At 67.3% G+C, this 56,107-nt stretch carries 55 protein-coding genes (1 of these 55 cut by a window edge); 14 read left to right on the forward strand and 41 right to left on the reverse strand.

Going from position 1 to position 56,107, the window contains the following annotated elements; translation table 11 throughout:
* The 16 genes from E3T55_RS11835 to thyX all read right to left on the reverse strand — a co-directional run.
* Positions 1–1,736: S8 family serine peptidase (locus E3T55_RS11835; protein WP_166791772.1), on the reverse strand; the 1,736-nt coding region annotated here is incomplete at its 3' end.
* 276 nt (positions 1,737–2,012) lie between these two features.
* Complete coding sequence (dapF, locus tag E3T55_RS11840; RefSeq protein WP_134519780.1) at positions 2,013–2,894, reverse strand: diaminopimelate epimerase; 882 nt, start codon at positions 2,892–2,894, stop codon at positions 2,013–2,015.
* A gap of 66 nt (positions 2,895–2,960) precedes the next feature.
* On the reverse strand, positions 2,961–3,959 hold the full coding sequence (gene miaA, locus E3T55_RS11845; protein ID WP_134519781.1) for a tRNA (adenosine(37)-N6)-dimethylallyltransferase MiaA: 999 nt from the start codon (positions 3,957–3,959) through the stop codon (positions 2,961–2,963).
* Between the two features lie 65 nt (positions 3,960–4,024).
* Positions 4,025–5,659 (reverse strand): tRNA (N6-isopentenyl adenosine(37)-C2)-methylthiotransferase MiaB, encoded by a 1,635-nt coding sequence (gene miaB, locus E3T55_RS11850; protein ID WP_134519782.1) that lies wholly within the window; start codon positions 5,657–5,659, stop codon positions 4,025–4,027.
* 40 nt (positions 5,660–5,699) lie between these two features.
* Positions 5,700–6,536, reverse strand: a complete 837-nt coding sequence (locus E3T55_RS11855) for a regulatory protein RecX (RefSeq protein ID WP_134519783.1) — start codon at positions 6,534–6,536, stop codon at positions 5,700–5,702.
* On the reverse strand, positions 6,536–7,678 hold the full coding sequence (gene recA, locus E3T55_RS11860; protein WP_134519784.1) for a recombinase RecA: 1,143 nt from the start codon (positions 7,676–7,678) through the stop codon (positions 6,536–6,538). Before recA ends, E3T55_RS11855 begins: the two co-directional genes overlap by 1 nt.
* Before the next feature lie 324 nt (positions 7,679–8,002).
* The gene (locus E3T55_RS11865) at positions 8,003–8,224 is read right to left on the reverse strand and encodes a DUF3046 domain-containing protein (protein WP_134519785.1); all 222 of its coding nucleotides are present in this window, start codon (positions 8,222–8,224) and stop codon (positions 8,003–8,005) included.
* 103 nt (positions 8,225–8,327) lie between these two features.
* On the reverse strand, positions 8,328–8,636 hold the full coding sequence (locus E3T55_RS11870) for a helix-turn-helix domain-containing protein (RefSeq protein WP_119975548.1): 309 nt from the start codon (positions 8,634–8,636) through the stop codon (positions 8,328–8,330).
* A gap of 183 nt (positions 8,637–8,819) precedes the next feature.
* Complete coding sequence (locus tag E3T55_RS11875; protein WP_338145128.1) at positions 8,820–9,380, reverse strand: CinA family protein; 561 nt, start codon at positions 9,378–9,380, stop codon at positions 8,820–8,822.
* A 7-nt stretch (positions 9,381–9,387) separates the two neighbouring features.
* Positions 9,388–9,993 (reverse strand): CDP-diacylglycerol--glycerol-3-phosphate 3-phosphatidyltransferase, encoded by a 606-nt coding sequence (gene pgsA / locus E3T55_RS11880; RefSeq protein ID WP_134519786.1) that lies wholly within the window; start codon positions 9,991–9,993, stop codon positions 9,388–9,390.
* Between the two features lie 5 nt (positions 9,994–9,998).
* Complete coding sequence (locus E3T55_RS11885) at positions 9,999–12,968, reverse strand: FtsK/SpoIIIE family DNA translocase (protein ID WP_134519787.1); 2,970 nt, start codon at positions 12,966–12,968, stop codon at positions 9,999–10,001.
* A 52-nt stretch (positions 12,969–13,020) separates the two neighbouring features.
* Complete coding sequence (locus tag E3T55_RS11890) at positions 13,021–14,277, reverse strand: ABC transporter permease (protein ID WP_134519788.1); 1,257 nt, start codon at positions 14,275–14,277, stop codon at positions 13,021–13,023.
* Positions 14,274–15,050: an ABC transporter ATP-binding protein gene (locus E3T55_RS11895; protein WP_241993027.1), complete on the reverse strand. Its 777-nt coding sequence runs from the start codon at positions 15,048–15,050 to the stop codon at positions 14,274–14,276. The genes E3T55_RS11890 and E3T55_RS11895 overlap by 4 nt, the downstream gene beginning before the upstream one ends.
* Entirely contained in the window at positions 15,047–16,201 is a 1,155-nt protein-coding gene (locus tag E3T55_RS11900; protein WP_174775465.1) for an efflux RND transporter periplasmic adaptor subunit, read from the reverse strand. The genes E3T55_RS11895 and E3T55_RS11900 overlap by 4 nt, the downstream gene beginning before the upstream one ends.
* A 92-nt stretch (positions 16,202–16,293) precedes the next feature.
* Positions 16,294–17,271: a 4-hydroxy-tetrahydrodipicolinate synthase gene (gene dapA, locus E3T55_RS11905; RefSeq protein WP_134519789.1), complete on the reverse strand. Its 978-nt coding sequence runs from the start codon at positions 17,269–17,271 to the stop codon at positions 16,294–16,296.
* Positions 17,272–17,292: 21 nt separating this feature from the next.
* Complete coding sequence (thyX, locus tag E3T55_RS11910) at positions 17,293–18,009, reverse strand: FAD-dependent thymidylate synthase (protein ID WP_241993050.1); 717 nt, start codon at positions 18,007–18,009, stop codon at positions 17,293–17,295.
* Between the two features lie 105 nt (positions 18,010–18,114).
* Here thyX and E3T55_RS11915 point away from each other — a divergent pair, with 105 nt between their 5' ends.
* The 4 genes from E3T55_RS11915 to E3T55_RS11930 all read left to right on the forward strand — a co-directional run bounded on the left by E3T55_RS11915 (position 18,115) and on the right by E3T55_RS11930 (position 20,538).
* Positions 18,115–18,609, forward strand: coding sequence for a TlpA family protein disulfide reductase (locus E3T55_RS11915; protein WP_134519791.1), 495 nt, complete (start codon positions 18,115–18,117; stop codon positions 18,607–18,609).
* Positions 18,593–19,099 carry a DUF4395 domain-containing protein gene (locus E3T55_RS11920; protein WP_134519792.1) on the forward strand — a complete coding sequence of 169 codons (507 nt, stop codon included), beginning with the start codon at positions 18,593–18,595 and terminating at the stop codon, positions 19,097–19,099. Before E3T55_RS11915 ends, E3T55_RS11920 begins: the two co-directional genes overlap by 17 nt.
* Positions 19,100–19,194: 95 nt before the next feature.
* The gene (locus tag E3T55_RS11925; RefSeq protein ID WP_134519793.1) at positions 19,195–19,620 is read left to right on the forward strand and encodes an OsmC family peroxiredoxin; all 426 of its coding nucleotides are present in this window, start codon (positions 19,195–19,197) and stop codon (positions 19,618–19,620) included.
* A 12-nt stretch (positions 19,621–19,632) separates the two neighbouring features.
* Entirely contained in the window at positions 19,633–20,538 is a 906-nt protein-coding gene (locus tag E3T55_RS11930; protein ID WP_134519794.1) for a TIGR01777 family oxidoreductase, read from the forward strand.
* Between the two features lie 207 nt (positions 20,539–20,745).
* On the opposite strand, the gene E3T55_RS11935 is transcribed toward E3T55_RS11930, so the two are convergent.
* Both E3T55_RS11935 and dapB read right to left on the reverse strand, forming a co-directional pair.
* Positions 20,746–21,189, reverse strand: a complete 444-nt coding sequence (locus E3T55_RS11935; RefSeq protein WP_134519795.1) for a hypothetical protein — start codon at positions 21,187–21,189, stop codon at positions 20,746–20,748.
* Positions 21,186–21,986 (reverse strand): 4-hydroxy-tetrahydrodipicolinate reductase, encoded by an 801-nt coding sequence (gene dapB / locus E3T55_RS11940; protein WP_134519796.1) that lies wholly within the window; start codon positions 21,984–21,986, stop codon positions 21,186–21,188. Before dapB ends, E3T55_RS11935 begins: the two co-directional genes overlap by 4 nt.
* A 63-nt stretch (positions 21,987–22,049) precedes the next feature.
* Between dapB and E3T55_RS11945 the strand changes: the two genes are divergently transcribed.
* On the forward strand, positions 22,050–22,571 hold the full coding sequence (locus E3T55_RS11945) for a GNAT family N-acetyltransferase (protein ID WP_134519797.1): 522 nt from the start codon (positions 22,050–22,052) through the stop codon (positions 22,569–22,571).
* Here the strand turns inward: E3T55_RS11945 and E3T55_RS11950 are convergent.
* On the reverse strand, positions 22,568–23,170 hold the full coding sequence (locus tag E3T55_RS11950) for a histidine phosphatase family protein (RefSeq protein ID WP_134519798.1): 603 nt from the start codon (positions 23,168–23,170) through the stop codon (positions 22,568–22,570). The two genes, E3T55_RS11945 and E3T55_RS11950, sit on opposite strands and share 4 nt — an antisense overlap.
* 83 nt (positions 23,171–23,253) lie before the next feature.
* The gene (locus tag E3T55_RS11955) at positions 23,254–24,609 is read right to left on the reverse strand and encodes a M16 family metallopeptidase (protein WP_134519799.1); all 1,356 of its coding nucleotides are present in this window, start codon (positions 24,607–24,609) and stop codon (positions 23,254–23,256) included.
* Positions 24,610–24,848: 239 nt separating this feature from the next.
* On the opposite strand from E3T55_RS11955, the gene E3T55_RS11960 reads away from it, so the two are divergent.
* On the forward strand, positions 24,849–25,532 hold the full coding sequence (locus E3T55_RS11960) for a TetR/AcrR family transcriptional regulator (RefSeq protein WP_134519800.1): 684 nt from the start codon (positions 24,849–24,851) through the stop codon (positions 25,530–25,532).
* Between the two features lie 51 nt (positions 25,533–25,583).
* Here E3T55_RS11960 and E3T55_RS11965 read toward each other — a convergent pair whose 3' ends face one another.
* Positions 25,584–26,558 carry an aldo/keto reductase gene (locus E3T55_RS11965; RefSeq protein WP_241993028.1) on the reverse strand — a complete coding sequence of 325 codons (975 nt, stop codon included), beginning with the start codon at positions 26,556–26,558 and terminating at the stop codon, positions 25,584–25,586.
* Positions 26,559–26,753: 195 nt separating this feature from the next.
* Here E3T55_RS11965 and E3T55_RS11970 point away from each other — a divergent pair, with 195 nt between their 5' ends.
* The 3 genes from E3T55_RS11970 to E3T55_RS11980 all read left to right on the forward strand — a co-directional run bounded on the left by E3T55_RS11970 (position 26,754) and on the right by E3T55_RS11980 (position 30,376).
* The gene (locus E3T55_RS11970) at positions 26,754–28,364 is read left to right on the forward strand and encodes a peptide chain release factor 3 (RefSeq protein WP_134519802.1); all 1,611 of its coding nucleotides are present in this window, start codon (positions 26,754–26,756) and stop codon (positions 28,362–28,364) included.
* A 93-nt stretch (positions 28,365–28,457) separates the two neighbouring features.
* Positions 28,458–28,889 carry a universal stress protein gene (locus E3T55_RS11975; protein ID WP_134519803.1) on the forward strand — a complete coding sequence of 144 codons (432 nt, stop codon included), beginning with the start codon at positions 28,458–28,460 and terminating at the stop codon, positions 28,887–28,889.
* Positions 28,886–30,376: an alanine/glycine:cation symporter family protein gene (locus E3T55_RS11980; RefSeq protein WP_241993029.1), complete on the forward strand. Its 1,491-nt coding sequence runs from the start codon at positions 28,886–28,888 to the stop codon at positions 30,374–30,376. The genes E3T55_RS11975 and E3T55_RS11980 overlap by 4 nt, the downstream gene beginning before the upstream one ends.
* Before the next feature lie 84 nt (positions 30,377–30,460).
* Here E3T55_RS11980 and phnE (E3T55_RS11985) read toward each other — a convergent pair whose 3' ends face one another.
* The 11 genes from phnE (E3T55_RS11985) to E3T55_RS20300 form a co-directional block, all read right to left on the reverse strand.
* A complete protein-coding gene (phnE, locus tag E3T55_RS11985; protein WP_134519804.1) occupies positions 30,461–31,309 on the reverse strand; it encodes a phosphonate ABC transporter, permease protein PhnE in 849 nt (282 codons plus the stop codon).
* The gene (locus E3T55_RS11990) at positions 31,306–32,184 is read right to left on the reverse strand and encodes a phosphonate ABC transporter ATP-binding protein (protein WP_198418567.1); all 879 of its coding nucleotides are present in this window, start codon (positions 32,182–32,184) and stop codon (positions 31,306–31,308) included. The genes phnE (E3T55_RS11985) and E3T55_RS11990 overlap by 4 nt, the downstream gene beginning before the upstream one ends.
* A complete protein-coding gene (locus tag E3T55_RS11995) occupies positions 32,181–33,101 on the reverse strand; it encodes a PhnD/SsuA/transferrin family substrate-binding protein (protein WP_134519805.1) in 921 nt (306 codons plus the stop codon). Before E3T55_RS11995 ends, E3T55_RS11990 begins: the two co-directional genes overlap by 4 nt.
* A gap of 546 nt (positions 33,102–33,647) precedes the next feature.
* Entirely contained in the window at positions 33,648–35,336 is a 1,689-nt protein-coding gene (locus E3T55_RS12000) for a ribonuclease J (protein WP_134519806.1), read from the reverse strand.
* 255 nt (positions 35,337–35,591) lie between these two features.
* The gene (locus E3T55_RS12005; protein ID WP_134519807.1) at positions 35,592–36,455 is read right to left on the reverse strand and encodes a MurR/RpiR family transcriptional regulator; all 864 of its coding nucleotides are present in this window, start codon (positions 36,453–36,455) and stop codon (positions 35,592–35,594) included.
* Positions 36,456–36,517: 62 nt separating this feature from the next.
* Positions 36,518–37,249, reverse strand: coding sequence for a phosphonate ABC transporter, permease protein PhnE (gene phnE / locus E3T55_RS12010; RefSeq protein WP_241993030.1), 732 nt, complete (start codon positions 37,247–37,249; stop codon positions 36,518–36,520).
* A complete protein-coding gene (gene phnE, locus E3T55_RS12015) occupies positions 37,246–38,082 on the reverse strand; it encodes a phosphonate ABC transporter, permease protein PhnE (RefSeq protein WP_134519808.1) in 837 nt (278 codons plus the stop codon). The genes phnE (E3T55_RS12010) and phnE (E3T55_RS12015) overlap by 4 nt, the downstream gene beginning before the upstream one ends.
* A 24-nt stretch (positions 38,083–38,106) precedes the next feature.
* On the reverse strand, positions 38,107–38,916 hold the full coding sequence (phnC, locus tag E3T55_RS12020; RefSeq protein WP_134519809.1) for a phosphonate ABC transporter ATP-binding protein: 810 nt from the start codon (positions 38,914–38,916) through the stop codon (positions 38,107–38,109).
* A gap of 2 nt (positions 38,917–38,918) precedes the next feature.
* Complete coding sequence (locus E3T55_RS12025) at positions 38,919–39,500, reverse strand: phosphate/phosphite/phosphonate ABC transporter substrate-binding protein (RefSeq protein ID WP_241993031.1); 582 nt, start codon at positions 39,498–39,500, stop codon at positions 38,919–38,921.
* Between the two features lie 45 nt (positions 39,501–39,545).
* Entirely contained in the window at positions 39,546–40,274 is a 729-nt protein-coding gene (locus E3T55_RS12030) for an HAD family hydrolase (protein WP_134519810.1), read from the reverse strand.
* Positions 40,275–40,624: 350 nt separating this feature from the next.
* A complete protein-coding gene (locus tag E3T55_RS20300; RefSeq protein ID WP_166791773.1) occupies positions 40,625–40,798 on the reverse strand; it encodes a hypothetical protein in 174 nt (57 codons plus the stop codon).
* A 158-nt stretch (positions 40,799–40,956) separates the two neighbouring features.
* Here E3T55_RS20300 and E3T55_RS12035 point away from each other — a divergent pair, with 158 nt between their 5' ends.
* A complete protein-coding gene (locus tag E3T55_RS12035) occupies positions 40,957–41,463 on the forward strand; it encodes a glutathione peroxidase (RefSeq protein WP_134519811.1) in 507 nt (168 codons plus the stop codon).
* Between the two features lie 106 nt (positions 41,464–41,569).
* Here the strand turns inward: E3T55_RS12035 and E3T55_RS12040 are convergent, their stop codons facing one another.
* Genes E3T55_RS12040 through E3T55_RS12060 form a run of 5 tightly spaced genes read right to left on the reverse strand, consistent with a single transcriptional unit; the run spans position 41,570 to position 47,913 of the window.
* A complete protein-coding gene (locus E3T55_RS12040; RefSeq protein ID WP_134519812.1) occupies positions 41,570–42,370 on the reverse strand; it encodes an HpcH/HpaI aldolase/citrate lyase family protein in 801 nt (266 codons plus the stop codon).
* Positions 42,367–42,882, reverse strand: coding sequence for a MaoC family dehydratase (locus E3T55_RS12045; RefSeq protein ID WP_198418568.1), 516 nt, complete (start codon positions 42,880–42,882; stop codon positions 42,367–42,369). The genes E3T55_RS12040 and E3T55_RS12045 overlap by 4 nt, the downstream gene beginning before the upstream one ends.
* 3 nt (positions 42,883–42,885) lie before the next feature.
* Positions 42,886–44,052: an acyl-CoA dehydrogenase family protein gene (locus tag E3T55_RS12050; RefSeq protein WP_134519813.1), complete on the reverse strand. Its 1,167-nt coding sequence runs from the start codon at positions 44,050–44,052 to the stop codon at positions 42,886–42,888.
* Positions 44,049–46,301 (reverse strand): acetyl/propionyl/methylcrotonyl-CoA carboxylase subunit alpha, encoded by a 2,253-nt coding sequence (locus tag E3T55_RS12055; RefSeq protein WP_134519814.1) that lies wholly within the window; start codon positions 46,299–46,301, stop codon positions 44,049–44,051. Before E3T55_RS12055 ends, E3T55_RS12050 begins: the two co-directional genes overlap by 4 nt.
* A gap of 4 nt (positions 46,302–46,305) precedes the next feature.
* Positions 46,306–47,913, reverse strand: coding sequence for a carboxyl transferase domain-containing protein (locus E3T55_RS12060; RefSeq protein ID WP_134519815.1), 1,608 nt, complete (start codon positions 47,911–47,913; stop codon positions 46,306–46,308).
* Positions 47,914–48,021: 108 nt separating this feature from the next.
* On the opposite strand from E3T55_RS12060, the gene E3T55_RS12065 reads away from it, so the two are divergent.
* On the forward strand, positions 48,022–48,606 hold the full coding sequence (locus E3T55_RS12065) for an SACE_7040 family transcriptional regulator (RefSeq protein WP_134519816.1): 585 nt from the start codon (positions 48,022–48,024) through the stop codon (positions 48,604–48,606).
* 233 nt (positions 48,607–48,839) lie between these two features.
* Here E3T55_RS12065 and E3T55_RS12070 read toward each other — a convergent pair whose 3' ends face one another.
* From E3T55_RS12070 to pdhA, 4 genes are read right to left on the reverse strand one after another with little or no spacing between them, the layout of a single operon-like run.
* A complete protein-coding gene (locus E3T55_RS12070; RefSeq protein ID WP_134519817.1) occupies positions 48,840–49,502 on the reverse strand; it encodes a VOC family protein in 663 nt (220 codons plus the stop codon).
* A gap of 46 nt (positions 49,503–49,548) precedes the next feature.
* The gene (locus tag E3T55_RS12075) at positions 49,549–50,967 is read right to left on the reverse strand and encodes a dihydrolipoamide acetyltransferase family protein (RefSeq protein WP_134520036.1); all 1,419 of its coding nucleotides are present in this window, start codon (positions 50,965–50,967) and stop codon (positions 49,549–49,551) included.
* Between the two features lie 2 nt (positions 50,968–50,969).
* A complete protein-coding gene (locus E3T55_RS12080; RefSeq protein WP_134520035.1) occupies positions 50,970–51,998 on the reverse strand; it encodes an alpha-ketoacid dehydrogenase subunit beta in 1,029 nt (342 codons plus the stop codon).
* Positions 51,999–52,021: 23 nt separating this feature from the next.
* A complete protein-coding gene (gene pdhA, locus E3T55_RS12085; RefSeq protein WP_134519818.1) occupies positions 52,022–53,170 on the reverse strand; it encodes a pyruvate dehydrogenase (acetyl-transferring) E1 component subunit alpha in 1,149 nt (382 codons plus the stop codon).
* Positions 53,171–53,314: 144 nt separating this feature from the next.
* On the opposite strand from pdhA, the gene E3T55_RS12090 reads away from it, so the two are divergent.
* The 3 genes in view from E3T55_RS12090 to E3T55_RS12100 are tightly spaced (at most 56 nt apart) and all read left to right on the forward strand, a layout consistent with a single transcriptional unit that may run on beyond the window.
* Complete coding sequence (locus tag E3T55_RS12090) at positions 53,315–53,788, forward strand: Lrp/AsnC family transcriptional regulator (protein ID WP_134519819.1); 474 nt, start codon at positions 53,315–53,317, stop codon at positions 53,786–53,788.
* A 56-nt stretch (positions 53,789–53,844) separates the two neighbouring features.
* Entirely contained in the window at positions 53,845–54,330 is a 486-nt protein-coding gene (locus tag E3T55_RS12095) for an NADH-quinone oxidoreductase subunit B family protein (RefSeq protein ID WP_134519820.1), read from the forward strand.
* A protein-coding gene (locus E3T55_RS12100; protein ID WP_134519821.1) for a proton-conducting transporter transmembrane domain-containing protein crosses the window boundary here: on the forward strand, positions 54,327–56,107 show its 5' portion. Its footprint extends 265 nt past the window's final position; only the first 1,781 of its 2,046 coding nucleotides appear in the window; the start codon lies at positions 54,327–54,329; its stop codon lies beyond the right edge, outside the window. Before E3T55_RS12095 ends, E3T55_RS12100 begins: the two co-directional genes overlap by 4 nt.

Consider the following 56,107-nt stretch of genomic DNA (forward strand, 5'->3'; position numbering starts at 1 on the left):
GCCAAGAACCGCGGATGCTTCTCCACCCGCCAGCCACCGGCCACAAACCCGAAGTTATCCACCACCTTCACCGGACCCTGGAACGTACCGTTGCCATTGCTGCGCGAGAGCCAGACGCCGGCCGTGCCGAAGCCCACGATGTCGGCGGCTCGGTCGCCAGTCATATCCGCCAGCAGCCGCGGATGCTTGTCGACCCGCCAGCCGCCCGCGTCGAAGCCGAAATTGGCCACGCCGAAGATGGGGTGACTGACCGCTTTAAACGCGTTGATGCGGCCGCGCCCCAGCATTCCGACAAATCCGGGGTTCGAGGCGTCGATGTTGTCGCAGGTCCCCTGCAGCACGTCGCGTACCTGCGCGTTGTTGAGAAAACGGTGCTTCGACCAGATCAGCGCGGCGACCCCGGCCACGTGCGGGGACGCCATTGACGTTCCGTCGAGAAAGCCGAACGTGTCGCCCGGCATGGTGGACCAGATGTTCACGCCGGGCGCGGAGACGTCGACGTTTCCGCCGAAGTTGGAGAACGACGCGCGCCGGTCGCTCTGGTCGAGGGCGGCAACGGCGATCACCTCGGGATAGACCCCGGGGAACTGCGGGGTGATGTCCGTGTTGGTGTTGGCATTGCCCGCGGCGAAGACCACGACGACGTTACGCGCGACGGCATTCTGAATCGCGGTGCGCACCCCCGCGTGGTCACCGTTCATGCGCCAGCTGCAGTTGACGACGTATCTCCGCCCGGGGTTCGCCACGGCATGGGCAGCAACGAAGTTGATCGCATCGGCCCGGTTCTGGTTCATCCCCGTTTGCAGGTCGATCCGCAGCGGCATCAGTCGGCACCCGGGTGCGACGCCGAGCACGCCGACGGTGTTGTCGGCCGCCGCGATGGTGCCACACACGTGGGTGCCGTGGCCATCGACGTCGTCGGGAACGGGATCACCCACATCGGCGAAGTCCCAGTCTTCCGTGCCTCGCGGGAGAAAGTTTGCCGCCAGGTCAGGGTGATCGAGGTCGGCCCCGGTGTCGATGACCGCGATGATCACGTCGGGGTCACCGCGGGTCACGTCCCACGCTTCGGTCGCATCGATATCGGCATCAGCGCGGCCGGCAACACCATTGACCACCTGGGCGGTGTTGTGCAGGCCCCACAGCCGGGGAAAATCGGTGTCGTTGGGGATATACGCGAGGGCGCTGTTGAAGCTCACTTCGCTCGGCTCGGCGAAGACGACATCCGAACGGTTCGCGAAGGCCCGCACGCTGTCGAACAGGGAGCCTCCCCGCGGAACGGCGACGGTGTAGTAGCCGGGGGTGCGTTGGGCGATGATGACCTCGCTGCCCAGCTCGCGGATGGCCGTGGTCGCCTGCTCCGGTTCGACACCCTCCGCAAACTGCACGGTGAGCTCGTCCGGAAGAAAATAGCGCGAGGCCCCGTACTCGTCGATCAGCACCGGCATGGCGTTGGCGATCTCGGGTCGCTCGGCGAGCGAGCGTTCCGCGGTCGCGCGGTCCTGGCCCGGGCGCACGTAGACCGCGGCAAAACCGCGGTTGAGGTTGACGCCCTGGCTGATGGACAGCACCGGGCCCGAACGCACAATGTCCCGAACGGTGTCCTCGTTGGCGCTGCCCTCGAAGGTGACCATTTCTTCATCCGCCTTGGGGATGAACTCGAGCTGTTTACCGCTCGTCTTGTCGATGTAGCTGAAGTTGCTGTCCCCGCGCACGGCGGGACGTACGATGTCCATTCTCGTCTCCAGTCTCTACCGGTGGAGAGATAGACGCGTGCGCGTGCGCTCCACCGACGACCCGCAGCGGTTCGGCGGGCGCGACCAATTGGTCAGCACCCACGAACGCCTCCAGCCTGCTCCTGCGGCCGTTATCGGCGCGTTACCGGGCGCGAGCCCGTGCGGGTGAACGCGTCCGGGTGAGCGCGTGCGGGCGAGCACGTCCAGGTGAGCACGTCCAGGTGAGCACGTCAAGGTGAGCACGTCCAGGTAAACGCAGACGGGTGCCGGCGGGTATCAGCCGAGGGCGAGGAACCCGTCGAAGACGAGTTCGGCGGGCCCGGAGAGGCTCACGTGCTCGCCGTCTTCGGTCGCGAACATGCGCACGCCGAGCACACCGCCGGGTACTTCGACGCGCCACTGGTTGGGTGCACCGGCGCCGGCCCAGTGCCTCGTCGCGAGGGCCGCTGCTGCTGCGCCCGTGCCGCACGACAGGGTCTCGCCGCTGCCTCGTTCATGAACGCGCATCCGGAAGCGGCCGACGCCGTTTACGACGAGCGGGTCGTGAGGCACGACGAATTCCACGTTGGTGCCGCCGTCGGGCTCCGGGTCGAGCTGCGGGATGAAGGTGAGGTCGGCGGCATCCAGCTCGCTGTCATCGGCCAGGGCCACGACGACGTGCGGGTTACCCACATTGATGCCGACGCTCGGCCGGGAAACGGCGAGGTTCTTGGTGCGCACGAGCGGACCGGTCGCCTCAAGTTTCCACCGACCGAGGTCAACCTGAAATCCGGTCGCGTTGCGCTGCACGTCACGCACGCCGCCACGGGTACCGATCACGAGGGTGTCCCCCGGCTCAAGCGTCGCGAGGTTGTTCTCAATCAGAAAGCGGGCGTAGACACGGATGCCGTTGCCACACATCTCCGACACGGTCCCGTCGGCGTTCCAATAGTCCATGAACCATTCGGCCTGCTCGTCTTCGGCCAGGGCTGCCGCCCCGGCATCGAGCCTGGTCGAACGCACCGCACGGATGATCCCATCGCCGCCCACCCCGAACTTGCGGTCACACACCGCCCGAATTTGATCGGGGGTGAGGTTCACGAGTCCATCGGGGTCGGAGAACAGCACAAAGTCGTTGCCCGTGCCGTGCCCCTTGGTGAAGTTCAGATCAATGCCCATGGGCCCAGTTTAGGCGGCGGTCCCGCACGAGCCCCCGCAGAAGCCCCTGCGCCCCGCGAGAGCGGGTCAAACGTCGTTCTGGAGGGCGCTCACCGACGAGTGGCCCGCTTTCGCGGGAAGGGTCAGCACGGCGTGCAGAGCCTGCGCGACCCGATCGGGTGCGGTCGCCTCGATCCAGCTCGTGTCGGTCGATCGTTTGAACCAGCTCACCTGTCGGCGGGCGTAACGACGGGTCAGCTGCTGGGTTGCTTCGATCGCCTCGGCCGCGCTCATGGTGCCGTTCAGCTGGGCGAGGGCCTGCGCGTACCCGATGGCACGGCTGGCCGTGACGCCGGTTTCGAGCCCCAGCGGTCTCAGTGCGGCGACCTCGTCGACGAGTCCGGCGGCCCACATTTCATCGACCCGGGTGTCGAGGCGGGGGGTGAGCTGCTCGCGCGGCATGCGCAGCCCCAGGGTGAGGGCCGGCATCCAGTAGACCGGTTCGTCCGGCAGTGCGGCGAGGTGCGGACCGCCGGTGATCTGCACGATCTCGAGAGCACGAACGAGGCGTCTTCCGTTGCTGGCACCGATACGTGCCGCCGCGCCGGGGTCGACGGCCTTGAGCCGGGCGTACATGACCCCGGGCCCGTGCTCGGTGAGGTCGGCCTCGAGGGAGGCCCGCAGCACCGGGTCGGTGCCCGGAAACTGAAAGTCGTAGACGACCGAGGAGATATAGAGGCCCGACCCGCCCACCAGGATCGGCACCACACCGCGTGCCACGATGTCGCTGATAGCGGCGCGCGCGTCACGCTGGTAGTTGGCGACGGTCGCTTCATCGGTCACCTCGAGCACATCGAGCAGGTGATGACGGATGCCCCGCCGTTCCCCCAGGGGCAACTTGGCCGTTCCGATATCCATGCCGCGGTACAACTGCATCGCGTCGGCGTTGACGATCTCCACCGCCCGGCCATCGTGCTGCAGCCGCTCGGCGAGATCGAGGGACAGGTCGGACTTGCCGGTGCCGGTCGGCCCGACAATCACGATCAGCCGCGCAGGCCCGGTCGCCGCAGGCCCTCCGTCGGTCATCGCGACGCCCACCGGGGCGTTACTGCCCGGCTCGTCAAGGCTCGTGCGTTGCTGAGCGGCACGCGTCAGCGTTCCCCATCGGTCACGTCGTAGATGGGAATCGTGGCGCCCTGGGGTGGCCCCACCCGCAGCGACGGCAGACCGAGGTTCACCGGGCCGGCCGCGCCGGCCGCGCTCGTTCCGCCGTGACTGTGCCCAGCGGGTACACCGCAGGACTCAGCCTCGGCACGGTCCCACGCATCGCCGGCTCTGGTCGCACGAATACTCAACGGCGCCTGGTCGACCGAGTCGGCGATCAGGTGGTAGGGGTGAGCTTCGGTCACGGTGACGGTGACCATGTCGCCGGGGCGGGGGCGCGCGGAACCCGCCGGTACATCGAAGTGCACGAGCCGACTGTCGGGCGCACGTCCGCTCATGCGGTGTGTGTCGGCGTCTTTGCGTCCTTCACCGTTCGCGACGAGCAACTCGACCGAGCGACCGATGATGGCCTGGTTCTCTTCGAACGAGATTCGGTCCTGCAGGGCGGCCAGGCGCTCATAACGGTCTTGCACGACGGCCTTCGGCACCTGGTCGGGCATCGTCGCGGCGGGTGTTCCGGGGCGGATCGAGTACTGGAAGGTGTACGCGGTGGCGAAGCGGGCGGCTTCGACCACCCGCAGGGTCTCCTGAAAGTCTTCCTCGGTTTCGCCGGGAAAGCCCACGATGATGTCGGTGCTGATCGCGGCGTCGGGCATCTGCGCTCGCACGCGTTCGAGAATTCCGAGGAACTTGGTCGAGCGGTAGGAGCGGCGCATCGCCTTGAGCACTCGGTCGGAGCCGGACTGCAGCGGCATGTGCAGCTGAGGCATCACCGCGGGGGTCTCGGCCATGGCATCGATGACGTCGTCGGTGAACGCGGCGGGGTGCGGGCTGGTGAAGCGGATGCGTTCAAGCCCCGGAATCGTGCCCGCGGCGCGCAACAGCTTGCCGAAGGCCAGTCGGTCGCCGAACTCGACGCCGTAGGAGTTGACGTTCTGGCCGAGCAGGGTGACCTCGATGGCGCCGTCGTCGACGAGCGCCTGGATTTCCGCGAGGATCTCCCCGGGGCGACGGTCTTTCTCCTTGCCGCGCAGGGCGGGAACGATGCAGAACGTGCAGGTGTTGTTGCAGCCGACCGAGATCGAAACCCAGCCGCTGTAGCTTGAGTCCCGCTTGGTCGGCAGCGTCGACGGGAAGGTCTCGAGGGATTCGAGGATCTCAAGCTGGGCCTCACCGTTGTGGCGGGCACGCTCCAGCAGGCTCGGCAGCGATCCCATGTTGTGCGTGCCGAAGACCACGTCGACCCACGGCGCCTTCTCGAGGATCGTATTCTTATCCTTTTGGGCGAGGCAGCCGCCGACGGCAATCTGCATGCCCTCGTGCTTGCGTTTGACCGAGGCGAGGTAGCCGAGGTTGCCGTAGAGCTTGTTGTCGGCGTTTTCGCGCACCGCACAGGTGTTGATCACGACGATGTCGGCCTCACCCCCGTTTGCGGAGACATAGCCGGCCGCTTCGAGCGACCCGCTGAGGCGTTCTGAGTCGTGCACGTTCATCTGGCAGCCGAAGGTGCGCACCTCGTAGGTGCGGGCCCGACCCGCCGCATCGACGGATGCGGCGGATCGACTGATCACGGTCGGTGAGACCAACGAAGTGTGCGGGGAGGAAAAGGTAGTGCTGCTCATAGTGACTCGAGCTTACGCGAGCAAGGTGGGAGTACGGCCGTTACTGAAAGCGCACCGTGGACCGAGGCGACGATTTCGAACCTCCCCCGCGCGATTCCAGGGCCGCCGCAATGGCGGTCCGGCAAATGTCGGAGCCGTACCCCTTGCGCTGCAGAAATGCGGTCAGCCGACGCTTGATGGTGGTCTCGTCGAAGCGTTCCAACTGGCCGATACGCTTGGTGGCGATGTCGATGGCACGTTCGGTTTCATCGTCGGGCAGCTCTTCGAGGGCCGCCTCGATCACGTCAGGGTCGACCCCGCGACGGCGCAGTTCAGCGCCGACGCCGGTGCGGCCCAGGCCCTTGCGTACGCCATGGCTGTGCAGCACCTGTTCGGCGAGTTTCTGCTCGTCGAGGTAGTGCAGGTCAGTGAAGCGGGCGATGATCTCTTCGATGTCGTCGCGCCCCAGTTCGGTGCCGCGCAGCACCTCCAGTGCTTCCTTGATCGACAGCGAGCGACCGTGCAGGCGATGCATCAGCACCTTCTCGGCGCGGGCCTTCTCCCCCGCCGAGCCGGTGTCCTCGCCAGCATCATCGCCTTCGGAATCGTCATCGTCAGCTGCGACTGCGACTGCGACTGCGGCGGCAGCGGCAGCGGCAATCGGTTCCGCGGCGCCGACCGGGTGAGCGTCGATCGGATCGACCGGGCGCAGTTTTCTCTCAAACGGGGTCACCTTGGTGGAGCCGGGTACGAGCGGTGAACGCCGTTTCATGCCCGGCGCCGCGCCCGGCAGGTAGGCGACCGGAGCGACCTGCTGCTCGGTCGGCGTGGTGGCGTCTGGCGTGGTGGCGTCTGGCGTGGTGGCGGCCGGTTCGTCGGACTCGACGAAGTGCACCATTAGGCGCTCTTACGGGCGGAGGCCTTGACCGGCGCTGGCTGACCATCGACGGCGGCGGATGCGGCAGCGACGGCAGCGGCCTCTTCAGCGACCTTCGCTGCTGCCTCGGCGGCGGCCTTTTCGGCGGCCTTGGCCGCGATGCCTTCCGGTCCGACGCCGAGCTTGATGAGGATCTTGCGCTCGATCTCATTGGCCATGTCGGGGTTGCGCAGCAAGAAGTTGCGCGAGTTCTCTTTACCCTGGCCGAGCTGGTCGCCATCGTAGGTGTACCAGGCACCGGACTTCTTCACGATTCCCTGGTCGACACCGAAGTCGATCAGGCTGCCCTCGCGGGAGATGCCGACGCCGTACATGATGTCGAACTCGGCCTGCTTGAAGGGCGGTGCCATCTTGTTCTTGACGACCTTGACGCGGGTGCGGTTTCCGATCGCTTCGGTGCCGTCTTTCAGGGTTTCAATTCGACGGATGTCCAGCCGAACAGAGGCGTAGAACTTGAGTGCCTTACCACCGGACGTCGTCTCGGGGCTGCCGAAGAACACCCCGATCTTTTCGCGCAACTGGTTGATGAAGATCATCGTGGTATTGGTCTGGCTGAGGCCACCGGTGAGCTTGCGCAGGGCCTGGGACATGAGTCGCGCCTGCAGGCCGACGTGGGAGTCGCCCATCTCACCCTCGATCTCGGCGCGCGGCACGAGTGCGGCGACCGAGTCGACGACGATGAGGTCGATGGATCCGCTTCGCACGAGCATGTCGGCGATTTCGAGGGCCTGCTCACCCGTGTCGGGCTGGGAAACCAGCAGGGCGTCGATGTCGACACCGAGCTTCTTGGCGTATTCGGGGTCGAGGGCGTGCTCTGCGTCGATGAACGCGGCGATGCCGCCGTTCTTTTGCGCGTTGGCGATCGCGTGCAGGGTCAGCGTGGTCTTACCGGAGGACTCGGGTCCGTAGATCTCCACGATGCGGCCGCGGGGCAGCCCGCCGATGCCGAGAGCGACGTCCAGGGCGACCGAACCGGTCGAAATCGTTTCGACGGGGGCGCGTTCGTCGCTGCCCAGTCGCATGACCGAACCCTTGCCGAACTGCCGGTCGATCTGAGCGAGTGCGGTTTCGAGTGCTTTTTCGCGGTTGGCGTTCGATGCCATGGTGATCTCCTCTGGTCGTACGTCTCTCGTCGTACGTCTTGGTCGTGCATTGTGTCGCCTATAGGCTGTCGTCGCGCCAACGGGAAGACCCCGGGGTGCGCTTTCGACAAGGCGGTCATGCGCTCTTTCCTGACGAAGCCGACTGTACGCCGAGCCTCCGACACTGGCCGGAAGGATGGCGGAATGTGGAAACTCCGCGCAAAAAAGATGCTGTGGAGGAGCCTAGCAACTACCGAACAGGTTTTCGAGCAAGTGGCCACTCTCAGAGGCGGCGTGTCGAAAACATGCTGGCGCGGCGCGGGGCGATGACTACCGCGCCGACTGCTATTGGGGCGCGGGAAGTCCGGCACCGTACCAGCGGTGCGGCGGGACATCCGTTTCGGCGCACAGGGCAAGCCAGACATCGCGCGCGGCAACCCCGCCGGCGAGGGCCTCATCGGCCGTACGCCCGCCGAGCGGGGTCAATACCAGGTCACGCGTGAGTACGTGCCCATACGATTCGCCAAACTCGTGCGCGAGTGCGCGACGGAATTCACTCAGTCGCATAACACTCACTCAGTCGCATGAAATTCACTCAGTCGCAGGAAAATCGCTGAGTCGCAGGAACCTGTGGGTCGTACGTGTCGTTGATTCGGGAAGTGATGGATGGTTAGCGGACCATGAGGTCGGCATCGAAGTTCGCGACGAATTCGTCGGGAACGGTGTCGGGGAACGGATCGATCCCCTCGATGACGGCCAGTCGGTCGCCAACCTCGCGCATGATCACCGAGATGGGTGTCTCGAGTGCTTCTGCCACGGAGGCCAGAATCTCTGACGAGGCTTCTTTCTGGCCCCGTTCTACCTCACTCAAATAGCCGAGGGCTACGCTCGCTTTACTCGCGACCTGACGCAGGGTTCGACCCTTTTGCAGGCGGAAGTCCCTCAGCACATCGCCGATTTCCTGACGAACAAGAATCATCGGAACCTCCTTCTTTTGCCTGTCGCGCACTTGACAGTGCTGCCTTGGTAGTGATCTGTGAGAGTGCCGGGTTCTACCGGGTGGATGCTTGATGCTACAGCATCCGTCTCACACTAGGACACTACCGAGTTCGACTGGACTTTGCTTGTGAATATGCACGATGTAACCCGACCGTAACGGGATCTATTCCGAGTCGTCACGGGCTATCAGGTCACGCACAGCATCGACCGCCCGGCGTACCGTTTCGGTGCGAACAGCGTCGCGGTCTCCGGTGAGGTGCAGGGGGATGGCCCAGGACCCGGTGCCTTTGGCCAGCCCGATGAAGACCGTTCCGGCTTCGAGGCCGTCTTGCGGCAATGGACCGGCCACACCGGTCGTGGAGACGCCGATCTCGGCGCGACGGCCACCGACGGCGAGGTGCGTGCGAGCGCCGATGGCCATCTGCTTGGCCACGTCGGGGTGCACCGGGCCGTGCACGTTGAGGATGCTGCTGTCGACCCCGAGCAGGGTGCGCTTGAGTTCGGTGTTGTACGAGACGAGGGCGCCGTTGACGACCTTCGAGGCGCCGGGGATGCGGATCAGTTCGGCGGCGAGCAGCCCGCCCGTGAGGGACTCGGCGACCGCAATGGTGAGGTTGCCGACCGTGAGTTCATGGATCAGGGCCGCGGTCGCATCGATGGGTACGGCAGGAACAGGCGCTGCGGGAACAGGCGCTGCAGGAACAGGCGCTGCGGGATCAGGCACAGCGGAATCAGGCACTGCGTCGTCTCTGCCGGGCCTCACGGGCGGCGGCGGCCAGGTAGTCCAGGCCGCTCAGCACGGTCAGGAGGAGTGCGATGGCCATGGTCACGGTGTTGACGATGTTGATGGCGGGAGCCGCGGATTCGAAGACCTGGTTGAAGGGCAGCAGGGCCAGGGAGATGGCCACAGACTGTGCGATCGTCTTGAGTTTGCCGCCGCGGGAGGCCGGAATGACGCGGTCCCGCAGCATCACGAAGCGGAACACCGTGATGCCGATTTCGCGCACGAGAATGACGATCGTCACCCACCATGGCAGTTCCAGGAGAATCGACAGGCAGACGAGCGCTCCCCCGGTGAGCACCTTGTCGGCGATCGGGTCGAGGATCTTGCCGAGGTCGGTCACGAGGTTGTGCTTGCGGGCGATGGCGCCGTCAATGCCGTCGGTCGCGATAGCGATGATGAAGACGATTGCGGCGGCCCAGCGCAGGCCGCTGTCGGGATCGGCGGCCAGCAGCATCCAGATGAACACGGGCGCGAGCAGAATTCGCACCACGGTGATCAGGTTGGGCAGGTTCCAGTTGCTCGGTCGAACGACCGGGATGGAGGGTGTAGCCATGAAAGTTAGTCCCTGTCGGTCAGTTGCCAGGCGTCCTCATCGGCGGGGCCGTCCTCTTCAGGATACCCCTCTGACATTTTCTGCACGGGGTCGTCCGCGTAGCGCGCGTCGGGGGAATCGTACGGTGCCTCGGGTGGCGCGGCGGCGGCTGACTTGGCGTGCTGCTCCTCGTCGGAGCCGCGCAGGCGGGCCAGCACGGCCGGCAGCTGCTCGGCCGAGACGAGGACGTCCCTGGCCTTGGACCCCTCTGACGGGCCCACGATCTCTCGGGATTCGAGCAGGTCCATGAGGCGTCCGGCCTTGGCGAAGCCGACGCGGAGCTTGCGCTGCAGCATCGACGTGGACCCGAACTGGGTCGACACCACGAGTTCCGCGGCGGCGAGCAACACCTCGAGGTCGTCGCCGATGTCAGAGTCGATCTCTTTGCGGGGGGCGACCATCGACACATCCGGTCGGTAGTCGGGCCGAGCCTGTTGCGTGACGTGCTTGACGACGCGCTCGATCTCGGCCTCGGTCACCCAGGCGCCCTGCACTCGGATGGCCTTGGACGCTCCCATCGGCAGGAACAGGGCGTCGCCCTGGCCGATGAGCTTGTCGGCGCCGGGCTGGTCGAGGATGACCCGGGAGTCGGTGACGCTCGTGACAGCGAACGCCAGGCGGGAGGGCACGTTGGCCTTGATGAGCCCGGTGACGACATCGACGCTGGGGCGCTGGGTGGCGAGCACGAGGTGGATTCCCGAGGCCCGGGCGAGCTGCGTGATGCGCACGATGGAGTCTTCGACGTCGCGCGGGGCGACCATCATGAGGTCGGCGAGCTCGTCGACGACCACGAGCAGGTACGGGTAGGGCTTGAGGGTGCGGGCGCTGCCGGGCGGCAGGATGATCTCGCCCCCGACGACGGCCTTGTTGAAATCGTCGATGTGTCGAAACCCGAAGCTGGCCAGGTCGTCGTAGCGCATGTCCATCTCTTTCACGACCCACTGCAGCGCTTCCGCTGCCTTCTTGGCGTTCGTGATGATGGGGGTGATGAGGTGTGGCACGCCGGCGTAGGCGGCGAGCTCGACGCGCTTGGGGTCGATCAGCACCATGCGCACGTCGCTCGGTTTGGAGCGCATCAGCAGGCTGGTGATCATGGAGTTCACGAAGCTCGACTTACCGGAGCCGGTGGACCCGGCCACGAGCAGGTGAGGCATCTTGGCGAGGTTCGCGATGACGAATCCGCCGCCCACGTCTTTACCGACACCGATGGTCATCGGGTGGGTGCTGTTGGTCGCGGTACTGGAGCGCAGCACATCGCCGAGGGTGACGATTTCACGGTCGGTGTTGGGGATCTCGATGCCGATGGCACTCTTGCCGGGGATCGGCGAGAGAATGCGCACCTCGTTGGACGCGACGGCGTAGGAGAGGTTGCGGCTGAGGGCCGTGACCCGCTCGACCTTGACGCCCGGGCCGAGTTCGATCTCGTATTGGGTGACGGTGGGGCCGCGGGAGAATCCGGTGACCTTGGCATCAACCGAGAACTGGGTGAGCACCTCGGTGATGGACTTGACGACCTCATCGTTGGCCGCGGAGCGGGCCTTCGCGGGCGGTCCGGCGGTGAGGGTGTTCGCGGCCGGCACGACGTACGGCATGCTCGGCTCGACGAGGGGCGGCAGTGCGGCGGACCCGGAAGCGGCGTCGTCGTCGATCGGAAGCTCGTCGTTCAGGTCGCTCGCGGCTGGCGGGTGGAACCCCGGCAGCACCTCGGTGAGGCCGGCCGGGTCGTCGGAGAGCAGACCGGTGTTCGAGCCGCGGGGCAGGTCCATCTCACCGGTGAACCGCTTGACGGCCTGTTCGGCGCGCTGCAGGTCTTCAAGTACCTCGGTGCCGTAGTGGTCGCCCGCGGCGGGAGTGGCTGGCGCGGGCGCGATCGGGCCGGGGGCATCCGCTGCCGCGTTCGACTCGATCGCGGAGGCGAAGCTGCCCTCCCGGGCGCCGTCGAGCAGTGTGCTGAGCGCGTCGGGTGCGTCGGCACGCTGGCCAGACGTGGTCTGGTCAGGGTCTTCTTCGCGGTTGCTCGCGTTGCGGCGCCACCACGGCAGCAGGCTCGGGTCGCCGTCTGCGGTGCCGTCGACTCCGTCGAGTTCGACCTGAACCGACTTCTCGTGGGCGCGCTCGAGCTGCGCCTCTTTCTTGGCGGCTCGTTCTTCATCGTCGAGCAGCGGAGCCCCGAACAGCCAGGCGTAGAGCTCACGCAGTCGCCGTCCGATGCGGTTCGGCGGGGTCTTGGTGATGATGAACAGGCTCAGTGTGAGCAGCAGAATGACGACGATGGATGCCCCCACCGGCGTGATCAGGGCGATCAGTGGTGCCGCGATCATCCAGCCGAGAACGCCGCCGGACAGGGCGAGCACGTCGATGCCCTCACTCGGTTCGGGGCGCACACCGAAGATGTGGCAGAGGCCGGAGACGGTCACGAGCAGCAGCGAGAGGCCGATGCCGACCCGGCCGTTGTCGTGCACCGAGCTGGGCTTGCGGAACAGCCAGATCGCGAAGAGCAGCAGCACCACGGGCAGGGCAAACGCGACACGGCCGAACAGGCCGCCGAAGGTATAGGCGTCGAAGTTCGCGGCAACCGGGTTGTCGATGAGGAACCATTCGACGATTGCTCCCGTGACGGCCAGCAGCACGAGAAAAAATGGCAGCCCGTCGCGGCGATCGTCTCTGGCGAGGTCTTCGGGGCTGAGCGCGCGCGCCGCGCCGCCGGCGACGTGGGCGAGGGACATCCACACGCGCACGCCAACGTTGGGCTTCACCTCGGTCGCGGTGAACTTCACGGTCTTCTGTGCGTCGGTTCGGTTCGCGGCCGCGCGGGCGGCTGCGGCCTGCTGGCGCGCCGTCTTCTGCGCATCGGTGCGCGGCGCAGACTTGCGCGCCGCAGCGCCACCCTGGGGTGCGCTGCGGGCACGTCCGTTCGACTTTGTGCTCGTAGCCATGCGGTAACGCTACCAATCACCACCGACATCGGGCGGTATCCCACGCCCAGCTCTAGTAGCGGATGGCGTCGATCACCTTGACGCGCACCGCCACGAGGGCCGGCACCAGGCCGGCGAGGGCACCGACCGCGGTGGCCGAGACGAGCCCGATGATGGCCGCCTCGACCGGAAACGCAGGAAAGTCGGTGACCTGCCCCTGTCCGATGAGCCCCTCGATCCAGGGGTTTTTCACGATCAGTACCGCGGCGATCACGCCGACGATACCGGCCGCGACGGTTGCGACTACGCTCTCCATCATCACCGAGAAGAAGACCCGACCCGCGGTGGCCCCGAAGCTGCGCCGGATGCCGATCTCCCGTATCCGCTGCTTGAGGGTGACGAGGGCGATGTTCACGAGTCCGAGCGCGCCGAGCAGCAGCACGAGGCCGGCCACTCCCCCGACCAGGAGCTTGAGCGACAGGTAGGGGTCTTCCCCGCCTGTCCAGGAGGCGTAGTCGGTGCGATAGACGTCGGCGGTGGCCCCGTCGCCGAGCGCGGCCGAGACGTCGCGCTGCAGGGCAGCGATGATCGGGTCGGCCAGTTCCGGCGGCACCCACAGCTCATAGGTGGGCGGACCGAAGTAGTTCACGGCCGACATCGCGTCGGTCGGGGCCGCGGTCACGGGCGCGGCGAGGGCCGTGAGGGAGTCGGTCAGCAGGTACATGGCCGGCTCCTGCTCCCAACCCTGGGCGGGAAACACGCCGGTGATCACGGCGGTCGTGTCTCGATCCCCGAGCAGCGTCGTGGTGGGGTGGGTGGCGAGGTCTGGCCGCCCGATGCGGTCGTAGAAGATGGAGTTGACCAGCACGGCCGGTGCGAGACGCGCGGTGTCGGCGTCGGTGAACCACGACCCTTCGCTCATCTTCACCCGGTGCATGGTGCCGTAGGGCACGTCGACACCGGTCGTGGCGACGGATGCCGCGCCATCGGCAAACTGCACCATCTGGCTGGTCGGGGTGACCCGGCTCGCATAGGTGATCTCATAACGCTCGAGAGCGGTCTGCCAGACCTCCTTCATCACCTCCGGCGCGGGGGCGGAGCCATCGAATGTGCTCGCGTAGACCTGCACGCTCGCCGGGCGGCCGCTCTGACGCTCGCTCTGCTCGAGGGTGGCCTGCTGGGCGACGGCGCCGAGACCGACCACGGTCGTGATCGCGCAGACCGCCACCGCGACGCCGATCAGGCTCAGCATGACGCGCGTCTTGTGGATGCGCACCTCCTGCCAGGCCTCGACGAAGGCGCCGACCAAGTTGCTCAGTAGACGGTTCATGTCGCGCGTCCCGCGGTCAGCTCACGGGTGGTGCCGCGCGCGAGGGCCGCGGTCTCGGCATCGGCCTGCAGCACCCCGTGGTCGAGCCGCAGGTGCCGGGTGGCACGCGCGGCGATCGCCGGGTCGTGGGTGATCGTGACGAGCGCCGCTCCGGAAGCTCTGGCGACATCGTCGATGAGGTCCATCACGGCTTCACCGGTCTCCAGATCGAGGGCGCCGGTGGGTTCGTCGGCGAGGATCAACCGCGGACCGCGCACGAGCGAGCGGGCGATCGCGACGCGCTGCTGCTCACCGCCGGAGAGTCGGTCGGGCAACGCCTGCAGTCGATGGCCGAGTCCGACCCGGTCAAGCATCTCGCTTGCAATGCGGCTGCGCTGCCAGAACTGGCGTCCCTCGGCGTAGAGCAACGGGGTCATCACATTCTCGAGGGCGGTGCGTCCCTGCAGCAGGTTGAACTGCTGGAAGATGAATCCGACATCACGTCCGCGCACCCGGTCGCGCTCCGCGCCGGAGAACGATCGTGCCGGCCGGCCGTCGAAGAGCAGCTCACCGGTCGTCGGGTTGTCCAGCAGGCCGAGCAGATTCAGCAGCGTCGTCTTGCCCGAGCCGGAACGACCGACGATCGAGACCCGGTCTCCGACGGAGACGGACAGGGTCACCCCGCTCAGAATCGTGAGCGGTGGCGCGTCGATGAGCTGCACCGTGCGCGTCACCTCGGTCAGTTCAAGCAGAGGCTGCGGACCCGTCTCATCGGCCGACGAATCGAGCGTCAATGGAGCGACCCCATCATCATGCTGCAGTCCTCGCTGCCATCGGGCAGAATTTCGCAGCCGTTGCTCGACTCGGCACCGGGCACGAATTCGTTGATCACGTCACCCTCGACGAGTCCGTCGACAACCTGTACGCTCACGCCGTCGGTCATGCCGAGCGTGACGGTGCGTTCCTCGGTGAGTGACTCGCTTCCGTCCCCGGTTGCGGCCACGTCGCCCGTTCCGGCATCGGAGCGTTCCCCGGCGGCCGAGTCGTCGGTCGTGGTGCCCTCGGTCGTGGTCCCCTCGGTGGGCGCTGCGCCCGCGGCGACCCAGACGATTCCGCTGCCGGCGGTACCCTGCACCGCCGTCGTCGGAATGACCAGTACGTTTTCGGCCAGGCCGGCCGCGATGGTGATCTCGGCGGCGAGTCCCGAAAACACGGTCACGTCGGCCGGTACGGCGCAGCTCACGGTCGTGCCGCCGGTACCCGTACCGGTGCCCGCGCCCGCGGCGGTTTCACCGCTCGTGGCGCCGGCGAGCGGGGTCGTGATCGTGAGGCCCGTGCAGGTGAAGGGTGCCGGGCCGCCGTCGATGGCGACGGAGGCTTCGGTCGGCCGTGACAGCAGCCGGTACTGCTGCTCTGGACTGAGCGATCCGCTGACCGAGAAGGTCGGTGGGGCGACCTGCCCGGTCGCGTCGCCGATCGCGACGCTCTGGCCGTGGATCACGCTGAGCGAGCTGAGCGTACCGGCGGCGGGTGCGAGCACTTTCACGAACGTCACGACGGTCTTGGGCTGCGTGATGGTCACGAGGCCCTCGGCATCCGTCTTTTCGACGGGGTCCGGCACCGTTTCGACGCGAATATCGTAGAGCGGCGCGCCGGTGGCGACGGATGCCCCCGCGGCCACGAACAGGTCGTCGACGGTGCCCATGACGGTCGCCTTGACGGTCACGGCCGGGTCGGCGTTGACCGTGGCGGGCAGGGTCACGTCGTTCTTGATGGTGCCGAGGCCGACCGTGATGGTCGGTTCGATGATGGCGCCGGTGGGCTGGGCAGCATCCGTGGCCTCAGCGTTGTCGGGGAAGAACGCGAGCTTGACCAGACCAACGGCAATGATGCCAACCAGCAGCAGCCGCAGAATCGGAAAAATCCATTTGCGTGCCACGTTCATTGACGCCCCCCGTCGGCCGATCACTCGCTGATCGGCACAAACTCGACCCTAGCGGCCTGGGCAACTCGGCGTCTGATCCCCATTCGGGGGGGCTAGCGCGTGGTGCCGGCGACCTTGGGCAGGGATCCGCCGGCGGCCGCGTTGCGGTCGGGGCGGAAGTTGGTGAAGTCAGCGCCGGGGATGTCGCGCACCCGGTCGAGCTCGGCTTCGATCTGGGCGGCCTCTGACTCTTCGGGGCCGACGAGGGGCAGGCGCACCCGCGGGCTGCCGATGCGGCGCAGGCCGTGCAGAATGTACTTGACCGCGACGGTACCGGGCACGTGCGTCATCACGGCCCGCACGAGGGGTTCGAGCTGCATGTGCGCGGCGGTGGCCGTCGTGAGGTCACCGCGGTTGACGGCGTCCACCATGTGGCGGTACGGCGTGGCCGTGATGTTGCCGGTGACGCCGATCAGGCCGGTGGCTCCGATCGACAGGGCGGGCAGCACGTTCGAGTCGTCACCGCAGAAGTACATCAGGTCGGTCTCATTGAGAACCCGGCTGACCTGCGCGAAGTCGCCCTTGGCGTCTTTGACGGCGAGGATGTTGGGGTGCTTCGCGGCCCGCAGGATGGTCTCGTAGGCGATGGCCACGCCGGTACGGCCGGGGATGTCATAGAGGATGACAGGCAGGTCGGTGGCGTCCGCGATCATGCGGAAGTGGGTGAGGATTCCGGCCTGAGTGGGCTTGTTGTAGTAGGGAGTGACGATCATGTTGCCGTCGGCGCCGGCCTTCTCGCTCTGGCGGGCCAGTTGCATGGCGTGCGCGGTCTCGTTGGAACCGCCGCCGGTGATGATCTTGGCGCGTCCGGCCGACACGCTCTTGCCGACCTCGACGAGGCGAATCTTCTCCGGGTCGGTCAGGGTCGACGTCTCGCCGGTCGTTCCGGTGACGACGATGCCGTCGGCGCCGGCGTTGATGACGTCGTCGATGTGCTTCTCCACCCCTGGCCAATCCACCTCGCCGTCGAAGGTGAAGGGCGTGACCAGTGCGACCAGCACCTGGCCAAAGGGATTCGTAGGAGTAGACACGCCTTACAGGCTAGCGCTTCGCTAGGGCGCGACGCGGCCGTTCGCGTTGAACGCGTCGTAGGTCAGCGGCATGAGCGTGCGAAAATGCTCTTCCATCTGCTCGGCACACATCTCGATCTCCCGCTGGGGAAACGACGGAAACTGGGTCCCCTCACGCTTGGTGCGCAGGCTCAGAAAGTTCATCAAGGCACGGGCGTTCATGGTCACGTACATCGACGAGTAGATATTGAGCGGCAACACGATACGGGCGACCTCACGCGCGATGCCGGCCTCGAGCATCCGCTGGTACGACTCATAGGCGTGGATCGCGGCGGCTCGCGTCTGCTGCTGCACGAGGGCGGTCTGTTCGGCGGAGCCGGGCAGAAAATCGTAGGCACCCGGCTTGCCGACCTGCACGAGGTGGCGGTCGCTCGCGGGAACGTAGAAGACCGGGCCCAGCTCCCGGTAGCGGCCCGACTCCTCGTTGTAGGACGCGATGCGGTGGCGCATGAACTCGCGAAAGACGAAGATGGGTGCGCGCACGTAGAAGGTCATCGAGTTGTGCTCGAACGGCGAACCGTGACGGCCCTGCATGAGGTAGTTGATCAGGCCGCGATCGCGCTTGTGCTCGGCCTCGACGCCGCCCGGCTCGTTCGCCTCGGGGGCGTGCGCGAGGGTTTGCTCGCCGAGCGTTGACACCCGGGCCGCGAAGAGCACATCGGCGTCATGGGCGCTCGCGCGCACCAGCTCCACGGTCATGGTCGATCGAAACTCGATTTCGGGCACGCCCCAGACTAACCGGTGGCCGTCGTAATCCGAGGTCACACATCCCATTCCGAGCGCCTCACGGGTAGCGTCGAAAGCATGGACCCCCTGCTCGCTCTCTCCCTTGTACTCGCACTGATCGTCGCGAGCACCGCGCTGGGGCTGCTCTGGCGGGCCCGGCAGGGTCGGGTGCGCGCCGCCGGCGGCGCCGAGGTCGTTCGCGCGACCGACGTCGGGTCATCCGTCGCCTTCGGAGATCTGGCCACGCTGCTGCAGTTCTCGACCGAACTCTGCGCTCGCTGCCCGGGCACGCGCCGTCTGCTCGGTCAGGCAGCGGATGCCCGCCCCGGCGTCACGCACGTCGACATCGACCTCACGCACCGCGCCGATCTCGCCGCCCGCTACAACATCTTGCAGACGCCGACCACACTGATTCTCGACGGTTCCGGCCGGGTGCGCGCCCGCGTCGGCGGCGCCCCGCACCGAGCCGAGATCGCCCGCCAGCTCGACGCGCTCGACGCGCCCGCCGTTCCCGCCGCCGAAAACACCCCATTCACCTCGCCCGTTCGGAGCCGCAATGTCCACGCCCAGTAGCCCCCGAGCCGCCACCTCCCGCCCCGCGCGCAGCCCGATCGACCCACGCGGCCCCCGCTTCGGGGCCTCTCTCACGGCCACCCTGCTGCTTGCGGTGCTGTTCCTGTCGCTGATCGGGGCATCCGTCGCTGCGCTCGCCCTGCTGGCCGGGCTCGTGGCCCTTTTCGCCTGGGGCGCCATCGCCGGCATCGGTCGTCACCCGTTCGGGCTGCTGTTCAAACGAGTCGTGCGGCCGCGACTCGCCCCGCCCGGCCAGCTCGAAGATCCCGCGGCCCCCACCTTCGCTCAGGGAGTGGGACTCGCTGTCACACTCGTCGGCCTCATTCTGGGCCTAGCCGGCGTGCCAGCCGCGGTCGGCGTCGCGGCCGGTCTCGCCTTTGTCGCCGCGTTCTTGAACGCGGCCTTTGACTACTGCCTGGGCTGCCAGATCTACCTGCTGCTCGTGCGGGCCGGCCTTCTCGGGCGCCCCCGCCGGGGCGCGACAGCCTGAGGCATGGAGCGTTCATTCAGACTATTCCCAGACAACGGTCTTCGCCGAGTCAGACCCGACGGATAGGGTGGAACTCCACAACAGGAGGTAACACCATGGCACTCACCAGCGAAGCCACCACCGTCTGGTCCGGCGATCTCGCCAGCGGCAGCGGCACCGTCAACCTCGATTCCTCGCACGCCGCTGCACTCCCCGTGAACTGGAAGGCCCGAGCCGAAGGAGTCTCGAACACCTCCAACCCCGAAGAACTTCTGGGTGCCGCGCACTCCGCGTGCTTCTCGATGGCCCTCGCCAAGACGCTCGCCGATGCCGGACACGCCCCCGAGAACATCCAGACCACCGCTGCCGTCACCTTCTCCGCCGGCACCGGCGTCATCGGCAGCCACCTGCTCGTGAGCGCCAAGGTTGCCGGCATCACCGAGGCCGAGTTCGAGGCCTTCGCCGAAGACGCCAAGGCCAACTGCCCGATCTCGAAGGCCCTCGCCGGTATCCCGATCACCATTGAGGCCGAGCTCGCCTAGGCGAGCCCTCTTATGCGCGTTCTGATTGCCGGAGCCTCCGGCCTGATCGGTACCGAACTGTCCCGCCAGCTCGGGGCGGCCGGCCACACGGCCGTGCGCCTCGTGCGGCGCGAGCCCCTCGGCCGCAACGAGTTTCGCTGGGATCCCGCGGCCCTCGTGCTCGACCCCGCGGTCCTCGACGACATCGACGCCATCGTCAACCTCTCCGGTGCCTCGCTCTCGCGACTGCCCTGGACCCCGGCCTACCGCAAGGAAATCCTGCGGTCGCGGGTGCAGGCAACTCGCACGCTGACGGATGCCCTCCGCCACTCCGCGGAACGCCCCGGCGTCACCCCGCCGGCGGTTCTGCTCAGCGCCTCCGCGGTCGGTATCTACGGCGACCGGCCCGGCGAGGAGCTCACCGAGCAATCCGCCCCCGCACACGACTTCTTGGCCGACGTGATTACGGCGTGGGAGCGCGAGGCCGCGCTCGCACCGGACGGTACCCGGGTCGTGAATCTGCGAAGTGGGCTTGTGATCGCCAGCGGCGGGGTGATGGCCCCCCTGGTGCCGTTGACGAAGCTCGGCCTCGCCGGGCCGCTCGGCGCCGGCACCCATCACTGGGCCTGGATCAGCCTGCACGACGAGGCCGCTGCGATCGTGCACCTGCTGGGCTCCACGCTCAGCGGACCGGTCAACCTGACCGGACCGACCCCGGCCACCGCGAACGACGTGATGGGAGCGCTCGCGCACGCCCTGCACCGGCCGTTCCGGCTCGCCGTACCCGAGCGTATCCTGACGCTGCTGCTGCAGGATGCCGCCCGCCAACTGATCCTGCCGGACCAGCGTGTCAGCTCCGCTGCGCTGATCGCCGACGGTTTCACGTTCACACACGAGACCGCGGCCGCAGCGGTCGGCTGGATGCTCGCCCAGAGCTGACCTCGCCGCCGATACCTCGGCCTCACCGGCGCCGAGTCCCGTGAGGCCCGGGCCCGTGCGCCCGCATCATCTCAGCACAGTGTTGCCGCTGCGCGGGTGCTGCGCCACCCCGTCCGGAGGCTGGCACCGAGGTGCGCGGGTGCTGCGCCGCTGCGCGGGTGGCACGCCTACCGCGCAACGGCGCAGCTACCGCGCAGCTCCGGCGGGCTACTGTGCGGGGCGCTCGAGGGCGATCGCCGTGCGGATGGCGCCGCGGGCGCGCTTGCGGTCGCCGGCGGCGTCGTAGGCGAGTCCGAGGCGCGCCCAGGCCTGCCAGTTCTCGGGGCTGGCCTCGGCCGCGTCGCGATACTCGGGGAACGCGGCATCCGCTGCCTCTCGGAAGGGGCGGCCGCTCGGGCGGCGGGGCAGATCGATGAGGGGCAGCTGACCCTGTTCCTCGAGCAGTTTCATGAGTCGTTCGGATCGGAACCCGAACATGACCTCGCGGGACAGCGCCCACACCCCGATGATGGGCAGCACGATGAGGGCGATGCCGATCACGACACCGATCGCTTCACCGCTCGTCACGAAGAGCACAGCGCGCGAAGCCATCACGACGAGGTAGAACACCAGCAGGACGGCCATCACGATGACGGCAATGCGCGCCTTCATTCGGATGCCTCCGCACGAGCACTGGAACCTGCACCTGCACCGACACCGGCACCGGCACCGGCACCAAAGCCGAGATCCACGATCTGGTCGAGCCCGACCGTCACGCCGCGGGCGTCGCGGGTCGCGTCGAGCGCGAGCATGATGCCGCGCTCGTAGGCCTTCGCCGACAGCGTGTTGTGGCTGATCGTGACCGTCTCCCCTGGTCCGCCCAGAAAGACGTCTTGCCGGGCCAGCATGCCCTCGAGGCGGAGGCTGTGCACGGGCACGCTCGAAACCTGCTGTCCGCGGGCGCGCTGGTCGGTGTGCGGGGCCGACACCGGGCCGAGTTCGGCGCGGGCACGGCCGATGAGTTCGGCGGTGCGCACCGCGGTTCCCGACGGGGAATCGACCTTGGCGGCCTGGTGGGCCTCGACGATCTCGATTGAACCGTAGAACCGGGCGGCGGCGGCGGCGAACGCCGTGGCGAGCACGGAGCCGATGGAGAAGTTCGGGATGATGACCACGCCGGTGTCTGCGCGTCCGGCGAGGCGGTGCGCGAGGCTGCCGATTCGCTCTTCAGACCAGCCGGAGGTGCCCACGAGTACGCGCAGGCCGTTGCTGGTCGCGAAGTCGACCACGCTCTGGCTCACGCCGGGGCGGGTGACGTCGATGGCGACCTCGGCACCGAGCATCTCGGAGAGCGGGCTCTGCGAGCCCAACCGGGCCACGAGCTCGTAGTCCTCGGCCTGGTCGACCAGCCCGCAGATGAGGAGGCCCATCGTGCCCGTTGCGCCGATAACGGCCACGCGTGTTGTCATGGCCCCAATCTACCAAGCCCCGCCGACACGCATCCGCCCCTGCCAGCCCCGTAGCCTTGACGCATGCCCGATTCCCGCCCTCAGCCGCCCCGATTCACCGACACCCCGGTGACGGATGCCGCGGCCCACGCCCTGCTCACGGCCTACTTCACCGAGCGGGCGCTGTCTTTTCCCGCCCAGCAGGGCCGCTACCGTCCCAGCTTTCCGGCGGCGGAGCAGTTCGTGCCGCCCGTGGGCGTCTTTCTGCTGCTGGGCGAACCGGCGGCCGAGGGTTTCGTCGGCTGCGGGGGCATCCGTCGCCTCGATGGCGCCCCGGCCGGAACCGTGCGCTACGAGATCAAACACCTGTGGCTGCACCCGAGCACCCGGGGTCGGGGCTGGGGCCGGTCGTTGCTGGCCGAGCTGGAACGACGAGCGCGGGGCTTCGGGGCGACCGAGGTTGTGCTCGACACGAATGCGAGCCTCCTCGCCGCCGGCGCGCTGTACGCGAGCGCCGGGTACGCCGAGATCGAGGCGTACAACACGAACCCCAACGCCACGACCTGGTATTCCAAGCCGCTGCTGTCGGAGAGTGCAGCCCCCTAGAACATCAGTGGTTCCGGCAGACCGGTGCGCAGCTCGACGGGAAGGTGACCGAGGTCGTTGTGGGTCACGAGGGTCCACGGTCGCCCAGGCTTCTGCTGCAGCACGGTCAGGCCGCAGTGCGCCTGATTGATGCCGACCCAGCGCCAATCGGGAGCGCCGAGAACCTCACGCACGAACCAGGCGATCACGAAGTTGTGGGTGATCAGCAGGTCATGCCGCTGGCTGCGGCGCGGCTGTAAGAATTCGGCAACGGCGTCTTCCATCTGGGCGCGGCCGGCGTCGATCTCCGCCTCGGTGACCGAGCCGAAGAACGGGTCGTAGGCCGACGGGGTTTCGGGTGCCCGGCCAGACGGAATGCAATCAAACAGCAGCGGGGAGGCCTCCCAGACCAGTGACGGCAGGCGCTTGGACATGATCGCGGCGGTTTCGGCGGCGCGCTGCAGGGGCGAATGCCAGGCCCCGGTAAACGGGACCCCGCTCAAGCGTTCGGCAATGTAGCCGGCCTGACGGATGCCCCGCGGGGACAAGGGGCCGTCTTCCAGGCCGTGCTCGGCGTCTTGCTGTTCGCCGTGCCGAACCAGATAGATGTACTGGGGCACACTGTCCCTTTCGCTGTAGAGCCGCTTGCCCGTAAATGGAGCGGAGTGAACCGGGCGTCGCTGTGATGGTGAAGCCAGCCGAATTACGGTCGGATGCTGCGCGACAAGACGTTCTCGAACGCGTCCTCGTCGACGGCGCCGACCGCGACCACGGAGATCGGCCCTGAGGCCATGTCTGCGGCCAGTTGCCGCACATCGTCGGCCGTGACCAGAGCCAATCGCCGCAGGGCTTCATCGAGGTCGGAGAACTCGCCGAGGGTGATCTCGGACCGGCCGAGCCGGGACATCCTGGTGTCGGAATCTTCCAGCGCGAGCGCCGAGGCGCCCGACAGCTGGCCGGCCGCTCTGGTCATCTCGTCGGCGGTCACGCCGTGCTCGGCGAGTCGGTGCAGTTCGCTCAGCATCAGCTCGGCGACCTGACCGGCCTTGGCCGGCGTGCAGCCGGCATACATGCCGAACAGCCCCGCGTCGGAGTAACCGGGCGCGAAGGAATAGACCGAGTATGCCAGTCCGCGCTTCTCCCGCACCTCCTGAAACAGCCGCGACGACATGCCGCCGCCGAAGATCGAGTTGAGCACGCTCATCGTGACGCGGCGGTCGTCGGAGGCGACGATTCCGGGCACGCCGATCAGCAGGTTGGCCTGCTCGAGCGGTCGGCGCACGATCGTGAGAGCCTCGCCCTGGGTGATCAGGGCCGGGTGGTCGAGGCGGCGGCCGACCGGCGTCGCCGAAACCGAGAGGTCCCAGCCGGCGCGCTCGAGGGCTCGCGTCACGTCGGCGACGAGCGTGTCCTGGTCAACGGCTCCGGCGACGGTCACGACCAGATCTTGCGGGCGGTAATTGTCGCGGTAGTGCTCGAGTACGGCGTCACGACTCGCGGCCGCGATCATGGCGGGGCTGCCGCCGATCGGTCGGCCCAGCGGATGCTCCCCCAGCACGGCCTCGAAGAATCGCTCGTTGGCAACGTCGGCCGGATCATCGTCGGCCATCGCGAGTTCTTCAAGGATCACACCGCGTTCGGTTTCGAACTCACTCGCGTCCAGCAGCGAGGAGGTCAGCATGTCCGTCAGCACGTCGACGGCCATCGGCAGGTCACGGTCCTGCACCTTGGCGTAGTAGCAGGTGTATTCCTTGCCGGTCATGGCGTTGTGCTCGCCACCGACCGCATCGAAGGCGATCGCGATGTCGAGCGCGCTGCGGCTCGGGGTGCCTTTGAACAGGAGATGTTCGAGAAAGTGGGTCGAGCCGTAGTGGCCGGGTCGTTCGTCGCGGGATCCCACGGCGACCCAGTACCCGATCGTCAGGCTGCGGCTGCCGGGAACCTGTTCGCTGAGGATGCGCACCCCGCTCGGAAGCACGGTGCGTCGCACCCGCGCATCACCGGCGGCCCGAAACGAGAGTTCGGCCAGGTCCAGGGGGAACTCAACTGCTTCGTTCATGTCACCACCCACCTTACGTCACCGACCGAACCCGGATTGGAGCAGATTCCCGAACGGGGTGGGTGCTGACAGACGAGTCTGTCTAGGTCTGTGCTACAGTCTGGCTGTCGAGCTTCGGCGATCACGAATCAGTGCGATCCGCTTCGTCAGATCTTGCCCATCAGAACTACAGCATTCCCGCCCCGCGACACCCACCCCGCGCCAGCAGTGCACCATTCGATCCCGAAGGAGTTGACCGGATGTCCGAGTTGACAGAAACGGCCATCCGGCCCACGTCCTACATTCCCGGCGCTCAGCCGGCCCGGGCCGCCACCGCGCCCGGACCGGTCGCCCCCACCGGGCCGTCGACCGGCACCGCGACCCCGGCGACCCACGCGCGGGTGCGCATCCTCGCCACGGCAGACGAGCTGTTCTACCGCGAAGGGGTGCACACGGTCGGCGTTGACCGCATCATCCGCGAGGCCAAGGTCACCAAAGCGACGTTCTACAAGTACTACCGCTCAAAAGATGCCCTCATCGTGGTCTACGTTCAGGCCCGCGACAAGGCCGCCCGCGACTTCGTCGGTGGTCTCGACGCTCGGTTCGACACCCCGGAGAAGCGCCTGCGGGCGATCGTCACCGAAATCTCCAACCAGGTCGTGCGCACCGGGTTCCACGGCTGCCCGTTCATCAACGCGGCCGCGCAGTTCACCGACCCGACGCATCCGGTGCGCGTCGCCGTGACCGCCCATCGCGACTGGTACGGCGGAGCCGTCGAAGACCTGTTTCGCGGAATGGGGCACGCCCGCCCGGGAGATGCCGCTGACGATTTCTTCCTCGCCAGGGACGGAGCCTTCGCCGGCGCCAACCTCGGCGACCCGATCGCGGCGCACACCGCCCTGCTGCGCGCGATTCAACGAGTGCTCGACGAGACAACCGACTAGGCAGCTCGGTGCCTCGCGGCTGACGCACCGGTCGCCCGACCGGTCGGGGCGTCAGCCGGAAATGCGGCCCAGTTCGAGCAGCTGAGCCTCGGTCAGCCGCACCAGGGCGGCCTCCATCAGGTCTGCGACGTGCCCGGGGTGGGTGACGCCCACCGTGGGGGCGACGACTCCGGGTCGGGTCAGCAGCCACGCGAGTGAAATCGTCGCGGTCGCGACCCCGTGCGCAGCTGCGATCCGATCGACGGCGGCGAGCACCCGCAATTCCCGGCGGTGCACATACGGGGCCACGAGCGCGCCCCTCGAGTCCTCGGGCAGATCGCTGCGGGAACGAAACTGGCCGGCCAGAAAACCGTGGGCGAGCGCGAAGTGCGGCATCACCGACAGCTGCAAGGCCGCGGCGGCAACGGCCTGCGATGACTCGAAGGCGGCCCGTGCGACGAGATTGTATTCCGCGCCGATCGCCACGATCATCGGCAGGCCGGCGTCGGACAGGCGACGGGCCTGCGCCAGCCGGCCGGGTGAGAATCCGGAGACGGCCAGGTACCGAACGTGACCGGACCGCACAAGAGAGTCGACCGCTCCGAGGCTCTCGGCGAGGTCGATCGCGGGGTCGTCGAGGTGAAAGTAGAGCAGGTCGATGTAATCGACTCCGAGCCGAGCGAGCGAGGCCTCGACGGCGCGGATGATACTCGTCGCGGACAGTCCCGGGTTGTCCCTGCCCCGCCCGATCTTCGTCGCGATGACCGTATCCGCGCGCCCACCTCGGCTGCGCAACCAGCGGCCGATCAGAAGTTCGCTGCGCCCGGAGGAATAGTTGTCGGCCGTGTCCAGAAAGTTTCCGCCGAGGGCTCGATACCGGTCGAGAATCATGGCGCTCGTCGCCTCGCTGGTCGTCCAGCTGAAGGCACTGGCACCGATCGCCAACGGATAGACGTTCAGATCCGTACCGGCAATCGACCGACGGATGCGCGGGTCGGTCGAGCGCACAAATGACCGGCCGGCGGCGCTGGAATTGAGGGCGGTCACTCGGGGCATCCGTTCCTGTCGGTCTGGTCTTGAGACTAGCCGTATTCGGGTGCCCCCCAAAAAATGAGGGTTTTGAGCGCCCCGACCGCAGGGCCGCGGCGGTCGGTTAGACTGGAGGACGCGCGAACGTGAGCGACCTGGTCGCTGCGGCCGATGGAACGCCCTTCCTGCCCACACCTCGCAGGAAATGGACCCATGACCCTTCTCGGAGCTGCCTCAGACAAGAACGTGCCCCTGGAGGCCCGGCGGCGGCGCACCTTCGCCGTCATCTCGCACCCTGACGCCGGCAAGTCCACCCTGACCGAGGCCTTGCTGCTGCACGCCAGGGCGATTACGACCGCCGGGGCTACCCACGGCAAGGCCGGGCGCCGCGGAACCGTGTCGGACTGGATGGCGATGGAGCAGGCCCGCGGCATCTCGGTGACGAGTGCTGCGATCCAGTTCGAGTACCACGATGCCGTCATCAACCTCGTCGACACCCCCGGCCACGCCGACTTCTCCGAGGACACCTTTCGGGTCTTGTCGGCCGTCGACGCGGCCGTGATGCTCGTCGATGCCAGCAAGGGCCTCGAACCCCAGACGATGAAGCTCTTCGAGGTCTGCAAACAGCGAGGGCTGCCCGTCATCACCGTGATCAACAAGTGGGACCGCCCAGGCGCGACCGCCCTCGATCTGATGGACGAGATCAAGGACCGCACCGGGCTGCTGCCGACGCCCCTGACCTGGCCCGTCGGCATCGCCGGGGACCTGCGCGGAGTGCTCGACCGCCGCGAGGACGATTTCGTGCGGTTCGTGCGCACCTCGAACACGACCGCGGCGCCCGAAGAGCGCGTGAGCGCCGCCGAGGCCGCCATCGAGCAGGGCGACGCCTGGAGCGTCGCCGCTGAAGAGTCCGACCTGCTGCACGCCGAACATCAGGACCACGATGAGGCCCTGTTCCTCGACGGCCAGACCACCCCGGTACTGTTCTGCGCCGCCGTGCTGAATTTCGGCGTGCAGCAGCTGCTCGACACGCTCGTCGAATTTGCACCGTCGGCCGAGGCGCGCCTCGATGTGGTCGGCGACCCGCGCCCAGTGACCTCGTCGTTCTCGGGCTTCGTGTTCAAGGTGCAGTCCGGCATGAACGCCAACCACCGTGACCACGTCGCCTTCGTGCGGGTGTGCTCGGGTGTCTTCCACCGCGGCATGGTGGTCACGCACTCCACGACCGGCCGCCCCTTCGCCACGAAGTACGCCCAACAGCTGTTCGGCCGGGAGCGTACCGTCGTCGACCAGGCCTGGCCCGGCGACATCGTCGGTCTCGTCAACGCCTCCGCGTTGCGGGTGGGTGACTCGCTCTTTGACGGCGACCCCGTGGAGTTTCCGCCGATGCCGCTGTTCTCCCCCGAGCACTTTCGCGTCGTGCGCCCGCAGGACACCAGCAAGCACAAGCAGTTTCGTCGCGGTATCGACCAGCTCGACCATGAGGGCGTCATTCAGGTGATGCGTTCGGAGCTGCGCGGAGACCAGGCCCCCGTACTCGGCGCCGTCGGCCCGATGCAGTTTGAAGTCGTCGAGGAGCGCATGACCCACGACTTCAACGCCGCCATCCGGTTTGAAGAACTCCCCTACCAGTTGGCCCGTCGCACCGACCGCGACAGCGCCGAGGTGCTCAACCGGGCCCGCCAGGTGGAGGTGCTCACCCGCTCAGACGGCACTCTGCTGGCCCTGTTCAGCACGCCGTGGCGCCTCGCCGCGCTGGTTCGCGAGAACCCCGAGCTGGTGCTGCACGACCTCGCGACGGCCGTCGACCCGGCCTACACGTAGTCCCCCGATTGGGCGCCAGCGCCGCTGCAACATAGGGTTGACCCCCACGCGTGTCACCGGTAAAACCGGCCACACAACCGAGGAGCAACAACAGTGTCGTCATTGCTAGTTGGAATTGACCGAAGCACATCCAGTCGGCGAGCGGTCGCCTTTGCAGCGCAACTCGCGAGTGAATCCGGTGCGACCCTGCACATTGTGCATGTGATCCCCTGGTCACCCTACTCATTCACTACTCCGTCAGAGAACGATCAGCGCGGCGCGAGCAAACACGAGGAAATCGCCACCGCCGAGGAGCAGATCATCTTGCCGGCCGTCGCCGTCACGGCCGAATTCTCGGTCACGCCCACCACGAGTGTCGTTCACGGCAGTCCGGCCGAGTTGCTCGTCTCGATCGCCGCGCACCTGGGGGGTGCCCACATCGTCGTGGGTCGCACGGGTGATTCCCGTCTCAAGCAGGCCCTGTTCGGCAGCACGCCGGTCAGGCTCATCCAAATCGCCAAGACGCCCGTCACGGTGGTCCCGTGAGCGCGCCGCAGGTTCGAGCGAATTCCGTCGACGAGGCCATCAGCAATGCGATGACCCCGGTCGCGGACTTCATCAGCGGCATCATCTTCTACTCCGTCAAGATCGGCAATCCCGATTCCATCAACTACATCGAGTTCCCGGTCATCGTCGTCTGGCTCGTCGCGGCCGCGCTGTTCTTCACGGTCTACCTCAAGTTTCAAAACGTCACCGGCGTCAAACACGCGGTCGACCTCGTGCGCGGCAAGTACTCGAAACCCGGCGATGCCGGCGAGGTCTCCCACTTCCAGGCCCTGACCACCGCAATCTCCGGAACCGTCGGGCTCGGCAACATCGCCGGCGTCGCCGTCGCCGTCTCGATCGGTGGACCCGGCGCCACGTTCTGGATGATCGTGGTCGGGTTTCTCAGCATGAGCACCAAGATGGCGGAGTGCACCCTCGGCGTGAAGTACCGGGTCGAACGCCCCGACGGCTCGGTGTCGGGTGGTCCGATGTATTACCTGCGTGACGGCCTCGCATCCATCGGCAAGCGCCGCCTCGGCCGGGTGCTGGCCGTACTCTTCGCCCTGTTCTGCATCGGCGGCGCCCTCGGCGGCGGCAACATGTTCCAGGCCAACCAGGCAACGAGCCAGATCATCAACGTTACCGGCGGTGAAGACGGTCCGCTCGGGCAGTGGCGCTTCGTGATCGGCATCATCTTCGCGCTCGGTGTCGGAGCGGTCATCATCGGCGGTATCAAATCGATCGCCAAGGTGACCGAGAAGATCGTTCCCTTCATGGCGGTGCTCTACATCATCGGCTGCCTCGCCGTGATCTTCAGCAACTTCACCGCGATTCCGGATGCGATCGGTCAGATTTTCGTCGGAGCGTTCATCCCGGAGGGCATCGCCGGTGGCATCATCGGTGTGCTGATCCAGGGCTTCCAGCGTGCCGCGTTCTCGAACGAGGCCGGCGTCGGAAGCGCCTCCATCGCCCACTCGGCGGTCAAGACCAACGAGCCGGCGACCGAGGGCTTCGTGTCGCTGCTCGAACCGTTCATTGACACCGTGGTGATCTGCACGATGACCGCTCTCGCGGTCGTCATCACCGGCACCTGGCGCGACACGTCAAGCGCAGCGGGTGTCGAAACCACCTCGGCCGCTTTCGCCACCGTCGCGCCGTGGTTTCCGATTCTGCTCGCGGTTGCCGTGGTGCTCTTCGCCTTCTCGACCATGATCTCGTGGTCGTACTACGGAATGAAGGCCACCGGCTACCTGTTCAAGGACAGCCCGCGCGCCGAACTCGGGTTCAAGATCGTGTTCTGCATGTTCACGGTCATCGGTGCTTCGCTGTCGCTCGGCCCGGTCATCGCCTTCTCCGACGCGATGATCTTCGCCATGGCCATCCCCAACGTGATCGGCCTGTATCTCATGGCCCGCATCATCAGGAAAGAGGTGTTCGGCTACCGGGCCAGGGTCAGGTCCGGCGAGCACGCGATGGTCGACCAGTAAGGCGTTTCGACCGGAACCAGCCTGTGGCGGCACGCAGAAGCCCGAACGCAACCGCGTTCGGGCTTCTGCGTGTGCTTCGCCCGCTCAGCGAACGGATGCGCCGCCGTCCAGCATCCGCTTGCGCGCCACGCCGCTCAGACGCTCAGCGAGCAGCACGACGACCAGGATCATGATGATGATCGTCATGGCAGTGTCGAACTGGCGCAGTTGGAAGGCCACGTTCAGCTCCACACCGATGCCCCCGGCCCCGACGAGCCCGAGCACAGCCGCCCCCCGCACCGACTTCTCCAGGCAGTACAGGCTCGTGCCGGTAAAGGAGGGAAACGCCGTGGGTATCACCGCGCACGCCATCACGGAGAGTCGGGTGGCGCCGGTTGACCTGAGCGCATCGATGGGTCCCCGGTCGAGCTCTTCGATACGTTCAGCGAAGAACCGCCCGGCAAACCCGATCGTGTCGACCATGATGGTCAGAATTCCGGCAATCGGGCCGAGCCCGACCGACACGACGAAGACCATCGCCCAGACCAGGTCGGGCACCGAGCGCATGACCGTGAGCAGCGACTTGGCCGCGACGTGCACCCAGCTGTGCGGTGTGGTGTTGCGCGCGGCAAGCAGTGCGATCGGCAGGCTGAGCAGCACCCCGAGGGCCGTACCGATGATCGCCATCTCGATGGTTTCGAGCATGGCCGCGGCGAGGTTGGGCACCCGGTCGGTCGCCGGCGGAAATCCACGGGAGAGAAAGTCCCAGGTTCGCGCCGGCGCACTCAGCAGTCGTTCCGGGCTGAGGTCGAGTCCCGACGCCCCGTGAATGGCCAGGCCGGCCAGTACCAGAACGGTGATGAGGCCGCCCCAGCCGGGCCGGGCGAATCGGCTCGGGCTGCGGCGAACGTCGACCGACCCGTCTCGCGTGCGCGTCGTCTCGCCGCGGCTCACCGCGGGCCTCCCGACGCAGCACGGTCGACCAGGTCGCCCAGCTCGGCTGCCGGCTCGTCTGCGCGCGCCGAACCGGCATCCGCCGCATAAAGCCCGGCGAGGTCGGCGCGCGACAGGTCGCCGATGCGCCCGTCGAGCAGCAGCCGACCGTTCTGCAGGGCGACGACCCGGTCGCCGTAACTTTCAGCCAGTTCGAGCTGGTGCAGGGAGCAGACCAGGGTCAGCTCGTGCTCGGCGACGATCTGCCACAGCAGATCCATCACCTCCCGGCCAGCGCGCGGATCGAGAGCCGCGACCGGCTCGTCGGCCAGAACGATCCGGCTGCGCTGCATGAGCACTCGTGCGATCGCGACCCGCTGGCGCTGCCCCCCGGAAAGTTGGTCGGCGCGACGGCTCGCAAACGGGGCCAGTCCCACCCGCTCCAGGCACTCCATCGCCTCGTCCCGCGTCGCGCTCGAGGCCATCCAGGCGAACCAGTTGCGCGGGCTCGACTGACGACCGAGTGAACCATGAATGACGTTGGACAAAACGCTGACCTGATCGACGAGATTGATCGATTGGAAGACGGTTCCCACGCGCCCGCGCACGGTGCGCAGATCTCGGGGGCCGGCCGCGATCACATTCGTCCCGTCCAGCGTGATGGCGCCCTCGGTGGGTTCAATCAGCCGGGTGAGCGCTTTGAGCAGGGTTGATTTGCCGGAGGCATTATGGCCCAGAAGCACCACGGCCTCGCCGGTGGCGACATCCAGGTCGATACCGCGCAGCGCCCGCGTGCCATCGGGATATTGGTGGGCGAGGCCGCGAACGCTGACCATGGCGGCTAGGCCGGCATTGGCACGGTTCGTGGCCGCAGCGGTGTTGGTGGCCCGGCTCACTCGGGGAGCTGCGCGAAGTCTTCGTAGCCGGCGGCGACGAAAGCGGATCGGGTCGGGTCGTAGTCGGCGTCCTCGGCCACCAGGAACTCGGATTCGAGGTACTTGTCGCTCTCTCCGGTCGAGGTGATCGCGTCGAGCAGCACCTGCTGGTTGTCGGTCAGGGTCTGCTGCAACCAGTCGGCGCAGTTCTCGCCGAGGGCGCTGCGTGCCACGAACAGGTCGTTGGGCAGGTCGGGGCCTTCGGCCACCACCTTGATCGAACCCTCTCCGAGTTCGGCCTCGATCTCTTCGAAGTCGCTGAGGCCTGTGCCGAGGGCATCGCCCTCGCCGGCACCGAAGGCTTCGATGCGGGTCGCACCCAGCGGCACGACGTCGACGGTCTCCCCGGCGACGAGTCCGGCATCGGCCAGCATCTCGAGCGGGCCGAGGTGACCGGAGGTGGAGCCGACCTCCTTGGTGATCACGGTCTTGTTCTCCAGGTCCGACAGCTCATCGATGTCGGACTCGCTGCGCGTGACAATGATGGAGCGGTAGCCGGGGCGGGTGATGCCGACGACGGGAAGGGCATCCGCTTCTTGCTTGAGCACCACGTACTCTGCCGGTCCGGTGAGCAGCAGGTCGATCTCGTCAAATTCCAGGGCAGTGGATGCCGCGGTCCGGCTGGAAATCGGGTAGAACTCGATGTCCTTGCCGGTGGCCTCTTCGAAAGCGAGTCGGAAGTTCTCGAACTCGACCACGAGGGTTTCGAGCCCTTCGACCCCGGTATCGCTGAAACGGAGGACATCCGGGCAGGCGGCGGAGCCGGTCGCGGCAGGGTCGGCGTCTGAGGCACCGGTTGCCGTGGACGCGCACCCCGTCAACGCGAGGGCGCCGACGACAAAAAGGGCGGGCAGGGTTCTGGTCTTGCTGACACGCATGTGCGGGGGCCTCACTCTGTGAACGCAACTCTGTGAGAGTTGCACGTATGGAAAAGCCCGGGCGGCTTTCGGCGTCCGGGCAGATATTCCAACGATCACAGGGTCACATGATGGGCTACCCAGCACGGGGTAGACAGCGGCTAAATAGAGCGTTAACAGTCAGCGCTTTAAACAGTTACTGGGTATCCGCGGGCCACGCCCGCGGAATACTCGTGCGAATTAATCGTGCGTGAAATCGCGGCGCACGGTGGTTCGCTCACACCCGGTGCACTTGAGAACATAAACCGGCTGAGAGCTTCGCTCGGCAAACGCCGGGTTCGGGCTGAGCCGGGCCTGCGAACGGCAATACGGGCACGTGAACGTCAAAACAACCACCCCAATTGATTAGAGACACCTCGTCTACTCATCATGATTGTCTACCCGGGCCGCGGCTAACAGGGCCAAAGGTCACGTGTGAGGCCGGGAACAGTACGTGCGGCCCGAATCCGCACACGAAAAAGCCCGGACCGCGAGCGGTCCGGGCTTCTCCTGTGCGTGTGGCGCCGGTTAGGCGTCGACGACGACCGAGGTGATCAGCGGGCTGCGGCGGTACTTGCGCTGCATCCAGCGGCTGACCGACTGGGTGAAGAGTTCTTCGAGCTCTTCACCGTCGACGATCTTGACCTTGTTGGCGGCGCGCATCGCGTCGTCGATGACCTTGGCGGCTCCACGAATCCATTCGTCGTCGTGTACGAAGCCACGGGCGAGGAACTCGACCGGTTCGGTGAGGGCACCGGTCTTGGCGTTCAGGATTCCGAGGATCGTGATGGTACCGTCTTCGGCGAGCTTGCGACGGTCTTCCATCGCTTCGCCAGAGGCGCCACCGACGGTCATGCCGTCGACGAACACGTAGTCGGCGACGACGCGGCCGGTGATCTTGGCGACACCGTCGACGAGGTCGACAACGACGCCGTCTTCGACGATGAGAACCTGCTTCTCGTCGACTCCGGTCTGCACGGCGAGTTCGGCGTTGGCCTTGAGGTGGCGCCATTCGCCGTGGATCGGCATCACGTTGTTGGGCTTGACGATGTTGTAGCAGTAGACGAGCTCGCCGGCGCTGGCGTGTCCGGAGACGTGCACCTTGGCGTTGCCCTTGTGCACGACGTTGGCACCCCAGCGGGTGAGGCCGTTGATGACGCGGTAGATCGAGTTCTCGTTGCCGGGGATCAGCGAGCTCGCAAGCAGCACGGTGTCGCCCTCGCCGATCTTGATGATGTGCTCACGGTTGGCCATGCGCGACAGGGCCGCCATCGGCTCACCCTGGGAACCGGTGCAGATGAGAACGACCTTGTCGTCCTTCATGCGCTCGAGTGCCTTCATGTCCACGATCAGGCCCTTGGGAACGTTCAGGTAGCCGAGCTCCGTGGCGATGCCCATGTTGCGCACCATTGAACGGCCGACGAAGGCCACCTTGCGGTTGTGCTTGACGGCGGCGTCGATGACCTGCTGGATGCGGTGCACGTGGCTCGCGAAGCTCGACACGATGATGCGGCGCGGGGAGGTGCGGAACACGGTGTCGATGGCCGGTCCGATGTCCTTCTCGGCCGTCGTGAAGCCGGGAACCTCGGCGTTGGTCGAGTCCGTCATGAACAGGTCGACACCCTCTTCGGCCAGGCGGGCGAAGGCCCCGAGGTCGGTGAGGCGCTTGTCGAGAGGAAACTGGTCCATCTTGAAGTCACCGGTCGCGAGCACGAGGCCGGCTTCGGTGCGGATGCCGATGGCCAGGCCGTCGGGGATCGAGTGGTTCACCGCGATGAATTCGAGGTCGAACACGCCGACGGTGCGGCGTTCGCCCTCTTTCACCTCGATGAAGTTCTGGCTCAGGCGGTGCTCCTGCAGCTTCGCAGCGAGGAACGCGAGGGTGAGCTTGGCGCCGATGATGGGGATGTCGCCGCGTTCCTTCAAGAGGTACGGAACGGCGCCAATGTGGTCTTCGTGGCCGTGGGTCAGCACGATCGCTTCGATGTCCTGCAGGCGGTCACGCAGAATCGTGAAGTCGGGCAGGATCACGTTGATGCCGGGCTGGTTGTCCTCGGGAAACAGCACGCCACAGTCGACGATGAGGAGCTTGCCCTTGTGCTCGAACACGGTCATGTTGCGCCCGATGTCGCCGAGACCGCCGAGCGGGATGATGCGGAGGCCGCGCTTGGGAAGGGCGGGAGGCGTGGAAATATCCAGCTGGTGGAGGTTGCTCATGAAGCTCATTTCGTGTTGTGGCTTATTCACTGACTGCGGTCGTGCAGGAAGGATGATGGCCGGTCCGGGTGATGCAAATTTGTGGAGGAGCTGCGGGGGGTGGCGTGGAAGAGCGCGTGAAAACGCCTGCGCTTCGACGCGGATGCCCGCTTCAGACTCGAGGGGTGGCGCGCGCGCACATGTTAAATGAGGCACGCCGGATGCTGCTTGCAGCTTCAGTCTAACGGGTGTAGGTCACACAGAATAATGGATGGGCTAGTCGTCGCTGAGGTTATCGCTCAGGATGCCCAAGACGGTCGATCTCGCCGAGCGTGACGCCTCCCCCAGCCGACCGGACACGATTGCGACGAGGGACTCAATCAGAATCGCGTGGGGAACGCGAGAGGTGTGCTCGAGTTCGTGGCGAAACGATTCCTGGGCGGCAGCCACCACGAGTGCGACGTCGGCAAGGGCCACCAGCGGTGAACTCGCAAACGACGTCACGACCACGACCGCGGCCTGGGCCGCCCGCGCTGACCTCGCGGCCCTGATGCTCGATTCATTGGCGCCACTGCCGCTGATGATGATGCAGACATCCGCTTGCCGCAGCTGCCGCGCCGAGATCTGCTGACCAATAGGGTCGGCGACGAACTCGGCGGGTCGGCCGACCGCGGTCAGCCGCATCGCGAGGTCGGATGCCAGCGGAGCCGAGAGCCCACTGGCGAGGGCGAGCACGCGGTTGGCCGTGGCGATGCGGTGCACGGCCTCCTCTACGACCTCATCCGTGAGCACGCTGAATATCTGCGGCAGGGCGAGCGACAGGCCGGAGACGTCGGCGCGGAGGTGTCCCAGTGCCGACGTGCCGTAGTCCCGAGCGGCGGATGCCGACTGCGCCAATTCCCGAGCCAGGGCAACCCGCAGTTGCGGGTAGCCGCGGTAACCCAGTGTTTGACAGGTGCGAATGACCGTGGAGCGCGCGACGCCGACGCGTTGGGCGAGTTCCTGCGCCGTCAGCTCGACGATCGCGGCCATGTCGGCGACCATGCACTCCGCCACCCGACGTTCAGTGGGTTGCAGGGAATTGATCACCGTGGCCACGCGGGTGCTCGGGGATGCCTCGTCGTTTCCCGTCCAACCCACTGCCTAGGCCCCTTCCACTATCCGACGCCGAATGGCGCCGGAGATCGCGTCGATGCCCATCGTCACGATGACCACCACGATGATGAGCACTCCGACGGTCGACCACTCCCGAAACTGAGTGTACGAGGTGAGCATGTCACCGATTCCCCCACTCCGATCAAGCCGAGCACGGCCGAGGACCGAACGTTGATTTCGAAGCGATAGAGCCAGAACGAGATGAAGTCCGGTGTGGCAGACGGCCACACCCCCCACCGCAGAATCTGGGCGGTAGTGCCTCCGGAAGCCCGCGTTGCTTCGATCGGACCCGGATCAACACCCTCAATGGCTTCATACCCCCATTTTCCCAGGGTACCCACGCTGCCAATGGCCAGCGCGAGGGCTCCGGTCAACGGCGTGAGCCCTGTCACCGACAGGATGACTATCGCGATGATGATCTCCGGAACGGCCCGAATCACGGCGAAGAGCAGCCTCAGGCCCCAGCGAACCGGGGCGGGGGAAAATCCGCGGGCCGCCAGGAATGCCAGCGGGAACGAGACGATGATGCCGAGCACCGTACCGACCCACGCCATGGCCACCGATTTCCAGGTCTGCGCGAGCGCCTCCGGCAGCTTGGACCAGTCCGGATCGGAAAACATCAGCCACAGATAGCGGATGATCTGCGCCGGCAGTTCCCCGAGCCGCCCCCACGCGACGTCAACGGACCAGAACGCACCGATCACCACGGCACCCACGACGATCATGGCGGTGCTGCGCCGCCAATCACGTCGCCGTGGCGGTACCGTCAGGGCCGTCATACCAGCCTCCGGCGAACGGCATTGCTCAGCACGTCGAGAGCCATCACGATGATCAGAATCTCGACGATGATCAGCGACAGCTGGTCATACCGGTAGAAGGTGCGGACCGCGTCGATGAGCAGGCCGAGCCCACCCGCACCGACCAGCCCGAGCACCGACGATGCCCGCACGTTGAGCTCCAGAACGTAGAGGGTCTGGTTGACGAAACTGGGCAGGATGTCGGGCAGCGCAGCGGACCGATTGATCTGAAGCTGGGTGCCGCCGGCGGCTCGTCCGGCTTCGAGCGCCCCCGGGTCGTTGGCCTCGATGGATTCGGAGACCATTTTCACGATGATTCCCACGTTGAAGAGCAACAGGGCGATGATTCCGGGCAGCGCCCCCACTCCGACCATCGCCACCAGGATCGCGGCGTAGAGAAGATCGGGGATCGACCGCACGACGTTGAGAACCGTGCGGGCGATGCCGCGGGTGATCGCGTTCGGGTTGGTCAGGCGGGCGGTGGCCAGGCTCAGCGGCAGCGACACGGCAGCGGCGACCGCGGTGGCGATGACCGCCATCTGGAGCGTCTCCGCCAGCGCCGGAACCGTGCGCGGAAAGAATCCCCAGTCGGGCACCAGCAGCAGCAGGATCTTGTCGGTGCCGTTCTGCCAGTTGCGGGCGATGGCAACCAGACTGAAGTCGATCCCCCACTGCGGGCTCAGCGTGATGGCGGTGATCAGTACGACCACTGCCACGGCGCACCAGGACTTCCAGCGGCCGCCGGGCCGGGCCGGCACGGTGACGGCCGACGGCGTCGGACGCACGGCGGTCGTGTCATCGGCGCTCACAGCCATGTCTCGCTCACAGCGTCGTCTCACTCACAGGCCGAGAGCGTCTTCTGACGCCACCGAACGACCGTAGATCTCGGCGAACACCTCGTCGGTCGCGGCTTCGACCGCACCGTCAAAGACCACCTCACCAGCCCGCAGCCCGATGATTCGGGTGCCGTAGCGTCGGGCCAGATCGATCAGATGCAAATTGGTGATGACCGTGATCCCGAGTTCCTGGTTGATTCGACGCAGGTCCCCCATGACCTCGTGGGCCGTGGGCGGGTCGAGACTCGCGACGGGTTCGTCGGCCAGAACGAGACGGGGCTGCTGGCACAGCGCTCGCGCGATGGCCACCCGCTGCTGCTGGCCGCCGGACAGGCTCGACGCGCGATCCCAGACCTTGGGCAGAATCCCGACCCGCTCCAGGGCTTCGAAGGCGATCTGCCGGTCCGACGCCCGATAGGCCCCCAGCAGTGTGCGCAGGGTGGTCGTGTGGGCCAGGCGTCCGACAAGCACATTGTTCAGCACGCTCGTGCGTTTGGCCAGGTTGAAACCCTGAAAGATCATGCCGATGTGGCCGCGCAGCCGCCTCAACTCGCCGGCGCGGGCGGTTTCCAGCTGAAAACCGCCCACGTGCAGCGAACCGGAGGTGAGGGGAACGAGACCGTTGATGGTGCGGATCAGGCTGCTCTTGCCCGATCCGGAGAGGCCGACGACCGAGACCATTTCGCCGGGTTCGATGTCGAGCGACACATTCTTCAGGGCGACCACTCCGCTGGCGTAACGCACACTGACATCGCGCATGCTGACCGACCAGGGCGATGGCGCGATCGGGGTCGACGTGTGCTCGACGACCATGGCTACTGCAGTCCGAGTTGCTCGGCCGCGTCAGCGACCACATCGAGGGATGACGGGTCTGCCAGGGCCAGCTTGCTGATCGAGTAGACGCTCATGAGCGCGGCGGAGCCCTCCTCGGTGTTGGAGTAGTCGGCGAGCGCGGTCGTGATCTCGTCCTGCAGCTGCTGCGACAGTCCCTTGGTGAGGGCGACCCCATCGTTGGGAATCTCGGTGGTCAGGGCAAACACGACAACCTTCTGACCGACATCCGGCACGTCCTTGGAGACAATGTCGCGAGCATCCCAGAAGCTGAATCCCACTTCGGCGTCACCGTTGTGGACGGCGAGAACGGATGCGTCATTGGCGGTGACCGGGATCGCGTCGATGTCGGTGTCGATGTTCAGGCCCGCGTTCTTCAGCGCGAGCATGGGGTAGATGTAGCCGGCCGGCGACCCCGGACCGAGCATCGCGACGGTGGCACCGGTCATCTTGTCGATTGCGTCGAGGCCGGCCGGTCCGACGAGGGCGTCGGCGCCGTTGCAGAAGAGCTTGCCGTCACGTTCCACGGGAACATCGGCGCAGTACTTGTCGGGATTGTTGGTCATGAACTGGGCGGGATAGCTGATGTTTCCGCTGCGCTCGGTCTGCCTTCAGTTCTGGAGGTGCGGGATGGGGACGATCAGACCGGGCGTCTCGGACGAGAGCCAAGCGGTGATGACCGGGAAGAGTGCGTCAAGACGCTCCGCCCGGTACGTGGGGGTGGCGCCGGGTGGCGCGGAGGGGCCGATGAGGGCCGTCTGGAAGCCGCGCAGAGCCGCCGGCTGCAGGTCATTGACCCAGATGTCGCCGATGCTCAGCAGCCGCAGGGGGCCGTCGGTTGCAGTCTGCTGCAGACGTTCGAGCACCGTTCCGAGCCCGTCGGGCTTTCCCACCGACGTCAGCACCTCATCGAAGGTATTCTGCAGGCCGAGCACGTGCAGGGCCTCGGGGATGCGCGTCGGCGGTGAGTTCGTCGCCAGGACAAGGAGCGCATGCTCGCGGATGGTGCCGAGAAAGCGCGCCAGCCCCGGAACGGGGTCGATCGGCGCCCGGACGCCGGCGAGGTCGGCTCGCGAGAGCCGGTAGGCCCGTGCGAGGGCGTCGGCCGATACCCCGAACGATGCTGCGGCCAGACGCACGGCGTCATAGCCGTCGCGGGGCAGCATCCCGGCTTCGGTCACCCCGATGGTGGTGTGTTCCGCGACGGCCTCGACAAAGCGGGCGCCGTCGCGGTGACCCAGGCAGTCGGCCACGCACTGGGCATAGCGCGCGACCGGACCGTCGCCGAGCGAGATCGTGCCGTCGAAATCAAACAGCAGAACACGACTTCTGCGGTTCATCTGCCACCTCCCCCGTGAATGCCGTTCGTCCCGCGCCGCGTCGACGTTGCGTCCAGAGTAAAAGAGTTAGACGGACGCAATGTCGTTATTGGGCAAACAGCGAGTGAACGCCGACCCGGATTTTGGCGTCCGGCTTGACACCCTGTTGCGGCGGGTGACGATGCCGCCCTGGCTTGCCGACCTCGGCAGCGAAGCGCCCCGGCCACGCTACAGTCTGGCCCCGAGTTGATCGGACACACCGGGTTGACCGGGCTCCGGATTGACCTGGCACCGGATTAATACAGAACGGGAGAGCGCCTGCTGAGGCGCCCTCCCGGGTCGTGCGGCGCCCGACAGGGGCGCGGTGCCGCTTAGGCGCGGTGCGCGGACTGCGTGTGGTCGCTCACGGCGTAGCCGCGAGCGGCGCGGTCGCGAGCGACGTGGCTGACATACCCGGTCGGGGTGACCGAGCGGCGACGGGCGATGGTGACGTAGCCTACGGCCGGGTCCTCGCGGTGGGTGGGGGCGGTGACATATGAACCCATGATGCTCCTTGCATGTTGCGGAAGTGGTACGCAACGCTGCGTCGGTTGTCTTTAACAATACAAGACAACTACCGAATAGGCCAGCCGTGCACCCGGTTCGGAGGCGGCACCCAGCGGGCGCGCAGCATCCGCTCTGAGAGCGGGCATAGCATCACGGTATGGACGCTTCCTCTCTCTACGAGATTCCCCTGACCCTGATTGACGGCACCGAGACGACCTTTGGCGCTTACCGCGGCAAGACCGTGCTCGTGGTCAATACCGCCTCGAAGTGCGGTTTCACGCCGCAGTACGCCGGGCTCGAAGCCCTGTACAAGAAGTACGCCACCGACGGCCTCGTCATTCTGGGCATGCCGAGCAACCAGTTCATGGGTCAGGAGCCCGGCACCGAGACAGACATCGCCGAGTTCTGCGAGATGAATTACGGCGTGAGCTTTCCCATGACCGAGAAGATCGATGTGCGGGGCAAGGACCAGCATCCGCTCTTCGCCGAACTCACCAAGTTCAAGACCAGCATCTTGCCCGGACTGGTCAAGTGGAACTTCGAGAAGTTTCTGGTGACCCCCGCTGGCGAGATCGTGGACCGCTTCGCCTCCAACGTCGAACCTGAGGCACCCGCGATCGTGGCGGCCATCGAAAAGGTCATCGCCGACGAAAAAGCGGCCTAACCAAGCTCCTGTCCCCTGCGCGAGAGCGGGTGAATCGTCGCTGTGGCGCCGCCAGACCGACGATTCAGCCGCTCTCGCCGCCGCGACGCGGGGAGAAACCCGAGCATCAGGCGCGGCGCAGGACAGCCTCGGCGTGCCGCAGCAGAGGGTCATCGATCATGCGGCCCTGGTACTGGAACACGCCGTGCTCGCCCGTCGCCGCTTCGAGGATGGCCCAGGCGTACGCCACCTCGGCCGGGGTCGGGCGATAGGCCTCCCGGATCACGGCAACCTGGCTCGGGTGAATGCAGGCGGTCGCCCTGAACCCGCTCGCGACGGCGTCCTCCGCTTCGAGGCTCAGGCCCGACAGGTCGGGCAGGGCCAGGAACACACTGTCGATCGCGGCCTTGCCGTGGGCACCGGCGGCGAGTAACACGTGTGATCGGGCATGCCGGGCGACGGCCCGATAGCTGCCGTCGGGGAAGCGGCTCGAACTGCCGCCGAGCGACGCGATCAGGTCTTCGGCGCCCCACATCAGCGCAACCACGTGCGGCACGGCGGCCAGTTGGGGTGCCGCGAGAATTCCGGCGGCCGTTTCGCACAGCGCGATCACGTCGTAGCCGGCGAGGGCACGCAGCTGCTGCACACTTTCGGCCTTGGCCATCATGAGCTGCCGATACCCGGTCTTCTCGATCGCGGCGAGGTCGAGGGCAAAGTCGGGGGTGCCGGCCGGGTTGACGCGCACGATCGTGCTCTCCGGGTCGAGCGGATGCGCCACCAGGGCTGCGCGGGCGGCCGCGCGACCGACCGGAGCGACGGCGTCCTCGAGGTCGATGATCACGGCATCCGCCCGCTCCGATGCCTTGGCGTAGCGTTCGGGCCGGTCGGCCGGGCAGAACAGCAGGGCAGGGCCCAGGTCAAAGCTCATGAATCTGTCCTTTCGTCGTGGAAGTCCCGGCACCAGACCAGGGCGGTGCGGGTCGCCGTCGCGACGACGTCACCGTTCTGATTGCGGCCGGTGTGCGTGAGATCGACGATGCCCTGCCCCGCGCGGCTCTGCGAGAGCCGTTTGCCGGTGACGATGGTCTCGGAGTACAGGGTGTCGCCGTGAAACAGCGGATGCGGAAACGCCACCGCCCCGAAGCCGAGATTGGCCACGAGAGTGCCCTGCGTCAACTGCGCGACCGAGCTGCCGACGAGGGTCGACAGCGTGAACATCGAGTTGACGAGGCGTTCACCGAACGGCTGCGTCGCTGACCAGGCCGCGTCGAGGTGCAGGCCCTGGGTATTCATCGTCAGCGTCGTGAAGAGCACGTTGTCGGCCTCGGTCACGGTGCGGCCCGGCCGGTGCTGGTAGAGCACGTCGAGGTCAAATTCCTCAAAGTACAGCCCGCGCTGCACGAGCGTGCGGCGGGGCACCGGCGACGTGTCATTCGCCACGGTTCAGGCCGCGAATCCGAGGGCCCGGGAAATAACCATGAGCTGTACCTCTGTGGTGCCCTCGCCCAGTTCCAGAACCTTGGAATCACGATAATGCCGGGCCACCGGGTTTTCGTTCATGAAGCCGTAGCCGCCGAAGATCTGGGTTGCGTCACGGGCGTTGTCCATGGCCGCTTCGCTGCCGACCATCTTGGCGATCGATGCCTCCATTTTGAAGGGGTGACCGTTGATCATTTTCAGCGCCGCGTCGTAGTAGGCGAGGCGGGCGGTGTGCACGCGAGCCTGCATCCGAGCGATCTTGAAGGCAATGTGCTGGTTGGAGCCGATCGACCGGCCGAACACGTTGCGGCTCTTCGCGTAGCGGATGGACTCCTCGAGGCAGCCCTGGGCGGCGCCCGTGCAGAGGGCGGCGAAGGCGATGCGGCCCTCGTCGAGGGTCTGCACGAAGTTCGCGAAGCCTCGACCGCGCTCGCCGAGCAGATTCGCTTCGGGCACCCGCACGTTGTCGAAGCGCAGCGGATGCGTGTCGGAGGTGTGCCAGCCGACCTTGTCGTAGGCGGGCAGTACCGTGAAACCGGGAGCCGGGGTCGGCACCAGGATCGCGGAGAGCTCTTTCTTGATACTGCCGTCGGTGCGGGTCGACTCCCCCGTCACCGCGGTGACCGTGACGAGGCGGGTGATGTCGGTGCCGGAGTTGGTGATGAACTGCTTGGTGCCGTTGATGACCCACTCGCCCTGCTCGAGCACGGCGGTGGTCTTGGTGCCGGCAGCGTCGGAGCCGGCATCCGCTTCGGTGAGACCGAATGCCGAGAGGGCCTGACCGCTCGCGAGCAGGGGCACCCACTGCTGTTTCTGCGCCTCGGTGCCACTGCGGAACACGGGCATGATGCCGAGGCCGACCCCGGCCTCGAGGGTCACGGCAATGCTCTGGTCGGCGCGAGCGAGCTGTTCAACGGCGAGGCAGAGCGAGAAGTAGTCGCTGCCCTGGCCGCCGTACTCCACGGGGAACGGCAGCCCGAACAGTCCCATCTCGCCCATCTGCGCGATGATGCCGTAGGGCAGGCTGCGTTTGGTGTCGTACTCGTAGGCGGCCGGCGCGACGACGGTGTCGGCGAAGTCGCCGACCGAGGCGACGATGTTCTTCTGGAATGCGGTGAGCTCGTAGCTCATTCGATGTCTCCTTTGACGGTACGGGCGGTACGGGCGGTGCTGGCGGTGCTGCGGGCGGATTCGGGTGCAGTGGGATCGGGCATGGGGTCAGGCGCGGGGTCAGGCGTGGGGTCGGGGTCAGGCGTGGGGTCGGGGTCAATCGTGGCGACGATCTGGTCGAGGGCGACGAGGTCGCCGGCCAACAGGCCGATGCGCACGATGCCGGCTGTTGTGGCGGTGAGTTTGTGCTCCATTTTCATCGCCTCGACGGTCAGCAGCAGCGTTCCGGCGACGACGTGGTCGCCCGCCGCGACGTGTACGGCGACGACCGTGCCGGGCATCGGCGAGCGCACGTCGGGGCTGACCTGCCCGGCCGGCCGGGTGCGCTGCTCGAGTTCTTCGGCGAGCTGCCGAGCTCGGCAGCGATTGACGATGTCGATCGTGACGCCGCCCACCCCCAGGTGCACGACGTCGTCGCCGCTCGGCTGCGGCACCACGATCACATCGATGACGTGGGTCAGCCCGCGGTATTCGACGCTCACGGCGTGCGGACGCCCGGCGACGGGTACCAGGCTCGCCGACACGGCGGGTTCGTCGCCGATGCTGACGAGTGCGGCACTGGCTGACGCGGGGCTGGCGGATTCGGGGCCCCCGGATGTGGGGCCGGCGGATGCGGCTCCCGGCGCGCCGAGAACGCTGACCTCGGCCGTGTCGGTCGCGCTCAGCGCGAGTGAGTACCGGCTGGCCCGGTGCGGGCCCAGGCGCCAACCGTCTGCCGCAGCCCAGGGTGCGGTGACGGTATCCTCGCCCCGTTTCCGGGCGTGCAGCACGAGAGCCGCTGCCGCGAGCAGCGGCTCGTCAGCCGTGCGAAACCCCAGGCCGGGCAGGGACCGTTCGATGAGGCCGGTGTCGAGCCGGCCGGCCTGCACGTCGGGGTCGGCGAGCAGCAGGCGCAGGTACTCCACATTGGTCTGCAGCCCGAGCACGACGGTGTCGGCCAGTGCCCGATCGAGCCGCCGCAGGGCTTCGGCCCGGTCGGCGCCCCAGGCAATGACCTTGGCGAGCATCGGGTCGTACTGAGAGCCGATCACGAGGCCAGGGACGAGGCTGCTGTCGACTCGGATTCCCGGCCCGGTTGGTTCGCGCAGTACCCGCACCGTGCCTTCGCTGGGCAGAAATCCCCGGCCGGGGTTCTCGGCATAGACCCGGGCCTCGATCGCGTGGCCGGTCAGGGTGACGTCGGCCTGATTCACGGTGAGGTGCTCCCCGGCGGCGACCCGCAACTGCCAGTCAACGAGGTCAATGCCGGTGACGAGCTCGGTGACGGGGTGTTCGACCTGCAGCCGAGTGTTCATCTCCATGAAGAAGAACTCGTCGGGCGCCGAGTTGGACACCAGGAATTCAACGGTTCCGGCACCGCTGTAGTCCACACTGCGGGCAGCGGCGCAGGCGGCCTCACCGATGCGGGCGCGCACCTCCGGCGTCAGCAGCGGTGAGGGTGCCTCCTCGATGACCTTCTGGTGGCGGCGCTGCAGCGAGCACTCACGCTCGCCGAGGTGGATGACGTGGCCGTGGTTGTCGGCAAGAATCTGCACCTCGATGTGGCGCGGCTCCGAGACGAGCCTCTCGAGCAGCAGGGTGTCGTCGCCGAAGGCGGCGAGTGCCACCCGCCGGGCCGTCGAGAGGGCCTCCGGCAGTTCGGCCTCGGCCGTGACGACCTGCATACCCTTGCCGCCGCCCCCGGCCGAGGGTTTGATCAGCAGCGGGTAGCCAACCGAGGCGGCGGCGGCGATGAGTTCGGCGTCGCTCAGACCGGGCCGCGAGACCCCGGGAATCACGGGTACGCCGAAGGTGGCGACGTGGTTCTTGGAGCGGATCTTGTCGCCCATCACGGTGAGCGCGTGCACGCTCGGGCCGATGAACACGACGCCGGCGTCGGCGCAGGCCTGGGCGAAGTCGCGGTTCTCGCTGAGAAAGCCGTAGCCGGGGTGAATCGCTTCGGCACCGGTCTCGGCGGCGGCCGCGAGGATCGCGTCGATGCTGAGATATCCCCCCGCGCTCGGGGTACCGCCGGCGGCCGTCGGGGCGAGGCGCACCGCGACATCCGCCAGCCGTACATGCCGGGCACCGCGATCGGCGTCGCTGTAGACGGCGATCGAGCGGATGCCCTTCTCCCGCAGAGTGCGCAGTATGCGGCAGGCGATCTCCCCGCGATTGGCGACCAGCACGGTCCCGAACGGTCGCAGCAGTGGGGCGGGGGTGGCGGTCATACTGTCACATCCGGAAGAGACCGAAGGCGGTCTCGGGTAGTGGGGCGGCGGCGACCACGGCGAGCGCAAGGCCGAGTACGGTGCGGGTGTCGGCGGGGTCGATGACGCCGTCATCCCAGAGCCGGGCGGTCGAATAGTACGGGCTGCCCTGTTCCTCGTATTTCTCAACGATCGGAGTACGAAAGGCGGCCTCCTCGGCGGCCGACCACGGCTCACCGCGGGCCTCGCGCTGCTCTCGTTTCACGGTCGCCAGAACGGATGCAGCCTGCGGGCCGCCCATGACGGAGACTCGGCTGCCCGGCCACATCCAGAGGAAGCGTGGTGAGTACGCTCGGCCGCACATGGAGTAGTTGCCGGCGCCGAAAGACCCGCCGATGACGACCGTGAGCTTCGGCACCCGGGCGGTGGCGACGGCGGTGACCATCTTGGCGCCGTGTTTGGCGATGCCGCCGGCTTCGGCGTCACGACCGACCATGAAGCCGGAGATGTTCTGCAGGAACAACAGCGGGATGCCGCGCTGGTCGCAGAGTTCGATGAAGTGGGCACCCTTCTGCGCGGATTCGCTGAACAGGATGCCGTTGTTGGCGACGATACCGACCGGATGGCCGTGAATGTGTGAGAAACCGGTGACGAGGGTCACGCCGTAGTCCCGCTTGAACTCGTGGAATTCGCTTGCGTCGACGAGACGGGCGATGACTTCGCGTACGTCGTAGGGTGCCTGCACGTCGACCGGTACGACGCCGTACAGTTCGGACTCGGCCACGACCGGGGGGCGGCTGTGCCGCACGTCCCAGGCCGAGGCGGCGGGTCCTGGCAGTGTTGACACGATGTCGCGCACGATCTGCAGGGCGTGCCGGTCGTTTTCGGCGAGGTGATCGGCGACGCCAGAGACGCTCGTGTGCAGTTCGCCGCCGCCGAGCTCTTCGGCGGTGACGATCTCGCCGATCGCGGCCTTCACGAGCGGCGGTCCGCCGAGAAAGATGGTGCCCTGGCCCCGCACGATGACGGTTTCGTCGCTCATCGCCGGCACGTAGGCGCCGCCCGCGGTGCAGGAACCGAGCACGGCGGCTATCTGCGGAATCTTCGCCGCCGACATGCGGGCCTGGTTGTAGAAGATGCGCCCGAAGTGGTCGCGGTCGGGAAACACTTCGTCCTGCATCGGCAGAAACGCGCCGCCGGAGTCGACGAGGTACACGCAGGGCAGCCGGTTCTCCCGGGCGATCTCCTGCGCGCGCAGGTGCTTCTTGACCGTCATCGGGTAGTAGGTGCCACCCTTGACGGTGGCGTCGTTGCAGATCACGAGCACGAAGCGGCCGTGCACGAGGCCGATGCCGGCGATGACGCCGGCGCCGGGACATCCGTCGTCGTAGAGACCGGATGCGGCGAGCGGCGCGATCTCGAGAAAGGGGCTGCCTTCATCGAGCAGGGCGTCGATGCGGTCTCGGGGCAGCAGCTTGCCGCGGTCGACGTGGCGCTGGCGGGAGGCCTCCGGGCCGCCGAGCGCGGCGAGATCGAGCCGAGCGACGAGATCGGCGGCGAGTCGGCGCTGGTCGGCGGCGTTGGCGGCGAAGGCCGCGCTATGCGAGTCGATACGGCTCACGAGTGTCTCCAAGACAGCTCTCCATTGAACATGTCATGCACGGGTACAGTTAGTGGTCACTAACTCGAATTCATGTTAGTAATGATTAACTGAAATGTCCAGCGTGCCGAGAGGAACCCGATGCCCACCCTGCGCAGTCGTGCCAAGGCCAGTCGCCGCGACGCGCTGCTCACCGCCGCCGCGACCCTGTTCGCCCGCTCCGGTTTCAATGGCGTCTCGATCGAAGACCTCGGCTCCGCCGTCGGCGTCAGCGGCCCGGCCGTCTATCGGCACTTCACCGGCAAGCAGGCGGTGCTCTCGGCGCTCCTGATCGGCGCAAGCGACGACCTGATGACCGGCGGTCAGGCGGTCGTCGGCGCGGCGACGGATGCCCCGTGCGCGCTCGCCGCGCTCGTGCGCTTCCACGTGCGCTTCGCCCTCGACAACCCCGACGTCATTCGCGTGCAGGACCGCGACCTCGACAGCCTGCCCGACGCCGACCGGCACCGGGTGCGGGCGCTGCAGCGTGCCTACGTGGAGCTCTGGGTGCACGTGCTCGGCCAGGTGAACCCCTCGACCCCGGTCGCGTTGCTGCGCATGCGCGCACACGCGACCTTCGGCCTCATCAACTCGACACCGCACAGCACGGCCGTTGCGGCGGCCCCCGCAGAGACGGTACGGGCGCTGCTCGAAGAGATGGCCCTCGCCGCCCTCACCCCACGCTGACGGCCGCTGCGCCCCGGGGCTAATTCAGGAGATATTTCGTGCGACAGCCGAGCCGCCGCCTTGGTCCGCGGGCCATCGGGCTGCACAGGAACGGATCTCCTGAATTCGCCACGGGGACTAGCGGCTCAAAGACGACTCAACGCGGGACGAGCAACGGGGGGCGGCTCGAGCGGGGCGGCTCGAGCGGGGCGGCTCAAGCGGGGCGGCTCAACGGGGGCGGGAGCAGTCGCGGGCTAGTTGGGCGCCGTACAGATGCAGATTTCGTTGCCCTCGACGTCGGCGAGCACCCACCAGTCGGGCGCGTGCTCGTCGGTCAGCAGGGTGCCGCCGGCCAGCACGACCGCTTCGACCCGGCTTTCGGCGTCTTCCGTGGGCACATAGACGTCGAGGTGGATGCGGTTGCGGTCGGTGCGAGCGATCTCCATGTGCTGAAACCAGACCCGAGGGGCGAGGCCGCGCGGGTCGACGAGTTCGATGCCGTCGCTGCCGATCGCTTCTTCGTAGCCGAGGCCGGCCCGCCAGAATGGGCGGATCGCATCCGCATCGCTGCAGTCGATGGCGATGTCGTACCGGGTCGGCGGCACCCGCACCGGCCGCGCTCCGCTGTCGTCCGCGAGTTCCTGGATGCGGGTGGCCAGCTGCAGGTCCCGTTTCGTTACCCCGTTCACGTCGTGGGAGCTCAGCTTGAACGAGACGCGACCGTACCCCAGGCGCACCTCGGGATGGTGGCCGAGTGATTCGGCGACGACCGCGACACCGTCGAGGAGTCGAACGGCCGAGGCGAAGTCCGCGGTCGTGTACGAGGCGAAGAGTGCCCCGTCAAGGTGGATAAACGCGCTCCCCGCGATGAGGCCGGCGGTGTCGCGGGGAGCCAGGAGTACGGCGCTTCGGGTCATGCCGCCACTCTGCTACCGGATCGCCGCCCGGTCAAGCGGCTGCGCCTCAGCCCGCCGGATTCGAGCCTGCCGGATTCGAGCCTGCCGAATTCGAACCCGCCGAATTCGAGCCAGCCAGACCCACGCCCGCCAGCATCGTCAGCGCCATGCCGGGATTGGCCAGGATCGTGCCCACGTCGGCGAGAAACCGCGAGCCCTGCTCGCCGTCGACGAGCCGGTGATCGAACGAGAGGCTCAGCGTGATGACCTGCCGCAGCGCGATCTCACCCTGATGCTCCCACGGCGTGCGACGGATGGCGCCCATCGCCAGGATGGCGGCCTCGCCCGGGTTCAGAATGGGCGTTCCGGCGTCGATGCCGAAGACCCCGATGTTGGTGATCGTGAGGGTGCCGCCGGCGAGCGCGGCGGGGGTCGTCGTGCCCGTGCGCGCGGCCGCGGTGAGGTCGGCGAGTGCCGCGGCGAGGCCGGCGAGGCCGAGCCGGTCGGCATCCGCTATCACCGGAACCATGAGGCCGCGCGGGGTGGCCGCCGCAATGCCGAGGTTCAGGTAGTGAAACTGTACGATCTCGCCGGCAGCGTCGTCCCAGCGGGTGTTCACGCTCGGCGTGCGCGCGGCCGCGAGACACACGGCCTGAGCGACGACGGCGAGAATGCCCACCCGTGCGGCGCCGGTGCGCGCGCCGGCGGCGTTGATGGTCGCGAGCAGGTCGATCGTGGGGGTCACGTCGATCGTCAGGAACTCGGTCACGTGCGGCGCCGTGAACGCGCTCTTCACCATGGCCGCCGCGGTGAGCTTGCGCAGGCTCTTGATCGGCGTGCGACTCTCGCGGGTGCCGCCGGGTATCGCCGTGACCGTGGTGACGGCGATTGAGGTCGCGTCGACAGAGACGGCGTCGGGCGTGACACCGTGGGCCCGCACGTCGTCGCGCGTGATCACGCCGTCGGGGCCGGTTCCGGTGACCGTCGTGAGATCGATGCCGAGGCTCTGCGCGAGCATCCGCACCGGCGGGCTCGAGCGTGGACGTTCGACGACGGATGCCGCCGCCGAATCGGTCGTCGGCACCGGCTCGGCCGCGGCCGCGTTGCCGGCGGCACTGCCGGGCCGGGCCCGCCGTTTCGGGCGCCCGTGCCGCTCTGCGTCGGGGCCGTAGCCGACGAGATTGGCCTCGCGCGTGACCGGCTCGGGCGAACCGGGGAGGTCTGCGTCGGGGCCGGAACCGTCGGCACCGGCAACCTCGAACGACACGATCGGGTCGCCCACGTGCACGAGTACCCCTTCGGGCCGGTACAGCTCGCTGACCACACCGCTGAACGGGCTCGGCAGCTCGACGACCGCCTTCGCCGTCTCGACGTCGGCGATGTGCTGGTTGAGCGTGACGGTATCGCCCGGCGCCACGTGCCAGGCGACGATCTCCGATTCGGTGAGGCCCTCACCGAGGTCGGGCAGGGCAAAGACCTTGATCATGGTCATCGCCCCAGCACGCGGTCGACGCCCGCGAGAATGCGGTCGAGGTCGGGCAGGTAGTGCCGTTCAAGCTTGGCCGGCGGGTACGGAGTGTCGAACCCCGTCACCCGTACCGGTGCGGCCTCGAGGTAGTCGAAGCAGCGCTCCGTGAGGCTCGCCACGATTTCGCCGCCAATCCCGCCCGACTGGGCTGCCTCGTGGGTCACGACGAGGCGACCGGTCTTGCGAACGGATGCCTCCACGGTCGCGTAGTCCACCGGGGAGAGCGACCGCAGATCGATGACCTCGATCGACACGCCCTCGTCGGCGGCCGCGAGGGCGGCGTCGCGCGCGACCGACACGAGGGCGCCGTAGGTCACGAGGGTGACCTGGCTGCCGGGCGTCACGACGACGGCCTGCTGCATCGGGGAGCCCAACCGGGGCGTCACCTCGCCCTTCACGTGGTACCGCCGTTTGGGTTCGAAGTAGAGCACCGGGTCGTCGGAGGCGATCGCCTGGCGCAGCAGGCTGTAGGCGTCCTGCGGGTCGGAGACGGCGATCACGCGCAGCCCGGAGGTGTGCGCGAAGTACGCCTCCGGCGATTCGGAGTGGTGTTCGGCGGCACCGATGCCGCCGCCAAACGGCACCCGGATGGTGATCGGCATGCGCACGGATCCCTGGCTGCGGTAGTGCAGCTTGGCGACCTGACTCACGATCTGGTCGAAGGCCGGAAAGATGAAGCCGTCGAACTGGATCTCGCAGACCGGGCGGTAGCCGCGGTAGGCCAGGCCTACGGCGGTGCCGATGATCGCCGATTCGGCCAGCGGCGTGTCAATGACTCGGTGCGGGCCGAATTCACGCAGCAGGTCGGCGGTGACCCGAAAAACGCCGCCGAGGGTGCCGATGTCCTCGCCGAGCAGCACAACCTTCGGGTCATCGAGCATCGCCTGCCGCAGGCCGGCGTTGATCGCTTTCGCGAGCGTCAGGGTCGTGGTGTCCGTGAGGCCGACGGGCCCGCTCGTGGCGGGGTGGCGCAGCGGGGCCGCACTCATCGGGGAACGATCGAGAATAGTCATCAGACGGATGCTCCTTTACTGCTGGTGCTGCTGCTGGTACTGCCGGCACTGTCAAAACTTGCGAGATATTCCGCGTAGCCGTCGCGTTGCCCGTCGAGGGTGGCCTGCGGCGTCGTGTAGACGTGGTCGAACACGCTCAGGGGGTGCGGGTCGGGCAGCGCGATGCAGCCGGCGCGCAGTTCGGCCGCGGCAGCATCGGCGTGGGCCGCGACCGCCGCCTCGAACTCGGGCGTGAACAGGCCTTCAGCCTCGAGCAGGCGCCGCAGTCGCAGGATCGGGTCGCGCTTGGCCCAGGCGGCGAGGTCGGCCGGATCCCGGTAGCGGGTGGGGTCATCCGCCGTCGTGTGCGGGCCCATGCGGTAGGTGACGGCCTCGATGAAGGTCGGACCATTGCCGGAGCGGGCCCGGTCGAGGGCGACCCGGGTCGCGGCCATCACGGCGAGCACGTCGTTGCCGTCGACGCGCAGGGCCGGGATGCCGAATCCCGGTGCCCGGTTGGCGATGTGCACGCGGGCCTGCAGCCCGACGGGCTCGCTGATGGCCCACTGGTTGTTCTGACAGAAGAAGACCACGGGCACCTGAAAGCTTGCGGCGAAGACCATGGCCTCGTTCACGTCGCCCTCGCTCGTGGCCCCGTCGCCAAAGTAGGTGACGGCGACCGCGTCGACACCGTCAAACTGCGCGCCGAGCGCCCATCCGGTGGCGTGCAGGGTCTGCGCGCCGATGATGATCGCCGGCACGGCCATGCCGACGGATGCGGGATCCCAGCCGGACTGCGCGCTGCCGCGCCACATCTTCACGAGGTCGGTCAGGCCGACTCCGCGGCAGTAGGCGACGGCGTTCTCACGGTAGCTCGAGAAGACGAAGTCATCCGGGCGCAGCGCCCGGGCGGAGCCGATCTGGGCGGCTTCCTGGCCGAGCAAAGGCGGCCAGAGCCCGAGTTCACCCTGACGCTGCAGGGCCGTTGCCTCGACGTCGAGCCGGCGCACCACGACGAGGTCGTCGTAGAGCGCCCCGAGCTCGGTCGCGCCGATGTCACGCACCCAGCGGTCAAACTCGGGGTTGGGCACGCGGCCGCCGTCTTCGTCGAGTAATTGAATGAAATCGGGCGGTTGAAGCAGGTCAGAGTCTGGAATAAGTTCGGGCATGAGCCGCTCCTAGCGTCATTGCTAAACGTCGAGCTAAAGTTGATGTGAGCGTAGTTCGCAGGTGACAGAGGGCACAACCGCCCTGCTTTTGATTGAGCAATGTGCCCTATCCGGGTGGTGTTTTGCGTGTTAGCGTGTGGCACTATGCACAGCTTCGACCGCACCGACATTCAGCTGCTCCGCGCCCTGTGCACAGAGCCGCGCAGCACCGTCGTCGCCCTCGCCCAGCGCCTCGGTCTGTCCCGCAATACCGTGCAGGCGCGCATGGGCCGCCTCGAAGAAACCGGCACCTTTCTGGCCTTCGATCGACGCATCAACCCGGTCGCGCTCGGCTATCCGCTGACGGCCTTCATCGAGGTGCACGTGCAGCAGAAGCGGCTGGCCCGGATCGTGGATGAGCTGGCCCGCATTCCTGAGATCGTGCAGGCGCACGGCATGAGCGGCCCCGCCGACCTGCTCGTGCGCGTGGTCTGCCGGGATGCCGACGACCTGTTTCGCATCGACGGCACGATCCTGGCCTGCGAGGGCGTCGACCGTACCGAAACGTCTCTCGCCATGGGCGAGGTCATCCCGTTTCGACTCGCTCCGCTGCTCGATCGCGCCGCCCGATCGGGCTGAAATCTATTTGCTAAATTCATCATATAGAGATATAAAGAAGTAATGGGAAGTCTGAAGTGAGCGTTCTGAGGTTGGCCACCCTCATAGGTCGAGGTCACCACATCGCGGAACCGGCTCCCGAGAGGCCGCCCCTGTTTCCGGGGGCCGAGGTTCTCGGCGGCAGCGTGCAGGTGCGGTTCATCAATGCCGGGGGCTGCAACGACTGCCCCCTCGAGGTCACCGCCGCGTTCGGCCCGGTCTACGACGTTGAGCGCTACGGCGCCCGGCTCGTGCCGTCACCTCGCCACGCCGACGTCTTGCTGATCACCGGATCGGTGACCCGCAACATGGCCGAACCCCTGCGTCGCACGATCGAAGCGACCCCCACACCCCGATTCGTGATCGCGGTCGGCGACTGCGCCCTCACCGGCGGTGTCGCCGGCGCCGGCTACGGCGTGGCCGGCCCCCTGCGTGATTTTGTGCACATCGACATCGAAGTACCCGGCAGCCCGCCGGAACCCGCCGCCATCGTGCGCGCCCTGCGTCAGCTGACCGGCCGATGAGCCCGATCGCCGCCGGACTGCTGCTGCAGCTCACGCTCGCCGCGGTCGCCGTGACCATCGCCCTGCTCGTCGCACCGACCTGGCGTTCCCGTGCCGTGGGCCTCACGAGCGCGGCCCTCGCCGCGGTCGGTCTCGCGACCGGCCTCGTGGCGATGACCGGTGCCACCGGAACCCTCACGATCCCGGTCGTGCTGCCGATGGATGCCCTCACCCTGTCCCCCGACCGGCTCGGCGGCCTCTTCATGGCCGTCGTCAGCGCTGTGGGCCTGATCGTGTCGCTCTTCGGCATGAGCTCGGCCCGCCGCGGCCCCGAGGGCAGCCGCACCGCCTGGGCCGCGATGCCCGTCTTCCTCGTGGGCATGCAGCTCGTTCCGGCCGCCGCCGACTCCGTCTCCTTTCTGCTCGCCTGGGAGATCATGACCCTCGGGTCGACCGTGCTGTTGCTCGCCGACCACGCCGCGCGGGCATCCGTCTCCTCCGCCGGCATCTGGTACTCGGCCATGAGCCAGCTGAGCTTCTTCTTCATTCTCGCCGGCTTCGCCGTGCTCGCCGGGGCGACCGGCGGCACGAGCTTCACCGCGATGGCAACGGTCGAGCCCGGCAGCTTGGCCGCCAACCTCGCCTTCGTGCTCTTCGTGCTCGGCTTCGGCGGCAAGGCCGAACTCGTACCCCTGCACGTCTGGGTGCCGCGGGTGCTGCCCGAGGCCCCCAGCCACGTCTCAGCCGCAATGAGCGGCGCGATGGTCAAGATCGGTGTCTACGGCGCCCTCGTCGTCTGCGTGCGGCTGCTGCCCGAGGCCCCGGCCTGGTGGGGAATCATGATCATGGTGCTCGGCGGGGCATCCGCTCTGTACGGAATCCTGCAGGCCTCGGTGTCGAGCGACCTCAAGGTGCTGCTGGCCTACTCGACCACCGAGAATATGGGCCTGGTCTTCCTCGGCCTGGGTGCTTCGATGCTGCTGCGCAGCTACGACGCCACCGCGGCGGCGGATACCGCGCTCGTCGCGGCCCTGCTGCTCGCCGTGAGCCACGCAGCCTTCAAGGCGACCCTGTTCCTCGGCGCGGGCGCGGTCATCCACGCGACCGGCGAACGCAATCTCGACCGGCTCGGCGGCCTCGGCCGGCGCATGCCGTGGACCGCGGCCGCGTTCGGCGTCGGCGCCATGGGCGCCGCAGCCCTGCCGATCACCTCGGGCTTCGTCGCCGAGTGGATGCTGCTGCAGTCACTCATTCATGGCGGCCGACTGAACGGCGAGGTCGTCTCGGTGGCGGCCTCCGTCGCCATGCCCCTCGCTGTGGCCGTGATCGCCCTCACCGCGGGCCTGGCCCTGATGACGTTCGTGAAGGCCTATGGCATCGCGTTCCTCGCCCGGCCGCGATCTCCCGAGGCAGCGGATGCCCGTGAGGTTCCGCTCCTGATGCGCCTGGCCCTCGCCCTCGGCGCCCTCATGGTGCTCGCCCTGGGCCTGCTGCCCGGCCCGATCTCGGAGGCTGTGCTCGCCACGGTCGCCTCGAGCGGCACCGGAGCGGCGGCCGGCTCTGCCGAGACCGCGGTGGCAGCGATCGGCGTCTCCGGGGTCGCCCTGCCCGGCATCGGCGCGGTGCTCGACCCGCTGCTGCTGACCGTGCTGGCCGCCCTCGTCGGCGTCCCCGTGCTCATCGCCATCGTGCTCTCGGCGGCCAAACACCCCGCGCGCACCAATGACCTGCCCTGGGGCGGCGGCGGCTCACGAGCCCGGCCGCGCATGCAGTACACCGCGACCTCCTACGCCGAGCC

The organism is Cryobacterium frigoriphilum (assembly GCF_004403305.1).
GTDB classification, from domain to species: Bacteria; Actinomycetota; Actinomycetes; order Actinomycetales; family Microbacteriaceae; genus Cryobacterium; species Cryobacterium frigoriphilum.

Excerpts from the sequence above, each read along its gene's own strand:
- miaB (WP_134519782.1), bottom strand. The coding sequence starts at position 5,659 with ATGAGCAGCACTACCTTTTCCTCCCCGCACACTTCGTTGGTCTCACCG.
- E3T55_RS11915 (WP_134519791.1), top strand. The coding sequence starts at position 18,115 with ATGGACCCCCTGCTCGCTCTCTCCCTTGTACTCGCACTGATCGTCGCG.
- E3T55_RS11865 (WP_134519785.1), bottom strand. The coding sequence starts at position 8,224 with ATGCGACTGAGTGAATTCCGTCGCGCACTCGCGCACGAGTTTGGCGAA.
- E3T55_RS12080 (WP_134520035.1), bottom strand. The coding sequence starts at position 51,998 with ATGAGTGCGGCCCCGCTGCGCCACCCCGCCACGAGCGGGCCCGTCGGC.
- E3T55_RS12035 (WP_134519811.1), top strand. The coding sequence starts at position 40,957 with ATGGACGCTTCCTCTCTCTACGAGATTCCCCTGACCCTGATTGACGGC.
- E3T55_RS11885 (WP_134519787.1), bottom strand. The coding sequence starts at position 12,968 with ATGGCTACGAGCACAAAGTCGAACGGACGTGCCCGCAGCGCACCCCAG.
- E3T55_RS11995 (WP_134519805.1), bottom strand. The coding sequence starts at position 33,101 with ATGCGTGTCAGCAAGACCAGAACCCTGCCCGCCCTTTTTGTCGTCGGC.
- pdhA (WP_134519818.1), bottom strand. The coding sequence starts at position 53,170 with ATGCCCGAACTTATTCCAGACTCTGACCTGCTTCAACCGCCCGATTTC.
- dapF (WP_134519780.1), bottom strand. The coding sequence starts at position 2,894 with ATGGGCATTGATCTGAACTTCACCAAGGGGCACGGCACGGGCAACGAC.
- pgsA (WP_134519786.1), bottom strand. The coding sequence starts at position 9,993 with ATGGCTACACCCTCCATCCCGGTCGTTCGACCGAGCAACTGGAACCTG.
- E3T55_RS11925 (WP_134519793.1), top strand. The coding sequence starts at position 19,195 with ATGGCACTCACCAGCGAAGCCACCACCGTCTGGTCCGGCGATCTCGCC.
- E3T55_RS12030 (WP_134519810.1), bottom strand. The coding sequence starts at position 40,274 with ATGAACCGCAGAAGTCGTGTTCTGCTGTTTGATTTCGACGGCACGATC.
- E3T55_RS11920 (WP_134519792.1), top strand. The coding sequence starts at position 18,593 with ATGTCCACGCCCAGTAGCCCCCGAGCCGCCACCTCCCGCCCCGCGCGC.
- phnC (WP_134519809.1), bottom strand. The coding sequence starts at position 38,916 with ATGGTCGTCGAGCACACGTCGACCCCGATCGCGCCATCGCCCTGGTCG.
- phnE (WP_241993030.1), bottom strand. The coding sequence starts at position 37,249 with ATGACGGCCCTGACGGTACCGCCACGGCGACGTGATTGGCGGCGCAGC.
- E3T55_RS12090 (WP_134519819.1), top strand. The coding sequence starts at position 53,315 with ATGCACAGCTTCGACCGCACCGACATTCAGCTGCTCCGCGCCCTGTGC.
- E3T55_RS12070 (WP_134519817.1), bottom strand. The coding sequence starts at position 49,502 with ATGACCCGAAGCGCCGTACTCCTGGCTCCCCGCGACACCGCCGGCCTC.
- E3T55_RS20300 (WP_166791773.1), bottom strand. The coding sequence starts at position 40,798 with ATGGGTTCATATGTCACCGCCCCCACCCACCGCGAGGACCCGGCCGTA.
- E3T55_RS11890 (WP_134519788.1), bottom strand. The coding sequence starts at position 14,277 with ATGAACCGTCTACTGAGCAACTTGGTCGGCGCCTTCGTCGAGGCCTGG.
- E3T55_RS11855 (WP_134519783.1), bottom strand. The coding sequence starts at position 6,536 with ATGGTGCACTTCGTCGAGTCCGACGAACCGGCCGCCACCACGCCAGAC.
- miaA (WP_134519781.1), bottom strand. The coding sequence starts at position 3,959 with ATGACCGACGGAGGGCCTGCGGCGACCGGGCCTGCGCGGCTGATCGTG.
- E3T55_RS11960 (WP_134519800.1), top strand. The coding sequence starts at position 24,849 with ATGTCCGAGTTGACAGAAACGGCCATCCGGCCCACGTCCTACATTCCC.
- E3T55_RS12050 (WP_134519813.1), bottom strand. The coding sequence starts at position 44,052 with ATGAGCTACGAGCTCACCGCATTCCAGAAGAACATCGTCGCCTCGGTC.
- E3T55_RS11955 (WP_134519799.1), bottom strand. The coding sequence starts at position 24,609 with ATGAACGAAGCAGTTGAGTTCCCCCTGGACCTGGCCGAACTCTCGTTT.
- E3T55_RS12055 (WP_134519814.1), bottom strand. The coding sequence starts at position 46,301 with ATGACCGCCACCCCCGCCCCACTGCTGCGACCGTTCGGGACCGTGCTG.
- phnE (WP_134519808.1), bottom strand. The coding sequence starts at position 38,082 with ATGGCTGTGAGCGCCGATGACACGACCGCCGTGCGTCCGACGCCGTCG.
- E3T55_RS12040 (WP_134519812.1), bottom strand. The coding sequence starts at position 42,370 with ATGAGCTTTGACCTGGGCCCTGCCCTGCTGTTCTGCCCGGCCGACCGG.
- E3T55_RS11970 (WP_134519802.1), top strand. The coding sequence starts at position 26,754 with ATGACCCTTCTCGGAGCTGCCTCAGACAAGAACGTGCCCCTGGAGGCC.
- E3T55_RS12000 (WP_134519806.1), bottom strand. The coding sequence starts at position 35,336 with ATGAGCAACCTCCACCAGCTGGATATTTCCACGCCTCCCGCCCTTCCC.
- recA (WP_134519784.1), bottom strand. The coding sequence starts at position 7,678 with ATGGCATCGAACGCCAACCGCGAAAAAGCACTCGAAACCGCACTCGCT.
- thyX (WP_241993050.1), bottom strand. The coding sequence starts at position 18,009 with ATGACCGTGGAGCTGGTGCGCGCGAGCGCCCATGACGCCGATGTGCTC.
- E3T55_RS12075 (WP_134520036.1), bottom strand. The coding sequence starts at position 50,967 with ATGATCAAGGTCTTTGCCCTGCCCGACCTCGGTGAGGGCCTCACCGAA.
- dapB (WP_134519796.1), bottom strand. The coding sequence starts at position 21,986 with ATGACAACACGCGTGGCCGTTATCGGCGCAACGGGCACGATGGGCCTC.
- E3T55_RS12025 (WP_241993031.1), bottom strand. The coding sequence starts at position 39,500 with ATGACCAACAATCCCGACAAGTACTGCGCCGATGTTCCCGTGGAACGT.
- E3T55_RS11930 (WP_134519794.1), top strand. The coding sequence starts at position 19,633 with ATGCGCGTTCTGATTGCCGGAGCCTCCGGCCTGATCGGTACCGAACTG.
- E3T55_RS11870 (WP_119975548.1), bottom strand. The coding sequence starts at position 8,636 with ATGATTCTTGTTCGTCAGGAAATCGGCGATGTGCTGAGGGACTTCCGC.
- E3T55_RS11900 (WP_174775465.1), bottom strand. The coding sequence starts at position 16,201 with ATGAACGTGGCACGCAAATGGATTTTTCCGATTCTGCGGCTGCTGCTG.
- E3T55_RS11945 (WP_134519797.1), top strand. The coding sequence starts at position 22,050 with ATGCCCGATTCCCGCCCTCAGCCGCCCCGATTCACCGACACCCCGGTG.
- E3T55_RS12065 (WP_134519816.1), top strand. The coding sequence starts at position 48,022 with ATGCCCACCCTGCGCAGTCGTGCCAAGGCCAGTCGCCGCGACGCGCTG.
- E3T55_RS11935 (WP_134519795.1), bottom strand. The coding sequence starts at position 21,189 with ATGAAGGCGCGCATTGCCGTCATCGTGATGGCCGTCCTGCTGGTGTTC.